We start from the raw sequence: 57,671 nt of genomic DNA, 5'->3' as shown, positions 1-57,671 counted from the left end.
TATATGTGTAAACGGGCTGAAGCCCGTTTCTATTGATTAACATGATTTTCAATTAATAATCATTTTACGAATTACGTATTTTCATACCTGATAATTGGGCTAAATAATAAAGCTGCTTCGCCTATTTTAAGAAATAAAACAATAGGAATTGCCCTTGTCTTACATTGATAAGTTTACGCCTTTGTTTATCTTAATAACAGTATTCAAAGAAAATAAATCATTGTTTTCCTTTGCCATAAAAAATAATCAATAAAAAAATGAATCCTAAAAATCTATTGGTCGGAAATTTTTCTTCCGATCAAAACTAGACTAAGCCCGTTCCTATTGAATAACAGGATTTTCAATTAAAAGCATTAAAAAATAAGATACCCGACATTTATAATCAATGGACCAATTCTATTTATGGTTCAATATTTTTTTACAGTAAGCATTGCTTTCCTTTGTTTATGATATTTGTCAGACCCTTCACGATTTTATTTTTAATAAAGTACTTTTGTCTAAATTTAATTATTCTAAATAAAAATAAAATGAAAAGACAACTTTATCTCTTAGTTTTAGTTCTGCTTTTAGCGGGAAACAACATGTATTCGCAAGCTTCAGCTAATGTACTTATCGACAATCTGGGCACTCCCAATCCGATGGTTATTGATGGCAATACGATGTATATCGGTATTTATTATCTGGACAAGGTTGTTAAAGTAAATATTGATGATCCGGGTGCTGCACCTGTTGATGTGGTGACAGGAGTTAACCGTCCATATGGTCTTGCGTTAAAGGATAATATTCTTTACGTTTCAGAATTTGGAGCGGGCAGACTTTCTAAAGTTGATCTTGCTCTTCCTCATCCAAGTCCGCAAGTTATACTGGGAGGAATAAGCAGTCCGCTTGGTCTTGAATTCGTAGGAAATGAGCTGTATATGGCTCTTGAAGGAGATAATAAAATTGCTAAAATAGATGTAAGCCAGCCTAATCCCCAACTGATTGATGTAGTATCGGCACAATCTCCGTTTGAAATCGAGATTATTAATAATGTCATTTATTTTACAGAACGGTTTGAAGGAAGACTTTCAAAATTTGATATGACTACATCAACCGGTCCTACCACAATAGCACAGGGATTAAGCTATCCATCAGGTCTTGCTTTCCATGGAAAAGATCTGTTTATCTGTGAAGCGGGTGCTTCTAAAGTATCTAAAATTAATATCACTCAACCCAATTCAACTGTTTCCACTGGTCTTGTTTCCACCGGATTTGATTATCCCTCAGGGTTAGCTGTGAAAGAGAATATCATCTATGTCACTGACTTTTTTGCAGGTTCTGTGTTAAAAGCAGATTTGGCCGCTTTATCAGTTTCAGATCAAAAAAACCGTGACCGCAAAACATCAATTTATCCCAATCCGGCTAAGGAAACATTAAAAGTTCAGAATGCTCCGTCACAGGATTATAAGATTTTCGGGATGATTGGAAACCTTGTACTTTCGGGAAAAATGGAGCGTGATTCCATTGATGTAAGCCCGTTGACAAAAGGCGCTTATATTATTCAAATCGGGGATGTTATTAAGAAGTTTATTAAGAATTAAAATATTGGAAGCTGGAAGAGGGAGGTTTGAAGTTACACTCTTTAGACTCGTAATAACTTCTCTCTTACACTTTCTAATCACATATCATCTATACACCAGAAGAGCTCAAACGAATATTGGAGCTCTTTTTTTTAGGATTTGGCTAAAGCCTATTTGCCTGTAATTAATAAAAAAACGGGCTAAAGCCCGTTCCTATTGAATATTATTAAGTTATTTAATTAACTATGTATCCTTATTTATCTTCTCAGATCCAGATCATCAAAATCGAAGCTGAAGTCGGTGACATCTGAAATCGGTTTTAATTTGGCAGATTCTGCTTTTCCGGTTTCATCATAATTAAAAATAATGTAGGCATCAGCATCATAGCTTCTGTCGTCCCATTTAACGATGAATGAATTGTTGGAATAAGGAAGTAACTCTCCCTTCAGACGTGGAGAATTTTTACATGAAATTCTGTATGTATTTCCCTGCTGTGAAATTTCTACATCTCCAAACCATTGATCATTGTATTTTCCTATGAACTGTTCTGCTTTCGGCTGAAGATTTTTTTCTTTTTTGAAGGCTTCAGATTTAGCAAAGGCCTCTTTTTTCTGTTTATCATACTCAGCATTAACTTTCGTCATTCTTTCTCCGTAGGTTTTCAGCCAGTTTCTGTCTGCCACTCCAAGGTAAGAATCTTTCACTGTATTTGTGATCGAGTTGAAAGCCGCTCCTGACTGCTGGTTGGTAAGTACTACAATTCCCAATTTCAAATCGGGGATCAGTGTAAACTGGGTAACGGTTCCAATAAGACCTCCTGTATGCTGAATCTGCTTGTGCCCTTTAACATCACTTAAGAACCAGCCTAATCCATACCCGTAAAAACTGGTATCATAAGGATTTTTCATTGCGACTCTGTCCGGAATCTGTAAGCTCCATAACTGTTGTACATTTTTATCGGAAACCAGTTTTTTACCGTCTTTCGTGGTAAAATTATTTAAAAGACAGTCTGCCCAGGTGGTCATATCTTTAATGTTACTCATAATTCCTCCTGCTGCATTCCCTGTTTCATTCCAGTCGTGTGGAACGGCAATGGCTTTTCCGTCTACAGGAGCGTGAGCATCAATCTTGTTGGCTACAGCTTTAGCTCTGTTATAACTTCCGAAACTTGAAGTCATACCAACCGGTTTCATAATTCTCTGCTCAATAAATTCCGCCCAGCTTAACCCGGAAATCCTGTGGATTACTTCTCCGGCAACAATGAACATGACATTATTATAGTCTAATTTAGTTCTGAAAGGATTTTCAGGTTTCAGATATCTGACGTTGTGAATAATATCATTAACGGTCATATTTCCGCCTTCAGGAAAGAACATCAGGTCGCCCTGCCCCAAACCTAATCCGGCTCTGTGTGTAATAAGATCTTTTATGGTCACGTTTTGGGAAACGTATGGATCGTACATCTGAAATTCAGGGATGTATTTTGAAACTTTATCGTCCCAGTTCAATTTTCCTTCATCGGCTAAAATAGCCAGCGCAGTACACGTAAATCCTTTTGAGTTAGAAGCGATTCCTACCAATGTATTATCATCCATCGGTTGTTTGGTGGTTAAGGAACGTTGTCCGAAACCTTTGGAATAGATCACTTTTCCATCTTTTATGATCCCAACGGACATTCCGGGCACATCGAAAGTTTTTAAGGTATTCTGGATCAGTTCATCCAATTTTTTTTCTTCAACCTGAGCATTGAAGAGCCCTACCGCTGCGAGAAAAAGTAAAAAAGAAAATTTCTGCTTCATTTTTTTTTAATTTTCTCAAATTTAGTAAATATTCAGCGACCCAAATTTTGTAACAGAGAAAAATTTATCTATTTTGCCCACTTTCAATTTTATCTGAATGAAAAAATCAGTTTATAGCCTTCTATTCGTATGTTTCGCAGTTCTTTCCTTTAAAAGTCAGAATAAGATTGATGCTTCATTTCTTTTCCACACATGGAAGCTGGCAAAATTAGATAGATTGACTTACATCTATAAAAGTCAGAAAACTTTTGATCAAAAATGGGGTGGAATCCGGTTTAAAAAGAACGGAACAATTGTATCACTTAATGCGGAGCCAGCGTGTGCCACGGCAATAATAGAAAGAATTGAAGCTGACAAATTAAAGCTGTATCGCCACCGTGGATTCTGGCAAATGGATTCTGACACCACCATCATCATAACCAATCCCAAATTTCCAGCAATTAATGGTAAATTTATAGTATCAAAACTTCCGGATAATAGCTTGGTGTTAAAAAGATTTATTAAAATAGCTGAGAAATAAATCTTTCCTAACTTTGCACAAATTTCAGATTTTCATGACAAAAATCCTTCTGCTTTCTGATTCCCACTCCTATATAGATGACCGTATCTTAGAATATGCGTCTCAGGCTGATGAAATCTGGCATTGCGGAGATTTTGGAAGCATCGAAGTTATTGAAGAACTCGAAAAGATAAAACCGTTAAAAGGAGTTTACGGAAATATAGATAACGCGAAAATCAGGGCTGAGTTTCCTGAAGTAAACCGTTTTTTCTGTGAAGATCTTGAAGTTCTGATGATCCATATCGGAGGTTATCCCGGAAAATATACGCCAATCACCAATAAAGAAATCTCTGAAAAGGCTCCGAAGTTATTTATTTCTGGACATTCTCATATTCTGAAGGCGATGTTTGACCAAAAGAATAATCTTCTTCATCTGAACCCGGGAGCCTGCGGAAAACAGGGATGGCATAAAGTGAGAACCATGATGCGCTTTGTGGTGGAAGGCGATGAAGTGAAAGATCTCGAGATCATTGAACTGGGACCGAAGAATTAATTTTTAAAATAATAAAAGAAGAGGCACAATACATGAAAATCGGGGACAAAGTTTCTGTGGTAGATGAAGATTTAAGCGGGACAATCACTTCTGTGAAAGGCAATATCGTTGTTTTTAAAGATGAATATGGATTTACCTATCAGTATCCAAAAGAAAAACTGGTTCCAAAAAACGCTGATCTTTATGAAAATATTCGGGTGGAAAAAAAAGCAGAACCGAAGAAAGTAGTTTCTAAAAAGCACCAGAAAAATCATATGGTTCTCGACCTGCATTTTCATTATCTGGTTAAAAATCCCAGTGATTATGACAGTTTTGAAAGGCTCTTCATTCAAAAAGCAAAACTGATGGAAGTTCTTGATTTCTGTAGAAAACATAACCTGAAAAGGTTAGAAATCGTTCATGGCATTGGTGACGGAACGCTGCAAAGAATGGTTATGGATGTTTTGGAAAGCCAGTCGGATATTGATTTTTACAATAAGGAAATACTTCACCATCAATCAGGTGCCGTTATGATAGAATTTCACTAAATTTGCATCAATTGAAATATGAACGTACTTAATTTACTTTTTACCAAAGACGGATTAATCTGCCAGATTGCAAAGAACAAAAGCATTCTGGAGGAAAAGTCTTATTTCGTTACCGAAGAAACACCGGAAAATCTCATCGAGGATAAACTTGATGAAATTCTTCTTAAGCAAAGGTTTGAAGAGATCCATGTGATCTCTGCACTGAATCATTTTACCCTGATGCCGGAAGGATTTTCAGAACATGATGCAGGTTTTGAACTGATTGCTTTTAACGCTCCTGCAGATAAGGAAAAAGAAGAGCTGATGCTTTCTGTGAATAAAAGATTCGGAGTACAGTTTTATTATACGTTCCCTAAAAACTTTTATAAGAAAATAAAAGAGCTGGCGGTTCCGGTTCATTTTAATTTTTCAGGAGAGAAGTTTTTAAATTCTATCAATAATAAAAACAATAAAGAAATTCATATCAATTTATACCACAACCAGTGTGAGTTTTTTGCCATCGATAACAAGAAGGTGATTTTATACAATAACCTGGATGTGAATTCTGAAGTAGATTTTCTTTATTTCGTGATGTTTACCCTAAGTAAGATTGGCTTTGGTATCAATGAAACCAACTTCTATGCATACGGCGAAACTACGGAAAATGAAACCTTTATTTCTGAACTTCAGAAGTTTGTCAAGAACATGAGGATCGTTTACGACAACGTTCCCAATAAGAATTTTATACTTAATTAATCACATAAAAAAAGGTACTGTTTCAGACAGTACCTTTTTCATATAATTTTATACCATTTAGAATAACGTATATCCTAATATAACAGAGAAGTTTTTGTAGTCTGCAGAATAGGTACTGCTTTCATTTTCAAATATACTTCTTTTCGTGTGCATATTAAATTCTACACTAAATCTGTCATTGTATTTATAACCTACTCCAAATCCGAAATTGGTAGCAGATCCTATCTTTATTTTTTCATCAGCAAACTGATATCTTTGGAATACCGCTTCAGATTCTCCTACAGGTACATCAAAAATAAATGAAGCATTGAAGAAAAATTTAGATTTCTCATTTAGAAATGCATAGTATCTCACCCCGATTGGAACTTCAATTGAAGAATATTGTACGCTTGCTCTGTTTGATACAGTTTCACCTAAGATCGTAGTTGTAGGAACATCTTTTTCTGTTTTTTTGAAATATTGATAAGTGGGTTCTAATATAATTGCCCATTTGTTATTGTTAAACGGCATTACATATTCAAGCTCTACCCCGATTCTGAAGTTCGTCTGGCTACCAAAATCCGATCCGAAAATATCTGCTCTTTTTTCATTAGTAATATCTAAAGATGAAAAGTTCACTCCAGGTCTCAAAGAAACATGGAAAAAGCTTTTCTGTAATTTTTTCTCGAAACTCTTATAGTCTGCATTTTTACAGCTGTTGAATTTGATAAAAATATCTCTTAGATCACTTTCTCTGTATTCAAGACCTGAAACCTGTGATGCTTTAATATGGTCACAGTCTGATAAAGCCTGCAGCTGCTTGATGAATGTATTGTTTTTAGCAATACTTGATCCCGAAATCATATACCGTTTAAAAACCAACGGTTCTTTTTTATCCTCTTTCTGGTAGAAAAAACGTTTTATATTTTCATTACTGTATCCGTACAAAGTGTATTCTCCTTCAACAATAACTTTAAGAAAAGCCGTCTTTTTAGTAAATGAGGGCTTTTCATCATCATCCAAAGAACTGGTATCATCACTGGACATATCAATCTCCACTTCAGATCTTACATACTTTGCCTTTCCATCAACTTCAAATTCCTTTATAACATCAATCCCTATTAGTTTAGAAGATGCATTGTTGTCCTGCTTAAATTCTATCTGCGAAGGAGACCTGTTCCAGTCCATATTTTTTATCAATCCTTCAATCTTGCTTCCGTCATTGTTAATGATATAACCTTTTTCAAAGTTGTTTTGCGCAGATAATTGTACGCATAAAATGACACCAAGTAAAAATGTCAATAAATGTTTGTTCATAATCATTCTTTTTTCAACCGCGAAAATAGCCATTATCACCCGACTATCGAATATTTTATGACTAAATTCTTTTTATTAGCCAACATTTAGTAATTTCGTTGCCTAATAATTTTTCAGTATGTACAGAATAATCTCAGGCAAGTGGAAAGCCAAAAAAATAGCCGCTCCTAAAAATTTTGACGTAAGACCTACAACGGATTTTGCTAAGGAAGCGCTATTCAGCATCCTGGAAAACAAATATGACATGCAGTCTATTTCGGTGCTTGATCTTTTTGCAGGCATCGGTTCTATCACTTTCGAATTTGCATCCAGAGGATGTCAGGATGTCACTTCAGTGGAACTGAATCCAAAACACACAAGCTTTATCAATTCTACGGCTTCAGAGCTGGATATGTCTCAGCAGGTGAATGTTCAGAGAGGTGATGTTTTCGACTGGCTTAAAAAATTCAGAAACAAAAAAAGTTTCGAGATCGTATTTTCTGACGCTCCTTTTGAAATGGAAGAAAAGAAATATTACGAACTGCTGTCTTTAGTTCTGAACAATAAATATGTGAAGGAAAACGGTGTTCTGATCATAGAACATCAGAGCAGAATGAAATTGGAACACCCCAATTTAGTAGATACCCGAAAGTACGGAAATGTAAGTTTCAGTTTTTTCGAAGCGAATAAAGAAGATAATCAGGAAATTTAATTCCTGATTATTTTTTTTACGGAAAGATCCGGTGCAGCAATTCCCCAATGGGTAATCGCTTCAATCACCGGGAGCAGTGTTTTTCCAAAATCCGTCAATGTATATTCTACCATCAAAGGAGGCTTTTCCGTATATACTTTCCTGTTGACGATATGATCTTCTTCCAGCTGTTTCAGCTGCAGACTTAAGGTTCTTTCTGTAATCGTAGGAATTAATTTCCTTAGTTCATTATATCTTTTGGCACCATCCGTCAGATGAAATAAAATTACAGCTTTCCATTTCCCTCCTATAAACTTCATCGTAACGCTGGTGCAGCACGGATATTCTTTGTTATCTATTGTATACATTTTTATACTATCCTTTTTTACCGTTATTGCAAAGGTAATAAACTTAAATTACTTTTGTAACTATAAAAATGATAGTACAATAATTTATGAATTTTTTAGAACAAATGAAAAAGAGGTATACAGTCAAAAAGTATAATCCTCAGGGAAAAATAAATGCAGAGCAGATTGCAGAATTGAAAGAGATTCTTAATCTAAGTCCATCTTCGATCAACAGTCAGCCATGGAATTTTATTTTCGTGAATACGCCTGAACTAAAGGAACAGCTGGCGGAAGCATCTTATTTTAACAAAGAAAAAGTATTGGAAAGCAGCCATGTGATTGTATTCCAAATGATGAAAAATCCGGAAGAATTTGAAAGACAGATCGAAGAAAATCTTCCTGAAGGTTCCGTGAATTACTACAGAACGATGGTAAAACCCAACGGTGAAGAGGCCATCCGCTCATGGTTTGGGCATCAGGTTTATCTATCGCTGGGTGTTTTTCTTTCCGCATGTGCCACGATGGGAATTGATTCTACGCCGATGGAAGGAATTGAGCCTGAAAAATATGACGCTATCCTGAAAAATGATTCTTACGAAACACTTTTCGCCGTTGCGATTGGTGAAAGAGCTGACAGTGACAGCAATCATCCGGCAACAACTCCTAAAAGAAGACTGAACCGTGAAATGGTGATTTTAGAATCTTAATTTTAACCTGAGTCCGGGATAAGGCATTTCAGTTTTTATCATTATGTAAGGAAGTCAGAAGCTCGAAGAGGGAAGGTATTGAAGTCCAAAGATAGAAATACAGGTTGCCTTTATTAATCTTTTTAAAACTACTTCAATACATTAAAAGGAATTGTTAAGTACTTACTACCCAATAGTAACTTCCATCTTCCATCTTCAAGTCATTGATGATATTTCCACAAAAAATAAAAGCTGTTTCAGGAGAAACAGCTTTTTGTATTATAATACTTTCAATTCCAAATCTATGGTCTTTCCGAAAAATTTCTTGGAGATTTTCTCAAAGTTTTTCGTCAGATCCGAAAGATAGAAATGATAGTTTGGTTTTGGATTATTATCATTCAGAAGGTGGTATTTATCCAGGATAATCTTCAGATGATTGGCTACAATATTGGGAGAATCGATTACACGGACTCTGTTTCCGTAATACTGTTTGATCTCATCAATCAATAACGGGTAGTGCGTACAACCAAGAATTAACGTTTCAATATTTTTCAGCTTTTTATTGCTCAGATAATTATAGATGATGGCATGCGTGATAGGATGATTCTTGAATCCTTCTTCAATGGCAGGAACCAGCAAAGGTGTAGCTAGTTCATCTACTTTAATCCATTTATTCTGCTTTCTGATGCTTTTCTTATACAGTCCTGAATTCACTGTTGCTTTCGTTGCAATCACCCCTACATTATTATGAATCTCATAGGCCACTTTTTCTGCAACCGGATTAATAACGTCAATGACAGGAACTTTCCCATTCACCGACTGCATTACTTCATTCAAAGCATTCGCAGTAGCCGTATTGCAGGCAATAACAATCGCTTTACAGTTCTGTTGAAGCAGGAAATTGGTGATCTTGGTAGAATATTCAATGATGGCGTCTTTGGACTTTTCACCGTACGGAAGGTGCTTGGTATCTCCGAAATAAATCAGGTCCTCATGAGGAAGAAGTCTTTTGATTTCTTTGGCTACGGTAAGTCCTCCCACCCCACTATCGAAAATACCGATAGGCTGGCTTGGTGAAAGATGTGAATAGTCTTGCTTTTTAGTTTTCAAGTGAGCTGAAATTTTATACAAAAATAGTGAATAATCGTCTATTTAATTAAGATTGCTGATTGAAAAATCTTTCGGGTATCTTACTTTATAGCTTACCCTGATTTTTTTTGTTTCAGATGATGAAATTTTAACGTTCCACAGTAAAAATCCTTTCTCTTTATCCAGGTCTGCGTTATCACTTTGAAGAAGTTCGATCTTTACAGATTCATCCTTACTCAAAGGAATCTGATCCCGGATCTCAATATTGATGGCTTCCTTTTTATTATTTCGGACAACAAGATCGTAAGTAATCGTTTTTTCCTGATAGGAAGAGAATAATTTTTCACTTGCCTTATCATTTACCATTTCCTTGCGTATACTAATCTTCTTGTCATCACCAAGGGTAATGCTCATTTTATCGTTTGTCTGATTGGGATTGATTCTGGTTTCACCTACATACATATTTTCAAAAATCACACTGGCACCACCTGAAATCAGATTGTACTTATTAAAATCTTTAATATCTGCGACCAAATAGGCCGTGGTATTGTATTTTGGAACGGTATAATATTTATATTCCGCCGGAAGTTTTATCTGTTTTAGATTGATAAAATGATCTTCATTGTTTGATAGAATATCATAAGGAATATCCGGATCAAAACTTACATTTAACTGATTTTCATTGATTTTAACGCCATAGCCTACCATAACGACTTCCTCAATATTATGCGATCGTATAGTATCTTTTTTGCTGGAATAACTGTAGGTTTCTCTTTCTTCACTCTTGTAAGAATTCAAAAACCATGGATTCATAGTTGGAGCCTCATTATTTCTTGAAGATCTTGCATTGATCAGCGAAAGCTTTACTCCTTTCCAGTCAAGTCCGGTATCCTGTCTTACCTTTGCTTTAAAAGTCACATCTAAAGGCTCAGTCAGTTTATTACCTTTCACTTCATAAAACGGTTCCCAAAAAACATTTTCCGCCAAATACCCCAGATCCATTTTTGCATTTCCTCCTGCACCACTTACAATTCTCAGAACAAGAACGCCATCAGAAAAAGTTTCTTCAGCTTCTGTATTGGCTTTCAGACGATTTCTTAAAGTCTCAAGTTTCAGAATGGTTTGCGTATATTTTTTATTGATATCAAGCTGTGCTATGCTTATTTCGTTTCTTTTGGTCTTATAATATTCGGTCAGTTGCATCAGTTGGGCTACAGTGGAGGAATTGCTTCCCACCAACAGTCCCTGATTTTTGTCTAACAGTTCCAATGTTTTTTCATTCGTCTGTCGCTCAATATTGATTTTTGTACTGAGATTTTCTAAGATGGCAATGCTGTCTTTAATTCTTTTCCTGTTAGGATTATTATTCTCAAAATAATTCGATTTGTAGCCGCTAGTGTATTGTGCAGAAAGGATAGAAATATCTTTATTATTTGTATTAATCTGTATAGATTTTTCCACAATTTCATCTGAAATATTAGTTACGACAACCTCAGATGTTCCTGAAGGAAGCGAAACACTCACAGAATTCTGAAGCTCGGCAGAAGATCTGTATACATTCACAGCATTAACTTTTGCTTTTGTAAAAATCGGTTTTTGGGAAAAATAGAAAGCACTAAAAAAAAGAAAAAATAATAGTAAGTTTTTTCTCATGGTTGATCATTTTTTATTTAAGGTATACTTTCAAATATACATTAATAAACGTTATACCAAAAATAAATCAGAAGCAATTCCATCCGCCATAAACCAGTGTTTTTCCGGGATTTTAAGATGGTTATTTTCTGTAATCAGAATACCTTCTTCTATTTTGGATTGTATTTCACGTCGAAAATGTTCAAGCGTCTGTTCGCTGAACTTGCTGTTCAGGCTTTCAATATCTACACCCCAGATTGTTCTCAACCCGATCATGATCATTTCATTAAACTGATCGTTCTGCGAAAGGATTTCTTCTTCTTTGGCAAGAATTCCACCATCAAGCTTTTTAATATACTGTTGATTATTGGCTACATTCCAGCTTCTGACATCAAATCCGTTGTAAGAATGTGCGGAAGGGCCTATTCCAAGATACTCTTTATACTTCCAATACGAAGAATTATGTCTTGAATAGAAGCCCGGTTTCGCGAAATTAGAAACTTCATAATGCTCAAATCCGTTGTCTTTTAAGAAATCTGACAGATAATAGAACTCTCTATTCTGTTCTTCTTCCCTCGGACTGGCGATTTTTCCTTTCGCTATCCAGTTTTCCAAAGCCGTTTTCGGTTCAACCGTTAGGGCATACGATGAAATATGGGGAACTTCAAGAGCAATAGTTTTGTTTAAATTCTCTTTCCAAATTTCCAGATTGGAGGTTGGTGAGCCATAAATCAAATCGATGCTTAAGTTTTCAAAGCCAAAATCTTGTGCTCTTTTGATGGAACCTTCTGCTTCAGAAGCATTATGAGCGCGGTTCATTAACCTTAAATCTTCATCAAAAAAACTTTGTGTACCGATAGAAAGTCTGTTAACCGGAGATTTTGCAAGCTGTTGAAGAAAATTTTTATCCAGATCATCGGGATTAGCTTCTAAAGTAACCTCAATATCCCGGTCAAAACTGAAATATTTTAACACTTCATCAATCATTGAGCTGATCTCATCTGCAGAAAGAATAGACGGTGTTCCGCCTCCAAAGTACAGTGACTTTAAGTTTTTATTCTGAAGTTCGTCTTTTCTCAGACGGATTTCGGCCTTCATGGCACTGATCATTTCATCCTTAAAGTTCAAAGATGTGGAAAAGTGAAAATTACAGTAGCTGCATTTCTGTCTGCAAAACGGGATGTGAATGTATATCATAAAAAAAGCTCTGAAAATTTCAGAGCTCAAATTTATTTAAATTAAATCAGATTAATATCTATATCCTCTATGATTAATAAAGTTATCGAAGTTATAACCTAAGCTCAACATAAAGCTGTTTCCACCATAAGTCTGGATATCAGACATTCCGATGTTATAAGTTGCTCCGATCATTAATTTATTAATTCTTACTTTAACAACCGGTGCCACCTGTAACTGCTGGCTGTCAAATCTGTTCTGTACCGTTCTGTAGCTTACTCCGGCAGAGAATGAATTGATATCGTTAAAGAAAGTTGCCATTAAGTTGTAGTCGATCATTCTTGTTGAATTCGTATTCAGGTTGATCAACGCTGATGGCGATACGTAGATATTGTCAGCAAAATGCCAGTCATATCCTAAGTTTAAGAAGAATTTAATTGGTGAAGGCTCGATTCCGTTTACGATAGCCTTGTCATTGCTTAACGCGATATCATTTACAGAGATCCCTGCAAAGATGTTTCTGTACGTTGCCGCTGCACCAAAGTTGGCATAAGCCATAAAAATATTCCCTTCTTTTCCGATCAACAATGGATCGTAACCATCTTCAACATTCACTGAAGTATAGTCGAAGTTCATATTATAAAATGAAACACTAGTACCGAAAGAGAATTGGTCTTTTCTTTCTCCTTCACTGCTTAGTGGAATAAAGTATGAAGCTCCCGCTGTAATACCGCCTGCAGAAATAGGTCCATTACTGTCTCTGAAAATAGAGAGCCCTGCTCCCACTCTGTCGAAGATGTTCCCGTTGATTCCTATAGACTGCGTATTTGGAGAATCGCTAAACTTGTCAAATTGTTTGTGGTAATTAGCATTGAGCTGTACGTAATCGGTCTTTCCGTACTGAGCTGGGTTGAACAGAAAATCACCATCCAAAAGATATTGCTGATAGTATGGTAGTGATTCCTGTGCTTTGTATGCATTTGACAAAAGAGCTAAACATACGATAGCATATAGTTTTCTCATAACAAATCTTGATTTCAATTCAACAAATATAAAAAAATTCTCAATATATTTTTAGTTTTCTAAATAATTTCTCCATTTTTTTACAGCATCCGCCATATCTTTGGGCATTGGGCTCTCAAAATATAATTCCTTTTTCGTGGTTGGGTGTATAAACCCTAAAGTGTGGGCATGGAGTGCATGCCTTGGAAGAATTTCGAAAACATTTTTTATAAACTGCTTATACTTAGGTATATTCACTCCTCTCAGAGGCGTATGACCTTCATATCTTTCGTCATTAAATAAAGTATGGCCGATATGTTTGAAATGAGCACGGATTTGGTGCGTTCTTCCCGTTTCAAGTTTACATTCTACCCACGTCATATACTTGAATCGCTCCAATACCTTGTAATGCGTCACCGCATGCTTCCCGTGGCTTCCGTCTTCATAAACGGACATCTGCATTCTGTTTTTAGGATGCCTGCCGATATGGCCCTTAATGGTCCCTTCCTCTTCCTGAGGATTTCCCCAGACAAAAGCCCAGTATAATCTTTTTGTAGTTCTGTTAAAAAACTGTTTCGCTAAAAAGCTCAGTGCATATTCATTTTTTGCAATCACCAAAAGTCCGGAAGTATCTTTATCAATTCTGTGAACAAGCCCTACTCTGTCCAGATCAGATTTTTCACCACTCTTTTCAAAATGGAAAGCCAGTGCATTCACTAAAGTCTTATCCCAGTTTCCATGGCCGGGGTGTACTACCATTCCCGGTTCTTTATCTACTACAACCAAATCATCATCTTCGTAAATGATATTCACAGGGATATCCTGAGGGATGATCACATTTTCTCTCGGCGGGTGGGCAAGAAGCACTGAAATCTGGTCACCGGGCTTCACACGGTAATTTTGTTTTACCGGAGCTCCGTTTACAACCACATTTCCGGCTCTGCAGGTCTGTGAGATTTTATTACGTGAGGAGTTTTGTCTGTATATTAATAAGAACTTATCAATCCTTAACGGCTCCTGGTTTTTATCGACTTTGATGTTCACATGCTCATACAGTCCCTTATTTTCCTCATCTATATCGATGTTCTCGAGACTGTCGGACTCTACTAATTCTTCATCTAAAAAGTCTTCGTTATCTTCTGCCATTGTTTTATCTTTTTTACGCAAAAGGCCCCAACATTTTGCAGTTGAAGCCTATATTTTATATAATAAATCGTTATTATTCTACGACTACTTTTTTAGCTTTTGGCTTTTGAGCCGGTTGCTGAGTGGTTCCCGTGGCAGCCGGTTTATTTCCTGAACCCTGACTGCTTGATGCAGTGGATTTAGGTTTTTCAGCTGTAGTTCCCGCAGGTTTAGCTCCTGTGGTTACACTGGTTTTGGCCGGTTCTGTTTTAGCCGGTTCCACTTTAGGAACTTCTTTTCTAGGGACAGGTACTGCAGCAGGCGGATCATAGCTTGGTTCCGGATGGTTGGGAACTTCATCATAATGTACCGGAGGCAGTGAAGTATCTACCTTCATACGGTAAATAGCATTCAGCTGTTCTACTTTCGCTCTAAGCTCAGCAGGAGTTCTCTTACTGGCCCAAAGGTCAATCTGCATTCCCTGGTCTCTTACATCACCTGAAGCCGGATCCTGATAATAGATAATATCAGATTCGTCTTTGCTTCCGTCTTCATGTTCTACCAGTCCTATTTCAAACATACTTTTCAAAATAACGGCTCTGGCTTCTTTTACAGAAAGCCCTACCACGCTAGGAATAGAAATGTTTCTCATAGGTCCTGATCCCACGACAACGTCAATTACGGAGAATCTTGGAAGACGTGATCCTGGATTTACAGCATTACCTTTATATAATACTCTTAGAAGAGCATCTTTCTGAATACTCGGTTCGTAGATGGTATCGCCAATCTTCAGACCTACCTGATCCAATCTCTGGAAAGCAAGTCCTGAATATTTATTGATCACATCCGGAACTGTAATGGGAGCCCAGGTTCTTGGGTTAACAACAATTCTCACCAGCGATCCCGGCTTTACGCGGGAACTGGATAAAGGGTGCATCTTTAAAACCTGAAAAGGCTTATATTTAGGGTTATACTCTGCACTGTCTACTTCATATTCAAGACCTGTATCCTCTAATATTTTTACGGCATCGTACACCGATTTATTAATAACATTGGGCACAGGAATTTCCTGACCGTGCTTGGTATGATATTCCAACCAGCGGAAAGTAAGCCACACCAACCCCACAAAAACACCGATGGCGACTACTAAATTCAGTAAAACTTTCCAATTGAAAAGTGATTTAAGCATACTTAAAAATACTTTAATTATAACGGCAAATATAGCTAATAATTTTAAATGTCCTTTTATTTAACACAATTCATTTTCAATTTTAAAATTTCTGAATTTCCCTTATTGCATTACATAAAATGATTAAATTTGCCTTAATTGATACTATAATGGTTATGAGCAAAAAAAGTGTTGCCGTTGTCATGGGAGGCTATTCAGATGAATATGTGGTTTCCTTAAAAAGCGGTCAGTTGATCTACGATTCTCTGGACAGAAATCTATATGACGTATATAAAGTAGTCATTCTAAAAGATGAATGGTATTTTTTAGGAGACAACGACAAAAAATATGAAATCAACCGCGGAGATTTTTCAGTGACATTAGACAATAATGAACCACTGAAATTCGATGCCTGTTTCAACATTATCCATGGAACTCCGGGTGAAAACGGAATCCTTCAGGCCTATTGGGATGCCATCGGGCAGAAATATACAGGCTGTGATTTCTATCAAAGCGCTTTAACCTTCAATAAAAAAGATACGTTAGCGGTATTGTCAAAATATGGAATCCCTTCTGCTAAAAGCATTTATTTAAGAAAAGGAGAAGAAATCAATACAGACGAAATCGTTGAAAGTCTTGGACTTCCGGTTTTCGTTAAGCCTAATCAGTCCGGATCTTCTCTGGGAATTTCAAAAGTAAAAGAGAAGTCAGAATTAATTGCTGCCACAGAAATCGCATTCAAAGAGGATAATGAAATCCTTATCGAAAGTTTCCTTGACGGAATGGAAGTTTCGGTAGGCGTTATAGATTTCAAAGGTGAAACCATCGTTTTGGGAATCACTGAAATTGTACCTACCAATGAATTCTTTGATTATGAAGCTAAATATGAAGGCGCTTCAGAAGAAATTACCCCTGCAAGAATTGATGATGCGACCAGAATCCGGGTGGAAGAAATTTCAAAAAGAGCTTATAATTCCCTTGGTATGAGCGGTTTTTCAAGAAGTGAATTCATCCTTATGGACGGCATTCCTTATATGCTTGAAATGAATACCAATCCGGGATTCTCTCCTGCCAGCATTCTTCCGCAACAAGCTAAAATTTACGGAATCTCCATCATGGATCTGTGCGGAAACGAAGTAGAAAAAGCGTTGAATAAATAATAATAGAAGTTAGAAATCAGAGGTTAGATATTAGTGGATGGAAGTTTGAAAAGAAGATACAGGCAACAATCCGAAATCTGTATCCCGAAACTCACCACTTAACTCGCACCCCATAACTCATCATAACACGTAAAACATGAAAATTGCTGTTTTCCCCGGATCATTTGATCCTATTACCCTGGGACATTATGATATTATTGAAAGAGCGGCTCCGCTTTTTGACAAACTGATTATTGCGATCGGGCAGAATTCCCAAAAAAAATATATGTTTCCTCTTGAAAAAAGGATGGAATTTATCCAAAATTCCGTCGCCGAATTCCCCAATGTGGAAGTCGATTTCTTTGAAGGATTAACGGTAGACTATTGCTTTGAAAAGGATGCACAATACATTCTGAGAGGCCTAAGAAATCCAGCCGATTTTGAATTTGAAAAAGCCATTGCCCACACCAATAGAACGCTGGCCCACAAAAAACTGGAAACGGTATTCCTATTAACCTCATCCGGAAAATCTTTCATCAGCAGCAGCATTGTAAGAGAAATCATCAATCACGACGGAGAATATGAACTGCTGGTTCCGGACTCTGTCAGGGTAGAGAAAAAAGCAAAATAAATGATCAATTATAAATGATAATTGATGACATGGCCGAAAATTTGCAGATGCAGAAATCATTCATCGATTATCATTTATTAATCATCAATATATGCACGAACAGTTCAATTTTGCCATAGAGGTACTCGGAACCATTTCCTTTGCGATGTCGGGGAGTTTTGCAGCGATGCAGAAACGGCTTGATCCGTTCGGGGTGCTGATTATTGCATTCGTCACTTCTGTAGGCGGAGGAACTGTAAGAGATCTCCTGCTGGACATTCCCGTTTTCTGGATGCATGATCTTTTAACCTGTGCATTAATCCTCGGAACAAGTATTTTTGCCATGATCTTCAAATCCATTGAGAAGAACTTCAAGGTAACCTTATTTATTTTTGACAGCTTCGGATTGGGACTATTTACCATTATCGGCGTTCAGAAAGGGCTCAATGCTGAAATTCACCCACTAATCTGTATCGCACTGGGAACCATCACCGGCTGCTTCGGAGGGATTATCCGGGACATCCTCCTCAACCGGATTCCATTGATCTTCAGGAAAGAAATCTATGCAACGGCGTGTATCGTCGGAGGATCCGCATTTCTTCTGATGACGAAGTTTATCCCACTTTCTTATACACTGATACAAATCTTCACTATTTTACTGATTGTAGCCATCAGAACACTTGCCGTGAAATACCACTGGCAGATGCCTAAATTCTATGGGTATGATCATAATTCAGAAATGTGATGAATGAGTTTAAAATAAAAAAAGCACCTGAATCAGGTGCTTTTTTCGTTTCGTATAGTGTTCTTAGAAGAATTTTCCTCTCTGTCTCATATTCGGGTTATGCATGTGTTTCTGCATAGAAGGCATTTTCAGCTGATCTTTCATCATTTTGATCTGATCCGCCATCATTCCTGCCGTGTCTAATCTCTTAGCCTCATCCAGAAGCTTCTGGCCTTCCTGTTTTCTACCTTTAGAAATAGCTGCTGCGGCAAGATTCAATGTTGCCATTGCTCTGTCGTGCTTCATATTCAGACCATATTCCAAAGCTTTTTTCATCAGCGGTTCCACTTTCGCAGGATGTTCCTGAGCCTGAGTCAGCCCCTGTAAATAGTGGAAATATCCATACTGGGATTTATGAAGCTGCGCCTTGTAGTTGGTAATTCCGTTTAACCATTTTGAGGCTTTTTCCATATTCTGTTTTCTCAGCTGCCAGAAGGCAAGAAGGATATATTCATTTTTGATGAAAAGTATAATAGGCAGTGCTGCAAGAAGGAATACTACAATCCCCCAGCCCAGACTTCTTGTGAAAATCATCATATAAAGTCCTAAAAGGATAAGAACTGCTGCAATTACAATTTTTATGTACTTATTCATTGTTCAATTTTAAGAGTGCAAAGATAGAAAATTTAGAGGTTAGAAGCTAGAGGTTACGAACTAGAATTTTCATAACTATTCCGTCTTGATTCGCTCATATGTTTGAAAGGAGAAATCATATTCATTCTTTTCGTCTTTTTCATGAAAGATCTCTTCCGTTTTTTTCCAGACTTTCGGATTGATCTTCGGAAAGAAAGTATCCGCCTGAAGATCAGCTTTCACTAAAGTCACTTCCAGCTTATCCACGATCTCCATCGTCTGTTCATAGATATTCCCACCGCCAATGATGAATACATTTTCATCGATTTTTTTAGCAAATTTCACGGCTTCTTTAATGCTTCCCACGATCAGAATCCCTTCCTCAAACCAGTTTTTCTTTCTGGAAATAACAATGTTTGTACGGTTCGGCAATGGTTTTCCTATACTTTCATAGGTCTTTCTCCCCATAATAATAGGATGTCCGGAAGTCATATCTTTAAAGTGTTTCAGGTCTTTCGGAAGATGCCACAGCAGTTTGTTTTCAAAACCGATCTCGTTCTTCTCACCCATAGCCACCACTATTGTTGTCATTCTAATAATTTTTTACAAAATTAGCACATAATTTGTATATTTGATTAGCACAAAAAATTAAAAAAAATAAACTATGAAAAATAAAGGCTGCCTGAGCGCAGGAACTATCGGTATTGCTCTGCTAATCATTGTAGGTGTACTCTTCTTCTGGGGGAAAAACGGTTATAATAATTTTGTTTCGAAAGAACAGAACGTGAATTCCAAATGGTCTAATATCGAAACGGTATATCAGAAAAGGGCCAATCTTATTCCAAATCTTGAAAGAACCGTGAAATCCTATTCAAAATTTGAACAGGAAACATTAACGAAAGTAGTTGAAGCACGTTCTAAAGCTACTTCCATTCAAATCGATCCTTCGAATATGACAGAAGCTGATCTGGCGAAATTCCAGGCTGCACAGGGAGAACTTTCCGGAGCATTAAGTAGATTAATGGCTGTGGTAGAATCTTATCCGAACTTAAAAGCGGACCAGCAGTACATCAACTTCCAGAGAGAATTTACAGCGATAGAAAACAGCATCAGAACCGAAACGGTTTATTATAATGACGCTGCCAAAGATTATAATACAACGATCAAAACGTTCCCGAACAATATTCTGGCGAACTTTACCAACTTTAAAGAAAAACCATTCTTCAAGGCTGAAGCCGGTGCAGAAAAAGCGCCTGAAGTATTTAAATAATGAGCCGTTTTCTGACAAATCAGCAAATCACTTCCCTTGTGGAAGCGATACAGTCGGCAGAAGAACATTCTACAGGCGAGATCCGTATACATATAGACTCGAACACCGAAACCCAAAATGCACAGACTGCATTTGAAGTTTTCAAAGAACTCTGTATGAATAAAACTGCCGACAGAAATGCTGTGCTTTTTCATGTAAATTTCGAACAGAAATATCTTACCATCATCGGCGATATTGGAATCCATGACAAAGTACACCAGTCGTATTGGGATCATCTCCACGATTATATTACCGCTGAATTTGCCAAAGGAAATTATTATAAAGCTTTAAAAAGCGGCATCCTGGAAACCGGTCTTGAATTAAAAAAATATTTTCCTGTTCAGGGAAAAAATCCCAATCAGCTCTCTAATGAAATTACGTTCTCTTAAACTTGTATTTTCATTCATACTCTTCTGCTTTTACACTTTTGTATCAGCACAATACACGATTCCGCAAAAACCTGCGGTTCTGTATCCCGTGTTTGATGAAGCAGGACTGTTGACACAGCAGCAAAAAGATGAGCTGAACAACAAACTGATCAAGTTTGCAGATTCTACTTCTACAGAAATTGAGGTGATCATTATCCGTTCTACAAAAGGAGAAGATGTCAATTTTCTGGCGACCATGTTCGGTGAGCAATGGAAAATTGGGAAAAAGGGTGTAGATAACGGGGTCGTTTTCCTTGTTGCAACAGAAGATAGAACTATGTCTATCCAGCAGGGACGGGCTGTAGAACAATACCTTACCGCTTCCGTGGCGGGACAGATTCTTGATTATATTGTCACACCCAATTTCAGACAGGGACAATGGTATGAAGGTATCAACCGCGGTACCTCAGCCATTATGGAGGCCGTTCAGGGGAAATTCAAACCTACGGAAACCTCAGCCCCTGCAGGTAATGGTAGTGCTTTTAAAATCATTCTGATTGCCTTTGTCATCTTTATCATTCTGGCCTTTCTCTTCGGAGGGAAAGGCGGAGGAGGACGTGGCGGCGGCAATAATGATGACGATGATGTGATCATCACCAGAAGAGGACGCAGAAATTATCCAGGCGGATTCTTCCCATTCCCGGGCAGCTTCGGAGGAGGAGGCTTTGGTGGTGGAAGTTCCGGTGGCGGCGGAGGTGGATTCGGCGGCTTTGGCGGCGGAGGAAGCTTCGGTGGAGGTGGCGCTTCGGGCGGATGGTAAACAGAAATAACGAAATTCAATATAATCGGGCTCATGGCCCGATTTTTTATTTAATACGCTAAAATACTATCATTTCTTTGACTTATTTTAATACTATATTCAACTTTACATATTAAAAAATTAACAAAACCACTTAAAAACCGTCTTTTATCCAATTTTTTTTCATTATATTTACTGAAAACAGGTTTATGAAGAAGACGCTGGTAGTTTTTGCACATCCCTATTTAGAGCACTCCAATTCCAACGTAGAGCTTTTTAATTTCTATGTCCGTCACCAGCACTTTACCCTCAGAGATCTTTACGAAGAATATCCGGATTTTCATATCGCGGCATTCAGGGAGAGAAAAAGGTTAAGAAATTATGACCGTTTTATTTTTCAATTTCCGCTCATCTGGTTCGGAATGCCTCCTTTATTAAGATTATGGATCGATGAAGTTTTCGACAGAGACTGGCTCAGAGAAGGCGAAACCAATCCTCTGGAAGGAAAAGAAATCTACATTCTGATCACCACCGGCGGAAAAGAAAGATCGTTCACCAAAACCGGAACATACCAGTACACGGTGGAAGAACTCATCAGCGGCTTGATCGTATCCTTAAAGGTTTTTAAAGCGGATATCAAGCATATCAAAATCGTTTACGAAGCCAATAAACTGAGCAAAAAAGACATTATTTTACATAAAAAAGAATTTACAGAACTTCTCAATCAATAGCTTATGGAATCCAGCTTAGCGATGAATACTTTACTTTTCTTAGGTGTAGCCATTATTATGGTTCCGCTGGCCAGAAAATTTGGGTTAAGCTCAGTAATCGGATATATTTTAGGAGGTATCATCATTGGTCCTTATGTGCTGCGGCTTACCGGAAAAGATGTCAATGATATCATGCACGCCAGTGAATTTGGAGTAATCATGCTGCTTTTTCTGGTGGGACTGGAACTGGAACCACGGAAATTCTGGGAAATGAGGAAGAAAATTATGGGCCTCGGACTGACGCAGATGTTGCTTACTATTTCACTCTTATTTCTTGTTTTCATCAGTGCCGGATGGCGAATTGACAAAGCTATTGCCATCGCGATATGCTTTGCCCTTTCCTCTACTGCTATCGTATTGCAGACGCTTCAGGAAAAGAATAATTTTAAATCCATGGCCGGAGAAGCCTCATTCTCTACCCTTCTGTTTCAGGATATTGCCGTGATTCCTATTCTCGCTATCCTGCCAATTATTGCCAATTATAAAGCCAGTCATCACGATAATGAAATTCAAATCATCATCCAGAAGCTTCCGGAATGGCTGCAGGCCGGAACCGTTATTTTAGGGGTTGCTATTTTGATTCTTTTGGGCAGATATGTATTCGTCCCTTTCTTACGATATGTTTCAAAGTCAGGAATGACGGAATTGCTTACTGCTTCTTCCCTGTTCCTCGTGATTGGGGTTTCAGAGCTTATGGCTGCTATTGGGCTTTCTCCTGCTTTGGGAGCTTTCCTTGCCGGTGTCATGCTTGCCAACAGCGAATTCCGGCATGAGCTGGAAGCGCAGATCAATCCTTTTAAAGGACTGCTTCTTGCTGTATTCTTTGTAAGTGTTGGGTCTACCATCAATTTTAATATTATTCAGCAGGATCCACTATTTATTTTCTCTACTGTTTTTGCCGTGTTGGCTATAAAATTTATGGTTCTTTACGCGATCGGAAAGTTTTTCAAAATCGATACGCCGCAGAGCTTGTTTTATGCTTTTGCCCTTTCTCAGGTTGGGGAATTTGCTTTTGTTTTAATCAATTACGCTTCGGATCTTTATCTGCTAAGCCCTGAACTTAATGCCCAAATGATGGCCGTCACAGCAATCACCATGTGCATCACTCCTATCCTTCTGATCATTAACGACCGGTTTATTACGCCTAAATTCATTAAAGAGATTCCTGATGAAGACAATGACTTCAATATTCTCGATAATAACGTAAGCCAGAAGAAAATCATCATTGTAGGTTTCGGGCACTTTGGAAGTACGGTAGGCCGACTTTTAAAAGCAAATAAAATATCAGCCACAGTTCTGGACAGGGATTCTGACCGGGTGAAGCTTCTGAGAAGTAATGGTTTTAAAGTCTATTACGGAGATGCGACAAGAATTCCTATTTTAAGGGCTGCAGGTATTGAAGATGCGGAAATTTTAGTTTTGTGTCTTGACGACCGGGATGACAATAAATTCATTGCAGATCTTGTACGTGAACACTATCCAAAGGTGAGAATTTTTGTACGGGCTAAGAACAGAATTGATGCTTATGACTATTTAAATAACGGCATTGAAAATATTTACCGTGAGACATTGGGAACAGCCGTTGATATGGCAGTAGATGTTCTTCATGAAACCGGGATGAGAAAATATGCAGCAAGACGTCTGGGACAGAGATTTATGGCTATAGACAAGGCTTCTATCCGAAGACTGGCTAAGGCAAAAGGTGACGATGAAATTTTAAAGTTTACCACAAAAGAATTCCTCCAGCGTGAGGAGGAATTATTAGCTTATGATAATCTTAATTTTGATAATAGAGACTGGGAAGGCTCCTCATCAGTAGATGATGATAATGACGAGGAAACTCCCAACTGATTTATTGAATACTGACGCTTCCGCCACTGCTTTCCTGCTTGGTTACGTTTTTAAGTTCTCCTTTTTTGGAAACATCTACGCTTCCTCCTGAAGAAGCTTCGGCATTCACTGAGTTCACAGCACTTACCTGAAGGCTCGCTCCACTGGATGCATCTGCTTTTACATTGTCTGCAATAAGATTTTTGGCTGAAACACTGCTCCCTGATGATGAACTGATGTCCGCATTTTTGCTTTTCCCAGAAATATCAAGACTTGCTGCTGAAGATGCTTCAATATCAAGATCCACCGCCCATACTTTTCCACTGTAGCTGCTGCTGCTTCCCGCTGAGATATCGAAATCGTTGGCTTCCAGATCTCCGGAAACGCTGGCTGCACTGGAAATATCAATGCTTATTTTATCCTGTGTGAATTTATCTTTGATGCTGATGCTTGCTGCAGAATTAGCCGTAAGCTTTGAGAAATCTTTTGTATAGATCTTAGCCTTTACATTATGGCTGTTCATCACTCTGATTCCTTTTTTGTAGTGGATATGAAGCTTTCCGCCATCGTTGTCCACAAGAATTTCGTTGATGATATTTTCCGGTGCGGAAATCACCACTTTCTCTACGTCAGATTTGATCACCTCAGCATCGATCGCCTGGGAAACTTCTATTTCGTCAAAATCTCCGCTGAATGTTTTTTCTTTCACCGGGCCGTTGTCCTTGTCGATTACTTTGTCTACCCACCCGTTATCATTATTGTCATTATCATTGTTCCTTTTATTATGATTTTCATTGCATGAGGCCATCAGCGCGAAGGCTGACAGCATAAAAAGAGTTGTTGATTTCATGTTTACTGCGTTTATAAATTAAGTTTTTAATATCTTTATACTTTAATAACAACTAATTTATGAAAAATATTTCATCGGTATTGTTAATTTCTGCGCTGGCACTTAACCAATCTTGTACTACAATGAAGAAAACCGATACTCAACAGGAGATTCCTGTTACCGATCCATCCTTATCTTCAAACCCTTTTATGAAGAAAAGCAAGCTTCAGTACGAAGCTCCGGAATTCGATAAAATTAAAAATGAACATTTCAAACCTGCTTTCGATTTTGGACTGAAACAGCACGATGCTGAGATCCTGAAAATTGCCAACAATCCGGAAGCGCCTACTTTTGAAAACACAATTGTAGCCCTTGAAAAAAGCGGTGAAGTTTTAAAAAGAGCCACTATTGTATTTTCCAATCTTACAAGCGCGAATACGAACCCTACCCTTCAGGCTTTAGATGAAGAATTTGCTCCTGTTTTTGCAGCACATTCCGATAAAATGTACCTGAATGAAAATTTATATAAAAGAATCAAGTCTATTAAAGAAGACGGTTTAGACTCGGAAGGAAAAAGACTTGTACAGTTTTACAAACAGAATTTTGAGATTGCAGGAGCGAATCTTTCTGCAGCAGATAAAGAAAAATTAAAGCAGATCAATCAGGAACTGGCTTCACTTTCTACGCAATACGCCAATAAATTACTGGAGGCAAGAAAACAGGGCGGTGTATTTTTCTCTGATGCCAAAGAACTCGACGGACTTTCTACAGACGAAATCGAAGCAGCAGCAACGGATGCTAAAACGGCAGGGCAACCGGGAAAATATCTTCTTGCTCTTCAAAATACAACCCAACAGCCGCTTCTTCAGAATCTGAAAAACAGAGCTACAAGAGAAAAATTATTCAAAGCGTCATGGCTTAGAGCTGAAAAAGGCGACGGAAATGATACCCGTGAAACCATTGAAAAACTGGCTAAGTTAAGACTTAAAAAAGCTCAGACCCTTGGAAAGAAAAGCTTCGCTGAATGGAAACTTCAGGACCAGATGGCTAAAACTCCCGAGGCAGCAACCAAACTAATGAACCAGATCGCAACGCCTGCTGTGGAAACGGCAAGACGTGAGGCTAAAGATATTCAGGATCTTATTGATCAGCAGAAAGGTGGTTTCAAAGTAGAACCATGGGACTGGAATTTCTACGCAGAGCAGGTAAGAAAAGCAAAATATGACCTTGATGAAAATCAGATCAAACCCTATTTTGAAGTGACTACTGTTTTGGAAAAAGGCGTTTTCTATGCCGCTGAAAAGTTCTACGGACTAACTTTCAAAAAGAGAACCGATCTTCCGGTTTATCACCCGGATGTAGTAACCTACGAAGTTTTTGACCACGATGGAAAATCTATCGCGATCTATTATCTTGATTTCTATACCAGAGATTCTAAAAATGGCGGCGCATGGATGAGTAATTTTGTTGAGCAGTCTTATCTTTTGGGAACAAAACCTGTGATCGTCAACTGTTATAATTACCAGAAACCGGCTCCGGGAAAACCTTCTCTGATCAGCTATGATGACGTTTCTACAATGTTCCATGAATTTGGACACTCTATCCACGGAATGTTTGCCAGCCAGAAATATCCATCACTTTCCGGGACAAGTGTTCCTAGAGACTTTGTGGAATTCCCGTCGCAGATCAATGAGCACTGGGCTTTAGATCCTGTGGTTCTTAAAAATTATGCGATTCACTACGAAACAAAGCAGCCGATTCCTCAGACTTTAGTTGAGAAAATTAAAAAGGCAGCGACATTCAACCAAGGATATATGACGACAGAACTTGTTTCTGCAGCAGCTCTGGATATGGATTGGCATACCGTTACAAATGAAAGCCAGCTCATTCCTGTTCTTGATTTTGAAAAACAGTCATTGGCAAGCCACGGATTTACTCTGGCTACCGTACCTCCAAGATATCACACGCCTTATTTTGCACACATCTGGGGCGGAGGATACTCAGCAGGATATTATGCTTATTTATGGTCTGAAACCCTTGACAATGATGCATGGGAATGGATTAAAAGCAATGGCGGTCTGACCAGAGAAAATGGTGACCGTTTCAGAAAATATATTCTTTCTGTAGGAAATTCTGTAGACCTGAATCAGGCATTCAGAGATTTTACGGGACATGATCCGGATATCAAGCCTTTATTGAGAAACAGAGGTTTTATAAAATAAATTTTATAGAGAAGCATCCGATTGGGTGCTTCTTTTTTTATACGTTTTGGCTAAAGCCGAGGAAATGATTGAATGTTCCGTTAAATGGGTTAAAACCCATTCCTATTGAATATAAAGGCTTGAGCTTTTTGAGAGGTTCCTTATGCCACGGGCTAAAGCCCGTTCTTATCCAACAATGGATATTTCATATTCATTCTTTGTGAAGCATTCATTTTCGGATGCTTTTTTATTTAACCACAAATCACACGAATTTTTTCACTAATAACACCATTATTCTCACGCAAATTTTGCGGATCATACAGATGTTTGCGTTATAATTTTTTGTATTATTTTAAATCTGTATGATCTGCAAAATCTGCGTGAAACAAGTAAAAAGTAATCGTTTTAATGAAATAAAAAATCACGTAAATTTGTGCTTTAAAATGTATAACATGAATTGTCCCTGCTGTTCAGGAAAATCTTATGAAGAATGCTGCAAGCCGTACCACACCGGAGAAAAGCATGCACCTACTGCGGAAGCTCTGATGCGTTCCCGTTTTTCTGCATTTGCGATTCCGAATGGAAAATACCTGATGGAAACCACGTTTCCTCCAAAAAGGAAATACCACAATACAGAAGATCTGCAGGAATGGGGAGAAATTAATGTGTGGACAAAACTGGAAATTATAGATAAGCCCTCCGTCAGTAAAGTTGAATTTAAAGCTTTTTATACGGATGAGGAAGGAAAGAAACAGCTCCATCACGAATTGTCAAAATTCAAAATGATTCAAAACCGGTGGTTTTATGTGAGTGGAGAATTTTTAGAATAGAGAAAAAAAATGTCCGGAGAAAATCCGGACATTTTTTATAGTTTAGTGGGCGTCAGTTCCGTCAATTCCATGAGCGTGACCGTGCGTCAATTCTTCTTCTGTTGCAGGACGTGTATTTACAATTTCCACCTGGAAATCTAAAACTTTCCCAGCCATTGGATGGTTAAGGTCAGCAATTACTGCTTCAGGGGTAACTTCTACTACAAATGCCTGGAAATTATTTCCCTGACCATCAGATAAAGGTAAGATAGCTCCTATTGGAGGTACTCCTGATTCCTGAAACATATCGATAGGCAACTGCGTGATAGAGTTCGGATCCTGTTCTCCGTAAGCTTCTTCCGGCTGAATAACGAAAGCTGCTTTATCACCTGCTTTAAGGCCAAGGATATTCTGTTCAAATTTTGGAATCATCATTCCTACACCATATAAAAATGTAAGTGGGTTTTCTGCTGTTGTTTCTTCTACAAGAATCTTACTTCCATCTTCTTCGATCGTGTGAAGTATGTAGCTTACTGCTACAACATGGTTGGTTTCAATTGTCATATTTTATCTTTTTTTTCGCGATGTTTTTCACGATTAACGGCACAAATATACTATTTTTGAAATGATTGCCTATTTAAAAACTGTTAAAACAAAAATCTCAAAACAGCCTCTTTTTTTACTTTCCGTTTTTTGTTTCGCTTCGTTTTTTCTGTCTCAGTACAAAGAGGTACAGACTTTCTACTTTTGCTCTTGCCCAATCTGTTTTTCTTAAAAATTTCAGAGAAGACTTGATGCTCGGATTATCTGTAAAGCACTTGATATTGATCTGTTCGCCCAGTTTCTCGAATCCTTCATAGTATTCTACCAGTTCTTCAAGAATGGCATCGAGTCTTTTTCCGTGCAGAGGATCTTTTGATTTTTCTTCCATAACGCAGTAAAATTAAAATATTTTATCTGACTTAGCGACTAAAATTGTTTAAACTCCCAATCTTTAGTATTTTTGATGCGTGTATTTTTACCTGAAAACGATTCATTCCGAAAAATAAATATGAGCAAAAATAACGAAGCAAACCGGCAAAAACATAAAAAGAAAATTGATCAGAAAAAACGTAAAATACAAAATGCTGAAGTTGAAAGAAAAGCACGTTTAAAACAAATCCGGGAAGATTTTAAAGCAAGAGAGGCCGATAATACGCTTTAATAATCATTACTATTTAAATCTTACCAGGTTTGAAACCCATTCGGCTGGAAGCTACCCCCATTGTCTTTTGTGACAAACAGGATTATTTTTTCCCAAATGTAATTTGTTGCCGGTTACAACGTAAACCTTATCTTTAAAATTACATTACCTTTTACTTTAAAACCATAATAGAATTTTCATGAAAATCCTCCACACCGCCGACTGGCATTTGGGAAAACGACTGGACAGATTCTCCCGTCTGGAAGAACAGATTTCAGCAATGGAAGAAATCATCAGTATGGCTGATGAAGAGAGCGTTGATCTTATTCTCGTTGCCGGTGATCTTTTTGACAATTTCACGCCTGGTGTAGAGGCTGCCGAGCTGTTTTATAAAACACTGAAACATTTATCTAACAATGGGAAACGCCCTGTTATTGCTATTTCCGGGAATCACGATTCTCCCAACCTGATTAATGCTCCTGATCCTCTGGCGCGGGAATGCGGAATTATTTTAATTGGTCATCCTAAAGCGGAAATTCTTCCCTTCGGGACCGAGCATTTTAAGATTGTCAATTCAAAAGAAGGTTTTATAGAACTGGAGCTTGAAAATACAGATTTCCCGGTGCGGATTTTACATACACCTTATGCCAATGAAGTCCGTCTGAAAGAATATTTCGGCGAGAATAAAGAAGAAGAGATCAATAAGGTCCTATCCGAAACCTGGAAAGAACTGGCAGATCAGTTTTGTGATATTTCCGGAGTGAATCTTCTGACAGCGCATCTGTACATGAACAAAAGAGGAGCTGAAATATTAGAAGAGCCGGAAGGCGAGAAACCTATCAAAATAGGAAATGCTGATCTCATCTTTTCGGATAGTATTCCGGATCAGATTCAATATACAGCGCTGGGACATCTCCATGCTTTTCAAAATATCGGAACTCCGGAAAAACCGGTTGTTTATTCATCTTCGCCGCTCTGCTACAGTTTTAGTGAAGCGGGACAGACCAAGTATGTTTCCATCATTGAAGCGAAACCGGGACAGCCTGTATCATTCATAAAAAAGCCTCTTAAAAGTGGAAGAAAATTGGTAAGAAAGACCTTTACTTCCGTTGAAGATACCGTTCAGTGGCTGACTGAAAATCCATATACGTTTATTGAACTTACCCTGGAAAGTGAAACCTTCTTAACTGCTGATGAACGGAGAATAATCTATCAATCCCACAACGGCATCGTTCACCTGATCCCGAAAGTTAAAAGCAAGGGACTTACCGAGCAGGAAAATATAGAAATTAATCTGAATCAGGATATTGAGCCTTTGTTCAGAGATTATTTTAAATCCAAAAATGGCGGCCAGGAAGCCAATGAAGAACTGATGAATTTGTTTAACGAAATTTTAAATGCCTAAGCGATGATACCTGTTCAATTAACGATCGAAGGTTTATATTCCTATCAGGAGCGCCAGACCATAGATTTTAAAAACCTTACCGATGCGGGATTATTTGGTATTTTCGGGGCTGTAGGTTCCGGAAAATCATCAGTGCTTGAGGCTATTTCGTTTGCTCTTTATGGCGAAACGGAGCGTCTGAATATGCGTGATAAAAGGGCATATAATATGATGAATTTAAAGTCAAGCAGTTCTTATATCAAGTTTGATTTTATCAATTATGAGAATAAACTGTTCCGGGCAACCAGAGATTTCAGACGAAATTCTAAAAAATTTGAAGATGTAAAACCTTATTCGGTTACATTTTATGAAAATATTGATAACAAATGGATTCCACTGGATCATTCCAACGCGGAAGCCATTATTGGCCTGAGTTATTCGTATTTCAAAAGGACCATCATTATTCCGCAGGGCCAGTTCAAAGAATTTCTGGAATTGGGCGCTGCTGAGCGAACCAATATGATGAAGGATATTTTTAATCTTCAGCGTTATGATCTTCAGAATAATGCTTCTGCTCTGTACGGGAAAAACAGGTCTGAACTGGATCAGCTGGAAGGTCAGTTAAAAGGTTTTGAAGAAATCAATGAAGAAAATATTCAGCTTCAGAAAGAATATCTGGTGGAGGAACAGAAGAAGTTCGAAGAATCCAATCAAAAGTTTGAGAAGATTTCAACGACTTATCAGCAGCTGAAAAATTTAAAGACAGATTTCGAAGGTTTAAAACAAAATAGAGAGAACTTTGTTAAACTATCTGAAGATAAACCCCGAATTGATGTTTTGGAGCTGCAGACAGAGCTTTACGACAAAGTATTTCGGGTATTCAATCCTTTAATTGCTGAGAAAAATAAACTTTCCAAAGAAATTGAAGCCAAACAGATTGAAAAGGAGCACCAGATAAAAACTTTTCAGGAAACTGAAAAGGATTTTAAAGCAATTACGGAACAACTCAGTGTGCTGGAACCGCAGTTTAAAGCACTGGAACAGTCTAGAGCTCAGGAAAACGACCTGAATCTGATCGTAAAAATACTGACCTTTTCAAATGAAATCAAAGCACTTAAAGACAGAACCCAAAAAGGATCCGAAAAAGTAAAAGAAGTAGAAGAAAACAGGAATAGTATTCAGAAAAAGATTGACACCCTTTCCAAAGATGCAGATATTCTGAAGGCACAGAAACTGGATTCGGCTGTCCTTTCGGCAGTTGGAAACTGGTTTATTCAGCAGAAAAACTTCAAAAAATCACAGCAGGAGCAGATCAGCAAAATAGAAAACCAACAAAAACAGATCACCGATATTTCTGAGGAACTGAAGCATTTTTCTTACCATGAAAATTTTAAGGAAGACTTCAGAAGTAAAAAGGAAATTCTGGAAAAAAAGAAAAAGGAACTTTCACAAAAACAGGATCACTTAAAAATCCAAAAGGAGCTGTCCCGTTTTGCCAGTGAACTTCATGATGGTGAAGCCTGCCCGCTTTGTGGCGCTTCGGAACATCCACATATTGTGGAAATTCAGGATGTAAATGCTGAACTGCAGGAAATCCAGGAGAATATTCATGCTGCAGAACAGGAGATCTTACAGAATCAGACACAGGAAACTGAAATTGAAAAAATAGTAGCCCGAAGAAAAATATTTGATGAGCAATTGGCTAATGAGCAGAAATCATTGACTAAGATTCAGCAAGACATTGAGAATCATCTTCAGCATTTCGTCTGGCAATCATTCAGTCCGGATCATGAAGATGAATTTGAAAAAAAACGATTAGATTCTTTTGCCATCGAAAAGAAGATGGAGGAAAATAACCAGCAAGTTGCTTTGGAAAGAGAAACGCTGGAAAGAGAAACTAAGACCTTAGATAAATACAGAAGCGCTCTGGAAACTTTCAGACTGGAAGAAGCTGCGAAACAGGAACAGATCAATATCAGCCTTTCCAATCTGAAAATGCTGGACTGGAACAGCTATGAACAAAAAACCGTACAAGAGGTTGAAGATGCTTACCACAAGCTATCACAGTTGAATACGGAAACGGAACAGAATTACCAGAAAGCATCACAACAAGAAAAAATACTTGCTCCTAAACTGGCAGAACAAAAAACGATCGTGAGTCAATCTGAAAAACAGTTGACGGAGCTTGAAAAAGAAATATCTGAAAATAAAGAAGCCATCACTTTAGCACTCATTGAACAGAATTTTGCGGATTTTAAAGAAGCCGAACATATTTTACGTCAGGAGATCAATGTACAGGAAGCCAGAGCTGAGATTCAAAAATTTAAAATTGATTATGAAACTTTAAAGAAGGTTATTGAAGGTCTTGAGTTAAAGCTGCAAGGTCTTTCCTTCGATGATGAGCAGTTTTCTCTGGCTGAAAAACAGTTCTCTGACGCTCAGACTGATCTGAAACAGATGAATGATGCTGTTGTCAAAATCAAGTCGGAAATTGAAAGACTGGAAAAAGAATTCCGGAAGAAAGAAGATCTGCTGAAGAATCTCGCGGGTCTTCAAAAGCGTTCTGAGAATTTAAAACTGATGATGAACCTGTTCAAAGGCGCTGGTTTTGTACAGTACGTTTCCTCTATTTATCTGAGACAGTTGTGTGATCACGCGAATGTCCGTTTCCACAGGATGACAAGAAATCAGCTGAGTCTTCAACTGAATGAAAGCAATGATTTTGAGATCATCGATTATCTGAATGAAGGCAGAAGCAGAAGTGTAAAAACCCTTTCCGGCGGACAGGCGTTTCAGGTTTCACTGAGTCTGGCTCTTGCTTTGGCGGAAAGTGTTCAGTCTCATGCGAAGGCTGACAAGAATTTCTTTTTTATAGATGAAGGCTTTGGAACCCAAGATACGGAGTCAGTCAATATCGTTTTTGAAACCCTCACGAATCTGATGAAAGAAAACAGAATTGTAGGGATTATTTCTCATGTGGAAGAGCTTAAAGAAAAGATTCCGACGGCCCTGAATATTGTGAAGGATGAGGAGAGAGGAAGCTTGATTGAGATTGTGTAAAGATAGATAATGTTATCGTTAAAAATAAATTACAAAAATAAACCGCAGTTGTCTGCGGTTTATTTATTTTGCTGTAAAACTATACCTATTTAATTTCCCAGTATAAAGGTTTCCGTACCATACTCTACCTATTTTTTTTCCTCTTCTTTATTCATTTTATCATAATCTTCAGAGGTCATCACAGATACATTATTTGATTTACTATCCCAGAGACTTATGTATTTTTTTGAAACGACAGTGTAGTTTTCCCAGTTGGTAAATCTTTGATAAAGCATGAGCGTACAGATATCGGTTGGTGTTATTGCCTGCCAGTTCTCCAAAATATGAGAGTGGGCTCCACCGCTTGATTCACCACCATCATCATCTTTAATCTTTTGAACAATCATTCCCTGGTGCAGCTTTTCTACCTTCTGAATATCATTTTTATCATTAAAAGTGATCAGATAATCATTCCCGAATATGACAATATTCGAAATAGACGGACCCGTTATTACATATACTTTCTTAGTATTATTTTTAATGACAGGAATCAAATTAAGACTTGCATTTTTATAATTTTTAAAAATAGTATCGTTTTGAACTCTTGTCAGTGCCCTCTGTCTAATACTAAAATAATCGTATTCTGTAGCTGTAAATTCTCTTTCGCTGAAATCTTTTTTAGCATCTTTCGGATTAAAATTAGCTGGAAAAGATATCGTTGCAATCACTTTATTATTTTTAGAAAAGAAAATGCATTTGGGAACTGTCTTATCTACGTAAGAGAAATAGCCACCAACATTGTCCATTTTATCATAACCTTCCTTAAAAACATCGGTACCGTACCAACTTGCCATTTCACTTTGATAAAGTGCCACACCTTCTTCTTTGATCTCTTTCGAGATACTTTCTGCGTTTTGAGCAGCAATAAGTGTACAGGCAAAAGAAAATAAGATAACCAGAATATTTTTCATCGTATGGGTTAGGTTTAACCAAAAATACTGTTAATTAATACATTTTCAAACTTTTCAGCTAAATTTTTAACTGAAACATAACTAATTCTAAAGAATTTCTACTTTGAACTAATATTTACAAATCTTTAATTACAGGTTTTACCTCATCCCCAAACAGTTCGATCGATTTCATCATAATATCATGAGCAGGATCACCGATGTCCATATGTCCGATGAATCTGGTGATGCCAAAAATCTCTTTCATGTAGTTGATTTTATCCGCTACTTCTGCAGGACTTCCAATGAACAGAGCGCCTTCTCTTGCTCTTCCGCCATCATACTGCATTTTCGTGTAAGGAGCCCAGCCTCTGGTGGCCCCGATTCTGTCCATCTGAGATTTATAGTTATTGAAATATCCGTCCACTACAGCCTGATCATTACTTACAAACGTATGGGAATGAATTGCAATCTGCATTTTGGATACGTCATGTCCCGCTTTCTGATATTCCTGCTTGTAAAATTCTACCAGATTTTTAAACTGTACCGGCATTCCCCCGATGATGGCTACCACCAAAGGCATTCCTAATTTTGCTGCACTTAAAACTGATTGCGGAGTTCCTCCAACTGCTCTCCAGATCGACAATTTTCCGTCATTTTTGGCTCTTGGATAAACCGTTTGGTTCTGCATCGGTGCACGAAGTTTCCCTGACCACGTCACATTTTCTTCTGAGTTGATCTTTAAAAGCAATTCTAATTTTTCATCAAAAAGTTCTTCATAATCATTCAGTGAATAGCCATATAAAGGAAACGACTCGATAAAGCTTCCTCTTCCGACAAATATTTCAGCTCTTCCGTCTGAGATCAGATCTAAGGTTGAAAAATCCTCATATACTTTCACGGGCTCCGAAGAACTTAACACGGTAACTCCACTTGCCAGTTTTATATTTTTGGTGATACTCGCTGCGGCAGCCAATACCATTTCCGGTGACGAAACTGCATAATCCGGACGGTGATGCTCTCCCATCGCAAAAACATCAATGCCCACCTCATCCATTAATTTTACCTGATCCAGTATTTCACGGATCTTCACACCTGCATCTCTATATTTTCCGGTAGCCTGATCAAAAGCCAGGTCACCAAACATTCCTATTCCTAATTCCATATTTTTAGATTTTAGATACACAAAATTACGGATGAAAAAGCTCAAAAACATTGATGTTTGTTAAGAACGGATTTTACCTATATTTGGCACTTTCTATAATGATAAAAATGAAACATACCCTAACAGCGTTCTTACTTCTCCTGACCGGCTTCTGTTTTTCACAAAGCAAAACCGAAATTTACGTCATCGGCAACATCCATGACAGTGTGCCCAATTATCATCCTAAAATACTCTTCGAAATACTCGATAAAGTAAAACCGGATATCATCCTTCATGAAGTAGACAGCCAGGGAATGAAAGACTATGAAAACGGCATTAAGATTACAGAAAACGAGATCAAAGCAAGCAATGCCTATCTGAAAAAATATCCGAAAACATTAAGGTTCGCTTTTGATTTTGAAGGCAGAAATCAATACAGAAAAGACAGAGGAATGGTTCCTACGGATAATTTATCGGTAAAACTGATTGACAGTTTGTATAAAGCAAAACAACTGGCTCCTTCGGAAGTGAAGATCTATGAAAATTTCAACAATCTCACGAAAGACCTGATGAAGATTGCAGAATTAGCTCCGGAGAATTTTAATAATGCCACGACCGACCAGCTCTCAGGAAAGAGACAGAATGCCCAGTATTCCGAGCTTTTAAAGATCATTGAAGCAAGACCTGAATTTGCGAAAAGATTTGTGGTAAAGCCAAACGGTGAAAAGATCAGCTACAGAGACGGTTTTAAATTAATGTCCGGATTCTGGGACCTCCGAAACCAGACTATGGCTAAAAACATTTACAAAGTTGCGGAAGCCCATCCCGGTAAAAAGATTGTTGTGCTTACAGGTTTCCTGCACCGGTATTATATATTAAAAGAACTGAAAAGAATCAATGACGGCAAGTATGTGACAAAGGAATTTTATGATTAACCTGAATTCGGATTGTAATTAGAGTCTGTTTAAAATTTATTTTAATCTTAATAACCTTTAGCTTATTTTATAATTTAAACATTAAGGATTTAAGCAATACGCTCACTGTTGAATGAAGAAATCAATAAATTGATTTTTTTAAGTTCTTTAAGCATCAAACCTTTTAAAAGCTTAATTTCTTAATGTTTAAAAAAATAAATCTCCAAGAAATTAAAAATACATTCTAAATACTAAAAACAAAAAATCCAGCCTTTCGGCTGGATTTTTCTATTATTTCTTCAGGTACTGATCAAAGTAGTCCGTCACTTTCTGCATCAGGTGAACCCTGTCTTTCCCGATCACATTATGCGGATGTCCCGGATAAGCAAAGTAATCCAGCTGAACTCCATTGTCTACTGCAGATTTGATAAATTTAATGGAATGCTGCCATACCACCACATCATCCTGAGCTCCGTGAATCATCAGTAATTTCCCTTTCAGGTTCTGAACTTTATCCAGAAGATTCGCTGCTGCATATCCCTGAGGATTTTCCTGTGGCGTATCCATATATCTTTCTCCGTACATGATTTCGTACATTTTCCAGTCGATTACCGGTCCTCCGGCAACACCTACTTTAAATACATCCGGCTTACGAAGCATGAAACTTGTCGTCATAAATCCACCAAAGCTCCATCCATGGATTCCCATTTTCTGAGCATCGACATAAGGAAGAGATTTTAAGTAGTCTACTCCTTTCATCTGGTCATTCATTTCTGTGGTTCCCAGGTTTCTGAAAACAGCCTGCTCAAACTTCATTCCACGGTTGGCAGAACCTCTTCCGTCCATCGTGAAAATAATGTATCCGTTTTGAGCCATATATTCGTACCAAAGGTTTCCTGATGCCGGGAACGTATTCGTTACCAGCTGAAGGTGTGGTCCGTTGTACAGATACACAATTACCGGATATTTTTTGCTTGCGTCAAAATCGGTCGGAAGAATGATCTTTCCGTAAAGCGGAGTTCCGTCATCAGCTTTCAATTCTACATTTTTAATTTCAGGTCTCTGATAATTTTTCAATGTATTTTCTGCCGTCAGGATATTCGTAGATTTTGCCGTACTGGTATTGATGATATTTATAGATCTTGGCGTACCAGCATTACTGTAAGTATCGTACAGATAATTTCCGTCGCTGCTTAAAACTCCTGTGTGTACACCGGCCGCATCATCCAGACGCTGCATTTTGAAGTTCGTCCAGTTGATCTTATATAAATGTTTTTCCGTAGGAGTTTCCTTCGTAGAAGTGAAATAGATCTCCTTTTTCTTTTCGTTAAAACCTAAGATATCAGTAACCAGCCAATCTCCTTTTGTAATCTGGGAAACCAACCCTTTCTCAAGGCTGTAGTGGAACAGGTGATTGTATCCGGTTCTCTGACTCTGCCAGATGAAGTCTGTATTCGAATTCGGGAAGAACGTAAGCGGATGCTGAGGCTCAACATATTTGTCGCTGCTTTCTTCAAATAAAGTTTTGATCAGATTTCCTGTAGCTGCATCGTACTGATTCATTTTCACATGATTCTGTCCACGGTTCAGAACGCCTACAAAGATGTATTTTGAATCCGGACTCCAGGTAACTGCTGTCAAATACTGATCTTTTTCGCCTTCTATTTTAAGGAAAGTGGTGGATTGGTTTTTAATATTATAAATACCCAAAGTGACTTCATGAGACTTCTGCCCTGCCATCGGATATTTAATGTTGTGATTCACAGCCGGCGTTACAGACCAATCGATGATCGGATAATCTGCCACCATTGTCTGATCCATTCTGTAGAATGCTACCGCTTCAGAATTGGGAGCCGGGAAGATTCCTGTATCGATTCCGAATTCATTTCTGTGAACTGTTGCTCCTCCGTTGATGATATTTTCATCAGAATCATTGGTTACAGCAAGTGTTTTACCGTTTTTGTTGACAAATAAATTATTCTTTACTGTAAAAGCAAAAGTCTGATTATCTCCGAACATTTTCACGTTAGAAGCATTTCCTTCCACCGCAGCAGCTGATTTCACTTTCCAGTCGTTTCCGGATTTTTCGATCCAGAACATTTTGTCGTTGGCACTGAAATAACCGTTTGAACCGTTTGTAAATTTGATCTGCGGAACCGCTTTTAGTTTAGCATCAGAAAACGATTTGTTCAATTGCGTCAGAGACACTAAAGTATCCTGCTTATTCGTCTTAAGATCGGTGATCAGATAACTGCCTTTCACAGCCTGAATGTAAGATTTACCATCCGCAGCCCATGAAAACTGAGAGATATTTTTCACGGCAAGATTCGTTCTCAATCCGTTTACTGCCTCCGCCATGGTGAATTTTTGGGTCTGAGCAAATGCAGAACTACCCAAAACCAGCATCAATAAAGAAAATTTATGTAATTTCATTGTATAAAATTGAATCCCTCAAAAATAAGAAATAAAAGTCATCCGTTAATAAATGTTAAATTAAAACATTCATAAAACAGGATTAATGTACCGATAAAAATAAATTCTTAACTTAATGGTAGGAAATTAGGTGAATGGTCAATTGTGAATTTTACCGCGATAATTCACTATTGACTTGCGTAGCAAAATTGACCTTTCACAGGAAATATTGTGTGAATGGTGAATCGTCAATAGTGAATTTTACAACCGCAAACAATTGACATTTCACTTGCGAAGCAAAATTGACCTTTCACAGCAAACATTGTTTCAACGATGAATGGTCAATTGTGAATTTGTCCACCTTAATAATTGACTATTGACTTGCGAAGCAAAATTGACCTTTCACAGGAAACATTTTGTCAATTATGAACCGTCAATCGTGAATTTTTCAATCTCAATAAATGACTATTCACTTGCGAAGCAAAATTCACCTTTCACAGTTCAAATTCACACAAAAAATCATTTCTTATCCTAAATCAATGACCCGTATATGTTCTCTGTCCTACATTTGCAGTATCAATAACAAACAAAAAATACAATACAATGGCAACAAAATGGAACCTAGACCCAACGCATAGTGAAATTACTTTCAAAGTAAAACACATGATGATTTCTAACATCAAAGGAAACTTCAGAACATTCAATGCTGAAATTGAAGCTGACGATGATACATTCACCAACGCTAAAACAACGGCTACGATTCAGACTGATTCTGTATTCACCAATAATACAGACAGAGATAATCATTTAAAATCTGCTGAATTTTTCAATGCAGAACAATATCCGTCTATCACATTTGAATCTCAGGCTTTAAATGATACCATAACTGGAAACCTTACGGTAAACGGTGTTACAAAACCAATCACTTTAGATGTAGACTTCGGTGGAATCAACGTTGACCCTTGGGGAAATACAAAAGCAGGTTTTTCTTTTGAAGGAAAAATCAACAGAAAAGATTTTGGACTAAACTGGAACGCAGCTCTTGAAGCAGGAGGCGTAATGGTAAGCGAAGACGTAAAAATCGCCGGAGAATTACAGTTTGTAAAACAGGCATAATAAAAACGGATTTTTTGGCGTAGAAAGGGAGCCACGAAGTGGCGACTTAACCAAAAATAGGATGTAATCCTATTAAACAAAAAAATATCCAATTCATAACATAAAAAGGTTCAGGGATTTTTCTAAAAGCCTTGAACCTTTTTCTAATTACAACCTCATTATGAACCTCAACGATCTGCAAAACATCAGCAACAATTTTGGAAATACCCAAAGAATGCCCGTTTTATTTCTCGGGCACGGTTCGCCGATGAATGCTATTGAAGAAAATCAGTTTGTACAGGGATTCAGAAAAGCAGCACAGGAGATTCCAAAACCTAATGCGATTCTTTGTATTTCCGCACACTGGTACACGCAGGGAACTTATGTCACTGCGATGGATATGCCGAGAACCATCCACGATTTCGGCGGTTTTCCAAAGGCTTTGTTTGATGTACAATATCCTGCTCCGGGAAGCCCGGAACTGGCCAAAGAAACAGTTGAACTTTTAGCTCCGGCTTTGGTAGAGGAAGACCATAACTGGGGACTTGATCACGGCGCTTGGTCGGTGATCAAGCATATGTATCCTAATGCTGATATTCCAGTGATCCAGCTGAGCATCGATTATACAAAACCTCCGCAATATCATTTTGACCTGGCTCAAAAGCTTAATAAACTTCGTGAAAAAGGTATTCTGATCATCGGAAGCGGAAATATTGTACATAACCTCCGCCTAATTGATTGGAAAAACATTGATACAGTAGGCGCCGGCTGGGATTGGGCTATAGAAGCAAGAGAAAAGACCAATAACTGGCTTCTGGACGGAAATTTCCAGAATATCATAGAATATCAGAAACAGGGAACATTCCTTCAGTATGCTGTTCCTACACCGGATCATTACCTTCCGTTGATCTATTCATTAGGCTTAAAAGATAAAGCGGAGAATCTGTCTTTATTTAATGATGAACTGATCGGTGGATCTTTAAGTATGACAAGTATAAGGATTGGATAAACCTGTTTTAAGAGTCTTTTTTTTATCACTAGAAATTTAGTAATATTGTTTACCATGAAAAAAACGATATTACTATTTTTGTTTATTCTCCCTTTGTATTTTGTAACCGGGCAGATTATTAAAGGCCGTGTAGTCAGTGATACCGGCAATCTCATTCCCGGTGTGAATATTTATATTGACGGAACTAAAACGGGAACTATTTCAAAAGAAGATGGAACCTTCAGTCTCAGTATTTCTTCTACGACTTTGGGAAATGTCGTTTTTCAGAAGGACGATTTTGAAACTTTTACTACCGCCGCTTCAGAGGTTATCAATAAAAACCTGAAAGTGGTTCTGACTAAAACCACTGCTATTGAAGAAATCAGGCTGGTTCCCTATACTCCGGAAGCTTACAGAAGTTATATCAATTATTTTCTGGAAACTTTTATCGGCAGTGACCGTGAACACGTAACGATCAAGAACCAAAAATCGCTGAAGTTTTCTTACGATAAAAAGAATAAATTCCTGAAAGTAAAAGCTCCGAATACTTTAATCATAGAAAATAAAAATCTGGGATATGAGATTCAGTACAATCTGATCAGTTATTCCTCAGATTTTAATACCCGCATGGTCAATTATACGGGGACAAGTTTTTTCAAGGAAACAAAAAGCACTGATAAAATCAAACTTAACCGGATGAATGCTTACGACGGAAGTCTGCTTCATTTTTTCAGAAGCATTTACAATAATCAAATCCCAAAAGAAAAGTTTATTGTGAATCATGTGGTAAAAGTTCCCAACCCGAAATATCCAACGGAAGAAGAACTGAAAATACTTGATGATTTTAAGCAGATCGTACAAAGTTCGGCAATGCTAAAAATACCCGAAAACATAAGTGATATTTCCCGGAGAAAAAACAGCCAGAAACCTTATGCACTGGCGATTGTAAAAACACAAATCCCTGATTCCGCGTACGTGGAAAGAAAAGATGGGAAGGTACTGTTCAGTTTTAAAGATATGCTGCAGGTGAACTATCAGAAATATTTTTATGAAATTAAGGGAAAGGAATTTATTAAAGAGGGATTACCCATTACATTGTCTTCCTATCTGCATCCTGAAGGTGAAGTCTTTGAAGTAACAAAAGAAGGGAATATCTCCAATCCGGACCAGCTCATCAACGAAGGTGATTTTACAAAAAATAAAATTGAAAACCTACTTCCGTTAGATTATCAGCTGGGAGACTGAGATATTCCCTTTGATATTTTTATTAAGAGACAGCCTGGATGTTTAAGGAATAAATCTCAGCGTAAAGTTTCGGGATGCGGGTTTCGGGATGCGGGTTTCGTACTCATACCCCTGAAACTCATTATTCATTACTGATTACTTATAACTCTATTGTACCGCTTTCAGAACATTGATGTTTCCGTACCCGTAGCTTGAATTGACGGTAGGATAATAAGTTGCAGACTGTCTCATTTTATTTAGTACCTGATCTCTCGTCCATGAAGGATTTTTAGACCACACAAGAGCTGCAATACCAGCCGTAGCTGCTGTTGCCACTGATGAACCGCCTACATAATCAGACTGATTGTTATAATAACTTAAAACAGGAACTGTATTTCCGTTCGCTCTTTCCATCTGGAACGTAAAATCGATTTGACTTCCGGAATGGCAGACATCACATTTCTGGTTGGACGTTCCTTCTTTTACCCCGGTTACAGCCTGTGTTTCGGACATACTTGCAGGGAAAATAACTCCTACAAAATTGGTAAAGCTGGTAGAAGTACCTCCTGCGCAGAAGATCAATTTTCCTTTAGAATAAGCATATTTCACTCCGTCTTCAATTTTTCCGACAGAGAAAATATGTCCCATTGACATTGAAATAATCTTCACACTGGTATTATTGGCCAGATCTGTAAATGCTGTTTTCACTCCATTCTGCTCGCTGGAAGTTTCCAGTACCACATTGGAAGCCGCACGGTAAGTGATCAGATTGGCATTGTAAGCCACACCTACAGGAAGTCCTGCATTATTTTTCGGAGCTGCCATTACGGAAGCCATTTTTGTTCCGTGGCCGCACTGATCTGCCGGTCCGTCTGTAGTAGAACCATTTACATATGATCCGAACTTGTTGATCGTTCTTCCGGAAGAAGCGCCGGTATTAAAACTGCTCCCCAGTAAGGTCTGTTCCGGTGAAACTCCTGTATCGATAAGGCCTATCGTAACTCCGGCTCCTGTGCTGTGACTCCATGCGTTAGGAATATTGTGCTGGGTAAAAGCCCACGGCACTTTAGCATTAGGGGTTGTAGTCGTATAATCTGCAGCATTTAAAGCGGTAGATTCAAAGCCGCATCCTGATGAAGAACCGCTGGATTTTGCGTTGGGATTAAGCCCGTTTTCTATTTCAAAATAATGATAGTCTCCCGGTTCTACATATCTGATGGTTTTCATCTTTCTCAGGGCTGTAATCGTTTCCTCTTTTTCTACGATGACATCTATCTGATTAAGATACTGATCTGAAGCAATCAGAAATCGTTCCTGGCTGGCATTTTCATATTTTTTGATCAGATCCAGAACTTCAGCTTCCATGGTTTTACTGTCTGCAGAAAGGCTTCTGTCAAAATCATCCTTTGAAGACCCGAATCCGATGGACACCATTCTGTTTCCTCTGAAAATGGCACTCCAAAGCAAATGATCGGAAGCATTTTTCCAGTTGAAAGATCCGGTATTTTTGATCGAGCTGTTAATTTCTGCGTTGATCTGTTTTCCTGTTAAAGGATCTTTCTGAACATTTTCAATGGTGGGATTTTCATTTTGAAGCTGGTCGCTGGTACATGAATTCATGACAAAAAACAGTGCCAGTAGGTAAAATACACTTTTTCTCATAGTTTTAATTGTATGGTTTGGACTCCCAATATAACACTTTGATGGGAATTAAAAGCTTAGAAAAAATGAATTTACTATTACAAGAATATGAATCCTTACTGCTACCCTATGAAAAATTTACAATATTTTCTCATAACAGACGCTTTTATCGATACCGATATACTGCCCATAGTTAGGAATTCTGCAATACCTACTTTTCTCGTAGACGGAAAGGGCTTCATTCTGTTCAAGTGAACTTTCCAGAACGGCTTTTGCATAACCTGATTCTTTGGCCCAGGATTCCAGTTCCTGTACAATTGCTGTAGCCAGACCTCTTTTCCTAAAATCAGGATGAGTGTACATCCTTTTGATCTCTACCGTATCCTCAGAAAACTTTTTGAATGCTCCACATGCTGCCGGCTTTTCATCAATGTAGATCACGATACAGTTTTTGATATTGTCAATTTTATTGAACTGATCATAGAATGAATGCTCATCTCCATTACGGATGGCAAGATCAGCATCGAGAAGTTTAACTAAATTTTGAAAATCTATGTGGGAGGAATCTGTTCTGGTGATGGACATTTTTTTGGATTTAAGGATTTAACTGATTTAAAAATTTAAAAATTGGGGTGTAATACAAAAGCTTCCCCGGTGAGAGGAAGCTTGGGATTTATTTGTCTTACTTATTTTTTTCTGGCATCGGTGGTGGTGGGCTTTGATAGCCTGCTTTTTTATCAAGTTTTTCTTTCACTTTGATTGTTATCTCCCGTCCCATTTTTTGCCCTGCTTCTACACTTTCTTTCATAATAGTTGGTAATACAGCAAGGGTCTTTTGGCCAATAGGAGACTTATAGAACCTGATAAGCTCATCAACTTCTGATTCTGTATAATATTTAGAATATATAGGAATATACATTTCAGTTATTCTATCAGTTGTTACTTCTGCCATAAATTCACTCCAAAATTCATCAGAAATATTGGGAGACTCCTTCTTAATCTCGGGTATGGATTGCTGCATTCCAGCAATAGCCATTTTATCTGCACCCGTAATTTTAATAAGTTCCCGAACCTTAGCTTCAGAAGCCTGAGAGAAAGCAAATGTTCCAGCAAAAAGACTTACAATGATGGTTAATTTTCTCATTTTCAATTAAACTTCAACCTTGAATTTTCTTTCATTAATAAGTTCTGCAATCGCCAGCATATCTTTTCCTATCAGTCTGTCATCTTCCAGCTTCTTCACTTTTGTACGGATGATGGTAAAATTTTCTTCGATGATCTTTGAACATTTGGAAGGTCTTCTGAATTCTAATCCCTGCGCTGCAAACATTAATTCCACAGATAAGATATTCACCAGATTTCCTAAAACCTGATTGAATTTTCTACCGGAAATACTTCCCATAGAAACGTGGTCTTCCTGTCCTAAACTTGTAGGAATGGAATCTGCCGATGCCGGGAAACACAATGTTTTATTTTCCGTAACCAAAGCCGCAGAAGTATATTGAGGAATCATAAATCCTGAATTCAGTCCTGAGCTTTCCGTCAATAATCTTGGAAGTCCGTATTTTCCTTCTAACAGTAAATAACTTCTTCTGTCTGAAATATTTCCTAATTCAGCAGCAGCCAGTGTAGCATAATCCAATGGAAGTGCCATCAGCTGTCCGTGGAAGTTTCCTCCGGAAATAGATTCTTCGGCGCTTAGTACAATTGGGTTATCTGTTACAGAATTTAGCTCTGTTTCAGCCATCAGCTTAAGGTGCTCAAAAGCATTTCTGCTGGCACCGTGCACTTGAGGAACACATCTCATGGAATAAGGATCCTGCACTCTTTCGCACTCTTCATGCGCTTTCATGTTTTCAGAACCTTTTAAAAACTTAACCATTCTTGCCGCCACTTTTTTACTTCCCTCGAAAGGTCTGATCTCGTGAAGTTCTTTTTTGAACGGGCTTTCAGAACCTCTGTACGCTTCAATACTCATAGCCGCAGTCATATCTGCCAGATTCAGTAAATATTCAAATTTCTCCAAACCTTTGATCGCGTGAGCCAGAATAAACTGGGTTCCGTTGATCAATCCCAAACCTTCTTTCGGGCCTAATACCAACGGTTCAAGACCATGTCTTTCTAAAACTTCCAGAGTTTCGAAGATCTCATCTCCTTCCCAAACCTGCCCTAATCCAAGCAATGGTAATACAAGGTGAGCAAGAGGAGCTAAATCTCCGGATGCCCCTACAGAACCCTGCTCAGGTACCACCGGAATAATATCTTTTTCAAGCATCAGGATCAGTCTTTCGATCACTTCAAGAGATACTCCTGAAAAACCTTTAGACAAAGCATGAACTTTGGCAATGATCATGATTTTGGAAAACTCCTTATTGATAGGTTTTCCTACACCTACTGCATGGGAAATAATAAGGTTATACTGCAGCTGGGCAGTTTCGTCAGCAGATATTTTAGTATCGCAAAGGGGGCCGAAACCCGTATTGATCCCATAGACACATCTATCGGATTCTACTATTTTCTGAACGTTTTTCTGAGATTTTAGGATCTGTTCTTTGGCTACTTTATTAAGTTTAGCTTTATTTGGTTTTTTACAGATTTCCAGAACATCATGGAAAGTGAAAACATCTACACCGTATATCATTTCTAAAAATTTCCTTAAAATTACGCATTTAACGATAATTGTAAAAGCTAAATTTCACGGTCTTACATTTTTCTGCCAATACGTCAATTAATTTGCTATTTTTACCGCCAAAATTAAAAACAATTATCAATAACTTATGAAACTTAAAACTCTACTGCTTACGTTATGTGTGGCAGGTACAGCCACTTTCGCCCAGAAAGTAAAATACGCCAAAGAAGACATCAAAAAAATGGAAACTTATCTCTTCAACGAGGGTTTTAATACACCGTCTCCTAAGAAAACATCAACCATTGTTTTAAAAGACGGAAGCTCTCATAAAGGGTTCTGTGGCAAGATCGAAACAAAAAAGGGACAGATTTATGAAGTCTCACTGAAAGACAGCATCACAAAAAAGAATGAAGTCTTTAATGCTGAACAGATCAACGAAATGTATGTATACCCTACCAATGCTGAAAAAATAGCAAAAGTTGGAAAGTATATGGGAAACATCAGAAACTTCGGTACCAAAAAACTAACAAAGAATACAGCGGGTGGCAGAATCCATTTCGTCAATCAAACCGTTTCTCTGAAAAACAAAAAAGATGATAAGGAATTTCTGATGCAGCTGATCAACCCTGACTTCAGTGATATTATTTCTGTCTATCATGATCCTAGAGCTAAAGAAACCGGAGGTTTTTCTATGATGGGTTCTCCACAGCTTGGTGGTGGCGTTATCAAATCTTATTATGTAAAGAAAGGAGATAAGGTCATGTGGCTTCACAAAGATGACTTCGAGGATAATTACGATTTCCTTTTTGGTGACAATGCAGAATTCATGAAGAAATATCCTAAAAACTCTGTTGAGTGGGACTATCTAAGCTTCCTGATCAATGAATACACTGCGATGAGCAACGGATAGAATTTAATTTTAATCTGAGTTCGGGATGAGCAAACCAAGAGTCAATCGTGAATTTTGCTTCGCAAGTGAATGGTGAATTTTTTGGGTAGATGTAAGATTTCAATACTACAAGATCTGAAATTTCCATGTCAAAACTTTCAACCCCTAAAACGCTCCGACTCTCAAACCCGGATCTAATTTAAACATACCTCATAAAACTGCAGAAAATTCTGCAGTTTTTTTGTTCTTTTAAATCCCGGATGGATTCCGTAATTTTGTTATATGAATCCTTCTTTAGAATTACAGCTTAAAACTTTACCATCAGAACCAGGCGTTTATCGTTATTATGATAAAAACGATCAATTGCTGTATGTAGGAAAGGCCAAACACTTAAAGAAAAGGGTTCTCTCCTACTTCAACAAAAACCTTCCAGGCTACCGTATTAAAATAATGGTAGGAAAGATTGTCCGTCTGGAAACGACGATCGTAAACAGTGAATACGACGCTCTTTTACTGGAAAACAACCTGATCAAGGAACACCGTCCTTTTTACAATGTATTGTTGAAGGATGATAAAACCTACCCATGGATCTGCATTAAAAACGAGAACTTTCCTAGAATCTTTCTCACCAGAAATGTGATTAAGGACGGATCTGAATACTATGGACCTTACGCGAAAGTACGTCCTGCAAAGATTCTACTGGATACCATCAAGCATATCTATAAGCTCAGAACCTGTAATCTGAATCTTTCGCCTGCTAAAATAGACGAAGGAAAATATAAAGTCTGTCTGGAATATCACATCAAAAACTGTGAAGGGCCTTGCGAGGATCTGGAAAGCAAAGAAGATTATGATGAAAAGATCGATGCTATCCGTGGAATTATCAAAGGAGATTTCCGGAAAGCAAAGGAATATCTGGTGAATCAGATGATGAAACATGCAGAAAACCTGAAGTTTGAAGAAGCACAGATCATCAAGGAAAGACTGGATATTTTAGAAGATTATCAGGCTAAAAATACGGTGGTCAACCCAAATATTGATGATGTGGATGTATTCGGAATGACCAGTGATGAAACAGCTGCTTATGTGAATTTCTTCAAAATCCGGAACGGAAATATCATCCAGAGTTTTACCACCGAAATTAAAAAAATCCTTGAGGAAACCGATGAAGATATTATGGAAGAAGCTCTGATTGAGATCCGCCAGAAATTCAGCTCTGATTCTAAAGAAGTCCTACTTCCGTTCCATCTTTCGGTAGAGATCCCGAATGTAAAACTGATTGTTCCCAAAGTAGGTGATAAAAAAAGGATTGTAGAACTTTCCGAGAAAAACGCCAAGGAATACCGTTTGGAAAAATTGAAACAGGTACAGATTGTAGATCCTGAAAGACATACCAACAGAATCATGGCAGAAATGCAGAAACTGTTGAGAATGCCTGTAGAACCGAGACATATTGAAGGTTTTGATAACTCGAACATTCAGGGAACAAATCCTGTCTCTGCCTGTGTCGTATTTAAAGACGGAAAACCAAGCAAAGCCGACTATAGAATTTTCCATCCGAAAACAGTAGAAGGAGCCAATGACTTTGCTACTATGGAAGAAGTGATTTACAGACGTTACAAAAGACTGCTAGATGAAGGGGAAGATCTTCCTCAGCTGATCCTGATAGACGGTGGAAAAGGACAGCTTTCTTCTGCTGTAAAAAGTCTGAGATTATTGGGACTTTACGGCAAAATTACGATTGTAGGGATTGCGAAAAGGCTGGAGGAAATATTCTTTCCTGAAGATTCTATTCCATTGTATCTGGATAAAAAATCAGAAACCTTAAAGATATTGCAGCGGGTAAGAGACGAAGCTCACCGTTTCGGAGTCAAACACCACAGAACGAGAAGAAAAAACTCGACCATCAAATCTGAGCTGGAGGAAATTCCGGGTGTGGGTGAAAAAACGATTGAATTGTTACTTTCCAAATTGAAATCTGTTAAACGCATCCGGGAATCGAGTATGGAAACGTTGGAGGAAATTCTGGGAAAAAGTAAAGCGAAGGTGATCTGGGAATATTTCAACAGTACTGACCAATAAAAAATCCTTAACTCATGGAATTAAGGATTATATATTATTGATAACGTATTCTTATTTTGATGAAAATACTTCTTTAGAAAACTCTCCATTAGATTGTGGCATATCAATGATGATATTTCCATTTTCAAAATAACCGATAGTATAGCTTCCGTCTGCAAGTTTCACTCTGAAGACATCTTTCTTTGAAGAAGTTTTAAAAACAGCGAATGGTACAGAACTTCCGCTGTCTGCCAGAATAAACTGATTATTGTCTACCTGAATTTTCTGAAGATTCCACTTTCCGTTTGAATACTTCCCTGATTTGTTTTCTGAAACAGGTACAGAAGCAGAAGTATCATTTGTACTTACAGATGATTTGGCTACAGGTTCTGCTTTTACTACTGCTAAGACTGTTTCTGAAGGATATGAAACTGGAACGGTAATGATAGCCTGTTTAAGAGCATCCTGAAATCCTTCTTTAAAGTCTTTAATGTTGGAAGTTCCTTTAGAAGAAAAAATAATTTTCTCATTACAGTCTTTCACTTCAATAAGAACTTTATTCTTTAAAAAGCTGCTGGCATTCAAAACATTGGCAGATAAAATACGGCATGGGTTTTCCTTTACATCGGCCGGCCATTCTTTCATTCCCCTTACCACTGTGTACTTTTTGGTTGTCAAAGCCTTAGCTAAAGCCGTGTCAAGCCCGTAAGAGTCTTTTTCAAAATCTTTGAACTTCTCCGGAACGGAAATATATTTATAATCAGAAACTTTCTGTCCAAAAACAGCCGTTACCAAAAAGAAAGATGCTAATACTGAAATTTTTTTCATTGCTTTTAAATTACATGTCAAAGTTAATCATTTCTGAATGCTCCCATATCCAATTTAAGAGAGAAAAAATTAGAATAGAAATTAGATCCTCCTATTCCTGAATTGGTGATGGCATAATCCAAGGTAAGCCCTCTGTATTTTATCCCGATACCTGCGCTCGGCTGGAAAGAAACTTTTCTCTTTAAGTCCTCAATATCTGTAATCGACTGGAATCTGTTTACCCCAAGTCTTACGAAGATCATTTTCTGATATCCAAGTTCAGCCCCTGCGTAAGGCGTAAGGCTGGCAAAATCTGTAGAAACCAAAGCTGCCGTTTTTGCGAAATCCACATTGATCCCGGCTTCCGGTAATACATAAAGGCTGCTGTTGATATTGAATATTTTACTGGCCCCAACATTCAGTTTAGGCATGGTAAGTTCCATTTTATCTTTTGGCGCCGGGTTAAATTCTTCTCCGTTTACTACTGTGGAAAGCTCCTTTTGATTGATGCTCCAGAAGTTGACAGTGGTCGTTGCATCACGCAACATACCCCCGAATTTCCATCCGTTGTCTGCTTTATAAATAGCACCAATGTCAAAACCAAAACCATAACCGTTGGCAAATTTCCCTACGTTTCTGTAAACAATTTTAGCATTTACCCCTACATCCAATTTAGGATTTCCGGCAGGATGAAATGCATAGGAAAGGATCGCTGCATAGTCAGACTGGGAAAATTTGGTGATTTTATCATAGTCAATATTTCCTTCTGAATCGATCATCTGTGTAGTGTTCAGGATATTGTCTACCCCTAATCTGACTACAGAAACTCCGAATACGCCTTCTTCCAGTACTTTTGCATAGGCCAGATAATCATATTTCGCAATAGATTCGAAATATTCTGCGTGCATTGCTGCGCCCTGCCAGTCTCTTTCGATGGCCATTAAACCTGCGGGGTTCCACATCGAGGCGTATACATCGTCCTGATTGGAAATTACAGCTCCACCCATGGCCAGTCCTCTTGCTCCAGCTCCGATATTTAGAAATTCATTGGAGTATTTTCTTATGATCTGAGATTGAGACAGCCCAAACAGCAGTGAAAATGCAAGTAAAAAATATTTCTTCATCATATAAATTTGATGCTTAGTTAAAGTTTTTTTAGTTTTTTAGTTTTTCTGGATTTCATCAATCCATTGACAATGATTGCCAGTATCATAACGCCTGAAGCTCCATAAAATACAGGACTCATTTCTTCTGATTCCCCAAAGATAAAAAAAGCTAGTATAATTCCGTAAACAGGTTCTAAATTAACTGTTAAAATTAGAGTAAACGGCGAAATATACTTCATCAGGTTTACAGATTCCAACATTGGAAACGCTGTGAAAACACTGGCCAACAAGCATATTAACGCCAGATCTCTGTAGTTTATTTCATCCATGTGAAAAATCTGTCCTGTACCCATATAAAATAGAGCAAGAACCAGCCATCCGCAGAAGATTTCATAAAATATAATATTTCCGGAACTCGTTTTTCCAAACATCTTCCCGTTAAAAACAGAAAAGATGGTCCCAAATATAGCACAGAGGATCCCATAAATGATCCCTTCTTTAAAATGAAACTCCGTTTTAAAAATCAGTAAAATACAGGCAACAATCACGACACCCATGATCACTTCTGATATATCGATCTTCCTTTTAAAAATAATGGGTTCCAATATAGAAGCAAATAAAGTAGAAAGTGAGAGGCAGCTTAATGCAATGGAAACATTCGATACTTTAATGGAATAAAAAAAACAGTACCAGTGAAGCGCCATGGCACAACCGATACCGGCCAGCTGAAAAAAGATCTTCTTCGATACTTTTATACTCTCTTTTTTATAGATCCTGATAAATATAAATAGGAATATGGCCGCAAACAGCATCCTGTAAAATACGAGAATCTGAGCATTGGCTTGAATCAGTTTTCCCAAAATTGCAGTAAACCCCCACAAAAAAACAATCAAATGCAACCTGAAAAGTGCTAATTTTTGCATATCCTAACTTCTATAAATTTTTAACAGGCAAATTTACAAATAGCATTTAGAAATAGTGCTAAAAAGATAAGTTTAGTGAAATAAAAAGCAGAAAATGTAAAATTCAGTTCATCTACTTATTATGAGATATAAAAAACCCTGAAAATTTGTTCAACGTTCAGGGCCTTCAAATAATAAACTATTAAAAAAATAAACTAGGAACTTAGAGTATTTAGCAGGGAATATGATCCCTTTAACTCTGTAGTAAAGTTAGAAAAAATATCAGTAATTTAAAAATAATTTTTTGTTAAAAAATTCACAAATTTCTGAGAACCAATATATTAAACACTTGTTTTACTTCAGTGCGTATTCTTTATAAAAATAGTATCTTTAGGCGTAAAAAATTGAAATTTTATGGACCTTGAATTCAACAAACGGGAAGATCAAAATAGATTAAAATTATCCGATCTCAATCAATTGCTCGCTGAAATAAAAAAAGGAGGCGGTGAAAAGAGGCTTCAAAAGCTTCGCGACGAAGGAAAAATGACAGCAAGAGAAAGAGTGGAATATCTTCTCGACAAAGGTTCAGATTCCATAGAAATCGGTGCATTTGCTGGCTATGAAATGTATAAAGAACATGGCGGATGCCCTAGCGGAGGAGTTGTAGTGGTGATGGGATATGTTTCAGGCAGACAATGTCTGGTTGTGGCGAATGATGCTTCTGTAAAAGCAGGCGCATGGTTCCCGATTACCGGAAAGAAAAACCTGAGAGCACAGGAAATCGCGATGGAAAACAAACTTCCGATCATTTATCTGGTAGACTCTGCGGGTGTTTATCTTCCTATGCAGGATGAAATTTTCCCTGATAAAGAGCATTTTGGACGAATTTTCAGAAATAATGCTAAAATGAGTTCGATGGGGATCATTCAGATTTCCGCGGTGATGGGAAGCTGTGTAGCAGGAGGAGCTTATCTTCCTATTATGAGTGATGAAGCGATGATTGTGGATAAAACAGGTTCTATTTTCCTTGCCGGAAGTTACCTTGTAAAAGCAGCCATTGGTGAAACTATTGATAATGAAACATTGGGGGGCGCTACTACGCATTGTGCTATTTCAGGTGTGACAGATTATAAGGCTAAAGATGACAAAGATGCTTTAGACAGAATCAAAAACATCATGAAATCTCTTGGAAGTACTGAAAAAGCTGGATTCGACAGAATAGAAAGTTTTCCTCCAAAAGAAAATCCGGATAATATTTTCGGTATTGTTCCTGTTTCAAGAGCGGAACAGTATGACACTTACGAAATCATTAAATGTTTAGTTGATAATTCAGAATACGAAGAATATAAACCTGATTACGGTAAAAGCATCATCTGTGCTACCGCAAGAATTGACGGCTGGTCCGTAGGAATTGTAGCGAATCAGAGAAAACTTGTAAAAAGTGGAAAAGGTGAAATGCAGTTCGGAGGTGTCATTTATTCGGATTCTGCTGATAAATCAACAAGATTTATCGCTAACTGTAACCAGAGAAAAATTCCATTGGTATTCCTTCAGGATGTTACAGGATTTATGGTAGGTTCGAAATCTGAGCACGGTGGTATTATTAAAGATGGGGCTAAAATGGTGAATGCCGTTTCTAATTCTGTAGTTCCAAAATTCACGATCATTACAGGAAATTCTTACGGAGCCGGAAATTACGCGATGTGTGGAAAAGCTTATGATCCAAGACTGATCGTAGCATGGCCTTGGGCAGATCTTGCTGTAATGGGCGGATCTCAGGCAGCAAAAGTTTTAGTTCAGATTCAGGAGTCTACCTTAAAAAAGCAGGGTAAAGAAATTACTGAAGAAGAGCACAACGAAATTTTGGATACCATTACCAAAAGATATCAAAAGCAGACAGAAGCTACTTATGCAGCTGCAAGGCTTTGGACGGATGCTATTATCAACCCTACAGACACAAGAAAATGGATTTCTATGGGTATTGAAGCAGCGAATCACGCTCCAATTACGGAAAAATTTAACTTAGGAGTTATTCAGGTATAAAAATATTCACAATATATAAAAATTGAGTTTATTTTTTTAATAAACCTTATAAAACGGCAATATGATAAACAATTCATATTGCCGTTGCTTTTTATTTATTAACTTTATAAAAAGAATCACTTTATTATGAAAACTAAATTAACTTTTTTCCTATTAATTGTTTTTAACATTTTTTGGGGACAGAACATTTCAAAAGAAACGTCCTTACCAGGCAGCGTTTTCCCTTTTGACTTTCAAAGATTTGAAACTCAGTTTCAGTCAAGCCGATTAAAAAAAGAAAAAATCTCAAAGGTCTGGATCAATATTCCTGCAGAAAATGGGAAAAGTATAAGATTTAATCTAAGTGAGAACAGTCTTACAGAACAGAGGCTTAATTCAATCCTTACTTTTGACGGTGTGAGTGAAGATCGCAGTTCTTCTTTAAAACTATCTGTCTTTAAAGATCACTTTAATGCGATTATTAAAAATGATGAGGGTTATTTTATTGTAGAGCCTTACAAAACATCTCCCGGCGAGTACAGGATATACAACGCTTTCTCTACATTTGATGAAAGATTTACCTGTGGTGTGGAAGAAAATGATGTGATTAAGGAATTAGCAGTAGTTAAACAGTCTTTAAACTCAAAATCAGCGGTCAATTTTCCATTTGGAAACCAGATCAGAAAATTCAGACTGGCGGTTGCTACGACCGGTGAATTTACCCAGGCCTTCGCAGGAAATACGGATGATGCTTTGGCAGAAGCTGTCAATATGGTCAACCTGATTAATAAAATTTATGAATCTGAGGTTTCCGTAACGTTCGGCCTTATCGCTGATACCACTAACAAAACCCTGATATTTACTGATCCTGCAACAGATCCATTCACTGTGGATCCTTCTTTTGCCAGTGCAGCCAATTCTCAAACCGGTTTTAATACATTGAATACCAATACGACTTTAGTTTATAATAAATATGATATAGGACATACATTCAATATTCTAAGCAGTGGCGGAGCTCAGGGCCAGGCTGGTCCGCAACCATGTAACAATACTTCAAAGTCAAGAGCATGGAGCCAATGGGCCCTTACAATGCCTAAGGGGATTGTTGCCGGATTAATTGCGCATGAAATGGGTCACCAATTCTCTGCAGGACACACCTATAATGCAGTGGGAGGAAGCAGCGGAAGCCCAACATTCTGTACAAGCGGATGGAATGCAGCTGCAGCTATTGAACCGGGTGGCGGATCAACGCTTATGGGATATTCCACCAACTGCTCAACCCCCAATAATCAAACCAATACAGGAAATAATAATCTAAGTTATTTTAATGCAAAAAGTTTAGATCAAATTCTAGCTTATCTGCAAACTCCTGCCAACTGTTATACTATTGTAGCCAGTATCAACCAGGCTCCTTCTGCCAATGCCGGAGTAGATATTACCATCCCGAAAAATACACCGTTCAAATTAAAAGGTGTCGCCTCTGACCCTAATGACAGCAGTCTGTCTTATACCTGGGAACAGGCGGATGTGGCTACAGCTAATGATAAGGGAGCATTCGGTTCCACGATTACCGGAACAGGTGGTTATACCGCCGTCAACAGTACGACTGCACCACTGTTCCGTTCTGAACAAACGGTTTCAACTACAGAAAGATATTTTCCAAAGATGCAGTTTGTCTTGAATAATCAAAACAATCCACCTACGAATGACGCTGAAGCGCTACCTCTGGTGGCAAGGAATATGAAATTCCGTTTTACCGTGAGAGATAATAATGCCACAAACGGAGGACTGGATTCTGATGAAATCATAGTAACTGTTAGTAACAATGGACCATTAACTGTTTCATATCCGAATGCTACAGGTATTTCCGTAGCTTCCAATGCAAATATGACCGTAACATGGGATGTTAATAATACCAATACAATTAAAAGTAATGTTGATATTTTGCTATCTATTGACGGAGGAGTATCGTTTCCTTATACATTAGGATCCAATGTTCTGAATAATGGCAGCTATAGTGCTACTATTCCTTATATTCCATCTACTGATAAAGCAAGAGTGAAAGTAGTAGGCGTAATCAATCCTAATGCTGAATTCTTTGATGTTTCTGATAATAATTTCACCATTACATCGGACTGTGCAGCTTATTCCACTTATATAACTCCACAGACCGCAACCACAACTATTTCTGGCAGCCCTGCATCTAATCTTAATATGACCGCTCCACCAGCGGCAGATGCAGCATATACTTCTAAAACTTTTGTCTATAATGTAGGCACCAGTACGAACAACGTTATTGTTTACAGCAATTCTGGAATGACAGCTCCTGTTTCTGCAAGCAGTAATTCTGTAACCAATACATTCAAATTCAGAGTTACGGAAACCGGTTCATATGTTTTCTCCAAATCATCCGGATTCCTGATTACGTCCGTACATTCAGGAAATCCTGCTACACTGGCTAACTTTTTAACTTCAAATGCTTATTATAACGGCTCAAATTATACCTCTGTAACATCTGCAAAAGCTGTAGTATTAAATGAAGGAGTTGATTATTACTTTGTGATTTCAAATTTTTCCAATCCAGCGAATGCAACCAGTTATACCCTTACATCAGCCGGTCCTGGAAGTTTGTATGAAACTGCTACAACACCTGCAGGTTACAGCTACACATTTGTTGCCATTAATAATTCAACTGGTAAAATTCAGGCAGTAAGTCCTACAGCAAACTTTACTTCTCTTCCAGCAGGGACTTTTACTGTAAAAGGAATCTCTTATATCAGTACAGCCAATGTATCAAGCTTTGTTGGAAAAAGTATCAGTGAACTTGTTGCTTTAAATATCTGCTTAAATGAAAGTAAAAATTCCAGAGTACTAACACTTACTTCAAGCTTGGGCACAAAGGAATATCAGAATGTTAGTGATATTAAAATCGTCCCTAATCCGGTAAAAGATATTCTTTCTGTGATTACCGACAAACAGGTTACTCATTACGAACTATATGATATGTCCGGAAGAAATATGACCGGTAAAAAGAAATATTCAGGAACCATCAATTTCACAGAATACTCAGCAGGATCTTATGTAGTAAGACTTTTCGATAAAGAAGGTCTGATCTATACAACGACTGTTATTAAAAAATAATATTATTTATAGATACAGTAAGGAAAGATGGTCGAAGGGCCATCTTTTTTTGTTATGCATCTTAAAGTATAAGAGTAAATAAGAATTAAGCTTATTAACGGTAATGAATATCTCACGCGGATATTCCAGATTGAGCAGATACCTTTTAATTGTGGAAAGAGAATAGATGGAAAACCCTGAAGTCTAAGTTTTGGCTAAAGCCTTTTGCGTTGTATACATTGTAAGCGGGCTAAAGCCCGCTCCTATTGAATATAATAGG

The 57,671-nt window shown here is 37.8% G+C and carries 52 protein-coding genes; 28 read left to right on the top strand and 24 right to left on the bottom strand.

The features are described 5' to 3' along the window. The first annotated feature begins 527 nt into the window (after positions 1–527). A complete protein-coding gene (locus BUA72_RS21600; protein ID WP_072925143.1) occupies positions 528–1,580 on the top strand; it encodes a T9SS type A sorting domain-containing protein in 1,053 nt (350 codons plus the stop codon). 236 nt (positions 1,581–1,816) lie between these two features. Here BUA72_RS21600 and BUA72_RS21595 read toward each other — a convergent pair whose 3' ends face one another. After that, the gene (locus tag BUA72_RS21595; protein WP_072925142.1) at positions 1,817–3,358 is read right to left on the bottom strand and encodes a serine hydrolase; all 1,542 of its coding nucleotides are present in this window, start codon (positions 3,356–3,358) and stop codon (positions 1,817–1,819) included. A 97-nt stretch (positions 3,359–3,455) separates the two neighbouring features. On the opposite strand from BUA72_RS21595, the gene BUA72_RS21590 reads away from it, so the two are divergent. Genes BUA72_RS21590 through BUA72_RS21580 form a run of 4 tightly spaced genes read left to right on the top strand, consistent with a single transcriptional unit; the run spans position 3,456 to position 5,672 of the window. After that, on the top strand, positions 3,456–3,878 hold the full coding sequence (locus BUA72_RS21590; RefSeq protein WP_072925140.1) for a hypothetical protein: 423 nt from the start codon (positions 3,456–3,458) through the stop codon (positions 3,876–3,878). 34 nt (positions 3,879–3,912) lie between these two features. Then, on the top strand, positions 3,913–4,410 hold the full coding sequence (locus BUA72_RS21585) for a metallophosphoesterase family protein (protein WP_047454688.1): 498 nt from the start codon (positions 3,913–3,915) through the stop codon (positions 4,408–4,410). Between the two features lie 32 nt (positions 4,411–4,442). Next, a complete protein-coding gene (locus tag BUA72_RS24280) occupies positions 4,443–4,937 on the top strand; it encodes a Smr/MutS family protein (protein WP_047454686.1) in 495 nt (164 codons plus the stop codon). A gap of 18 nt (positions 4,938–4,955) precedes the next feature. Then, entirely contained in the window at positions 4,956–5,672 is a 717-nt protein-coding gene (locus BUA72_RS21580; RefSeq protein WP_047454684.1) for a DUF3822 family protein, read from the top strand. 57 nt (positions 5,673–5,729) lie between these two features. Here BUA72_RS21580 and BUA72_RS21575 read toward each other — a convergent pair whose 3' ends face one another. Next, positions 5,730–6,968: an outer membrane beta-barrel protein gene (locus BUA72_RS21575; protein WP_047454928.1), complete on the bottom strand. Its 1,239-nt coding sequence runs from the start codon at positions 6,966–6,968 to the stop codon at positions 5,730–5,732. A gap of 118 nt (positions 6,969–7,086) precedes the next feature. On the opposite strand from BUA72_RS21575, the gene BUA72_RS21570 reads away from it, so the two are divergent. Further along, positions 7,087–7,659 (top strand): RsmD family RNA methyltransferase, encoded by a 573-nt coding sequence (locus tag BUA72_RS21570; RefSeq protein WP_034729963.1) that lies wholly within the window; start codon positions 7,087–7,089, stop codon positions 7,657–7,659. Here BUA72_RS21570 and BUA72_RS21565 read toward each other — a convergent pair. Then, positions 7,656–8,006, bottom strand: a complete 351-nt coding sequence (locus BUA72_RS21565; protein ID WP_047454682.1) for a winged helix-turn-helix transcriptional regulator — start codon at positions 8,004–8,006, stop codon at positions 7,656–7,658. The two genes, BUA72_RS21570 and BUA72_RS21565, sit on opposite strands and share 4 nt — an antisense overlap. A gap of 86 nt (positions 8,007–8,092) precedes the next feature. Between BUA72_RS21565 and BUA72_RS21560 the strand changes: the two genes are divergently transcribed. Further along, a complete protein-coding gene (locus BUA72_RS21560) occupies positions 8,093–8,692 on the top strand; it encodes a nitroreductase family protein (protein WP_072925138.1) in 600 nt (199 codons plus the stop codon). Positions 8,693–8,950: 258 nt separating this feature from the next. Here the strand turns inward: BUA72_RS21560 and murI are convergent, their stop codons facing one another. The 6 genes from murI to BUA72_RS21530 all read right to left on the bottom strand — a co-directional run bounded on the left by murI (position 8,951) and on the right by BUA72_RS21530 (position 15,884). Next, entirely contained in the window at positions 8,951–9,781 is an 831-nt protein-coding gene (gene murI / locus BUA72_RS21555) for a glutamate racemase (protein WP_047454678.1), read from the bottom strand. Between the two features lie 42 nt (positions 9,782–9,823). Next, positions 9,824–11,413 (bottom strand): DUF4139 domain-containing protein, encoded by a 1,590-nt coding sequence (locus BUA72_RS21550; protein WP_072925137.1) that lies wholly within the window; start codon positions 11,411–11,413, stop codon positions 9,824–9,826. 51 nt (positions 11,414–11,464) lie between these two features. After that, positions 11,465–12,589, bottom strand: coding sequence for a radical SAM family heme chaperone HemW (gene hemW / locus BUA72_RS21545; protein WP_072925136.1), 1,125 nt, complete (start codon positions 12,587–12,589; stop codon positions 11,465–11,467). 51 nt (positions 12,590–12,640) lie between these two features. Continuing rightward, positions 12,641–13,591, bottom strand: a complete 951-nt coding sequence (locus tag BUA72_RS21540) for a PorP/SprF family type IX secretion system membrane protein (RefSeq protein WP_047454671.1) — start codon at positions 13,589–13,591, stop codon at positions 12,641–12,643. A gap of 51 nt (positions 13,592–13,642) precedes the next feature. After that, the gene (locus BUA72_RS21535; RefSeq protein ID WP_047454670.1) at positions 13,643–14,716 is read right to left on the bottom strand and encodes an RluA family pseudouridine synthase; all 1,074 of its coding nucleotides are present in this window, start codon (positions 14,714–14,716) and stop codon (positions 13,643–13,645) included. Positions 14,717–14,789: 73 nt separating this feature from the next. Continuing rightward, the gene (locus tag BUA72_RS21530; protein WP_072925134.1) at positions 14,790–15,884 is read right to left on the bottom strand and encodes a PASTA domain-containing protein; all 1,095 of its coding nucleotides are present in this window, start codon (positions 15,882–15,884) and stop codon (positions 14,790–14,792) included. A 155-nt stretch (positions 15,885–16,039) separates the two neighbouring features. Here BUA72_RS21530 and BUA72_RS21525 point away from each other — a divergent pair, with 155 nt between their 5' ends. From BUA72_RS21525 to BUA72_RS21515, 3 genes are all read left to right on the top strand, one after another. Further along, positions 16,040–17,023, top strand: coding sequence for a D-alanine--D-alanine ligase (locus BUA72_RS21525; protein ID WP_072925133.1), 984 nt, complete (start codon positions 16,040–16,042; stop codon positions 17,021–17,023). A 136-nt stretch (positions 17,024–17,159) separates the two neighbouring features. Then, positions 17,160–17,633 carry a pantetheine-phosphate adenylyltransferase gene (gene coaD / locus BUA72_RS21520; protein ID WP_047454664.1) on the top strand — a complete coding sequence of 158 codons (474 nt, stop codon included), beginning with the start codon at positions 17,160–17,162 and terminating at the stop codon, positions 17,631–17,633. Between the two features lie 91 nt (positions 17,634–17,724). Next, entirely contained in the window at positions 17,725–18,357 is a 633-nt protein-coding gene (locus BUA72_RS21515; protein ID WP_072925131.1) for a trimeric intracellular cation channel family protein, read from the top strand. Positions 18,358–18,420: 63 nt separating this feature from the next. On the opposite strand, the gene BUA72_RS21510 is transcribed toward BUA72_RS21515, so the two are convergent. Together BUA72_RS21510 and BUA72_RS21505 are read right to left on the bottom strand one after the other, a co-directional pair. Continuing rightward, the gene (locus BUA72_RS21510) at positions 18,421–18,990 is read right to left on the bottom strand and encodes a hypothetical protein (protein WP_047454661.1); all 570 of its coding nucleotides are present in this window, start codon (positions 18,988–18,990) and stop codon (positions 18,421–18,423) included. 75 nt (positions 18,991–19,065) lie between these two features. Next, a complete protein-coding gene (locus BUA72_RS21505) occupies positions 19,066–19,560 on the bottom strand; it encodes a dihydrofolate reductase (RefSeq protein ID WP_047454659.1) in 495 nt (164 codons plus the stop codon). A gap of 73 nt (positions 19,561–19,633) precedes the next feature. On the opposite strand from BUA72_RS21505, the gene BUA72_RS21500 reads away from it, so the two are divergent. The 5 genes from BUA72_RS21500 to BUA72_RS21480 all read left to right on the top strand — a co-directional run bounded on the left by BUA72_RS21500 (position 19,634) and on the right by BUA72_RS21480 (position 24,066). Then, positions 19,634–20,239, top strand: a complete 606-nt coding sequence (locus BUA72_RS21500; RefSeq protein WP_034729922.1) for a LemA family protein — start codon at positions 19,634–19,636, stop codon at positions 20,237–20,239. Further along, a complete protein-coding gene (locus BUA72_RS21495; RefSeq protein ID WP_175548923.1) occupies positions 20,239–20,667 on the top strand; it encodes a TPM domain-containing protein in 429 nt (142 codons plus the stop codon). The genes BUA72_RS21500 and BUA72_RS21495 overlap by 1 nt, the downstream gene beginning before the upstream one ends. Further along, the gene (locus BUA72_RS21490) at positions 20,648–21,466 is read left to right on the top strand and encodes a TPM domain-containing protein (RefSeq protein WP_072925130.1); all 819 of its coding nucleotides are present in this window, start codon (positions 20,648–20,650) and stop codon (positions 21,464–21,466) included. The genes BUA72_RS21495 and BUA72_RS21490 overlap by 20 nt, the downstream gene beginning before the upstream one ends. Before the next feature lie 188 nt (positions 21,467–21,654). Continuing rightward, entirely contained in the window at positions 21,655–22,176 is a 522-nt protein-coding gene (locus BUA72_RS21485) for an NAD(P)H-dependent oxidoreductase (RefSeq protein WP_047454653.1), read from the top strand. 3 nt (positions 22,177–22,179) lie between these two features. After that, positions 22,180–24,066: a monovalent cation:proton antiporter-2 (CPA2) family protein gene (locus BUA72_RS21480; RefSeq protein WP_072925128.1), complete on the top strand. Its 1,887-nt coding sequence runs from the start codon at positions 22,180–22,182 to the stop codon at positions 24,064–24,066. A 1-nt stretch (position 24,067) separates the two neighbouring features. Here the strand turns inward: BUA72_RS21480 and BUA72_RS21475 are convergent, their stop codons facing one another. Next, positions 24,068–24,895: a head GIN domain-containing protein gene (locus BUA72_RS21475; protein ID WP_072925126.1), complete on the bottom strand. Its 828-nt coding sequence runs from the start codon at positions 24,893–24,895 to the stop codon at positions 24,068–24,070. 59 nt (positions 24,896–24,954) lie between these two features. On the opposite strand from BUA72_RS21475, the gene BUA72_RS21470 reads away from it, so the two are divergent. Then, positions 24,955–27,096, top strand: a complete 2,142-nt coding sequence (locus tag BUA72_RS21470) for a M3 family metallopeptidase (protein ID WP_072925125.1) — start codon at positions 24,955–24,957, stop codon at positions 27,094–27,096. Positions 27,097–27,527: 431 nt separating this feature from the next. Continuing rightward, positions 27,528–27,905 carry a YchJ family protein gene (locus tag BUA72_RS21465; protein ID WP_072925414.1) on the top strand — a complete coding sequence of 126 codons (378 nt, stop codon included), beginning with the start codon at positions 27,528–27,530 and terminating at the stop codon, positions 27,903–27,905. 42 nt (positions 27,906–27,947) lie between these two features. Here BUA72_RS21465 and BUA72_RS21460 read toward each other — a convergent pair whose 3' ends face one another. Together BUA72_RS21460 and BUA72_RS21455 are read right to left on the bottom strand one after the other, a co-directional pair. Further along, positions 27,948–28,448, bottom strand: coding sequence for an FKBP-type peptidyl-prolyl cis-trans isomerase (locus tag BUA72_RS21460; protein ID WP_072925123.1), 501 nt, complete (start codon positions 28,446–28,448; stop codon positions 27,948–27,950). Positions 28,449–28,563: 115 nt separating this feature from the next. Beyond that, positions 28,564–28,815: a VF530 family protein gene (locus BUA72_RS21455; RefSeq protein WP_047454641.1), complete on the bottom strand. Its 252-nt coding sequence runs from the start codon at positions 28,813–28,815 to the stop codon at positions 28,564–28,566. Positions 28,816–28,935: 120 nt separating this feature from the next. Between BUA72_RS21455 and BUA72_RS24545 the strand changes: the two genes are divergently transcribed. The 3 genes from BUA72_RS24545 (at position 28,936) to BUA72_RS21440 (ending at position 33,511) form a co-directional block, all read left to right on the top strand. Then, positions 28,936–29,088 carry a hypothetical protein gene (locus tag BUA72_RS24545; protein WP_175548922.1) on the top strand — a complete coding sequence of 51 codons (153 nt, stop codon included), beginning with the start codon at positions 28,936–28,938 and terminating at the stop codon, positions 29,086–29,088. Positions 29,089–29,266: 178 nt separating this feature from the next. Beyond that, entirely contained in the window at positions 29,267–30,472 is a 1,206-nt protein-coding gene (locus BUA72_RS21445; protein WP_072925120.1) for a metallophosphoesterase family protein, read from the top strand. A 3-nt stretch (positions 30,473–30,475) separates the two neighbouring features. Then, positions 30,476–33,511 (top strand): SbcC/MukB-like Walker B domain-containing protein, encoded by a 3,036-nt coding sequence (locus BUA72_RS21440; RefSeq protein WP_072925119.1) that lies wholly within the window; start codon positions 30,476–30,478, stop codon positions 33,509–33,511. 128 nt (positions 33,512–33,639) lie between these two features. Here the strand turns inward: BUA72_RS21440 and BUA72_RS21435 are convergent, their stop codons facing one another. Together BUA72_RS21435 and BUA72_RS21430 are read right to left on the bottom strand one after the other, a co-directional pair. After that, positions 33,640–34,461, bottom strand: coding sequence for a hypothetical protein (locus tag BUA72_RS21435; protein WP_072925117.1), 822 nt, complete (start codon positions 34,459–34,461; stop codon positions 33,640–33,642). A 115-nt stretch (positions 34,462–34,576) separates the two neighbouring features. Then, on the bottom strand, positions 34,577–35,602 hold the full coding sequence (locus BUA72_RS21430) for an LLM class flavin-dependent oxidoreductase (RefSeq protein ID WP_072925116.1): 1,026 nt from the start codon (positions 35,600–35,602) through the stop codon (positions 34,577–34,579). A 107-nt stretch (positions 35,603–35,709) separates the two neighbouring features. Here BUA72_RS21430 and BUA72_RS21425 point away from each other — a divergent pair, with 107 nt between their 5' ends. Then, complete coding sequence (locus tag BUA72_RS21425) at positions 35,710–36,516, top strand: TraB/GumN family protein (RefSeq protein WP_228407934.1); 807 nt, start codon at positions 35,710–35,712, stop codon at positions 36,514–36,516. A 270-nt stretch (positions 36,517–36,786) separates the two neighbouring features. On the opposite strand, the gene BUA72_RS21420 is transcribed toward BUA72_RS21425, so the two are convergent. Continuing rightward, on the bottom strand, positions 36,787–38,928 hold the full coding sequence (locus BUA72_RS21420) for a S9 family peptidase (RefSeq protein ID WP_072925113.1): 2,142 nt from the start codon (positions 38,926–38,928) through the stop codon (positions 36,787–36,789). Positions 38,929–39,510: 582 nt separating this feature from the next. On the opposite strand from BUA72_RS21420, the gene BUA72_RS21415 reads away from it, so the two are divergent. From BUA72_RS21415 to BUA72_RS21405, 3 genes are all read left to right on the top strand, one after another. Beyond that, positions 39,511–40,023, top strand: a complete 513-nt coding sequence (locus BUA72_RS21415; RefSeq protein WP_047454627.1) for a YceI family protein — start codon at positions 39,511–39,513, stop codon at positions 40,021–40,023. Between the two features lie 160 nt (positions 40,024–40,183). Next, positions 40,184–41,011: a 4,5-DOPA-extradiol-dioxygenase gene (gene ygiD, locus BUA72_RS21410; RefSeq protein ID WP_072925111.1), complete on the top strand. Its 828-nt coding sequence runs from the start codon at positions 40,184–40,186 to the stop codon at positions 41,009–41,011. Positions 41,012–41,065: 54 nt separating this feature from the next. Further along, positions 41,066–42,235, top strand: a complete 1,170-nt coding sequence (locus BUA72_RS21405; protein ID WP_072925110.1) for a carboxypeptidase-like regulatory domain-containing protein — start codon at positions 41,066–41,068, stop codon at positions 42,233–42,235. Positions 42,236–42,382: 147 nt separating this feature from the next. Here the strand turns inward: BUA72_RS21405 and BUA72_RS21400 are convergent, their stop codons facing one another. The 4 genes from BUA72_RS21400 to hutH all read right to left on the bottom strand — a co-directional run bounded on the left by BUA72_RS21400 (position 42,383) and on the right by hutH (position 46,496). Continuing rightward, positions 42,383–43,876, bottom strand: coding sequence for a S8 family peptidase (locus tag BUA72_RS21400; protein ID WP_072925108.1), 1,494 nt, complete (start codon positions 43,874–43,876; stop codon positions 42,383–42,385). A gap of 117 nt (positions 43,877–43,993) precedes the next feature. Beyond that, the gene (locus BUA72_RS21395) at positions 43,994–44,440 is read right to left on the bottom strand and encodes a GNAT family N-acetyltransferase (protein ID WP_072925107.1); all 447 of its coding nucleotides are present in this window, start codon (positions 44,438–44,440) and stop codon (positions 43,994–43,996) included. A gap of 97 nt (positions 44,441–44,537) precedes the next feature. Then, entirely contained in the window at positions 44,538–44,999 is a 462-nt protein-coding gene (locus tag BUA72_RS21390; RefSeq protein WP_052202529.1) for a DUF2059 domain-containing protein, read from the bottom strand. A gap of 6 nt (positions 45,000–45,005) precedes the next feature. After that, the gene (hutH, locus tag BUA72_RS21385; protein WP_072925105.1) at positions 45,006–46,496 is read right to left on the bottom strand and encodes a histidine ammonia-lyase; all 1,491 of its coding nucleotides are present in this window, start codon (positions 46,494–46,496) and stop codon (positions 45,006–45,008) included. Between the two features lie 136 nt (positions 46,497–46,632). Between hutH and BUA72_RS21380 the strand changes: the two genes are divergently transcribed. After that, entirely contained in the window at positions 46,633–47,394 is a 762-nt protein-coding gene (locus BUA72_RS21380) for a hypothetical protein (protein ID WP_072925103.1), read from the top strand. A 261-nt stretch (positions 47,395–47,655) separates the two neighbouring features. After that, positions 47,656–49,455 carry an excinuclease ABC subunit UvrC gene (gene uvrC / locus BUA72_RS21375; protein WP_047454611.1) on the top strand — a complete coding sequence of 600 codons (1,800 nt, stop codon included), beginning with the start codon at positions 47,656–47,658 and terminating at the stop codon, positions 49,453–49,455. A gap of 51 nt (positions 49,456–49,506) precedes the next feature. Here uvrC and BUA72_RS21370 read toward each other — a convergent pair whose 3' ends face one another. Genes BUA72_RS21370 through BUA72_RS21360 form a run of 3 tightly spaced genes read right to left on the bottom strand, consistent with a single transcriptional unit; the run spans position 49,507 to position 52,270 of the window. After that, positions 49,507–50,262 (bottom strand): hypothetical protein, encoded by a 756-nt coding sequence (locus tag BUA72_RS21370; RefSeq protein ID WP_072925101.1) that lies wholly within the window; start codon positions 50,260–50,262, stop codon positions 49,507–49,509. 23 nt (positions 50,263–50,285) lie between these two features. Further along, a complete protein-coding gene (locus BUA72_RS21365) occupies positions 50,286–51,368 on the bottom strand; it encodes a putative type IX sorting system protein PorV2 (protein WP_034729849.1) in 1,083 nt (360 codons plus the stop codon). Between the two features lie 17 nt (positions 51,369–51,385). Further along, positions 51,386–52,270, bottom strand: a complete 885-nt coding sequence (locus BUA72_RS21360; protein WP_047454605.1) for a DMT family transporter — start codon at positions 52,268–52,270, stop codon at positions 51,386–51,388. Positions 52,271–52,663: 393 nt separating this feature from the next. Between BUA72_RS21360 and BUA72_RS21355 the strand changes: the two genes are divergently transcribed. Beyond that, complete coding sequence (locus tag BUA72_RS21355) at positions 52,664–54,292, top strand: acyl-CoA carboxylase subunit beta (RefSeq protein ID WP_072925099.1); 1,629 nt, start codon at positions 52,664–52,666, stop codon at positions 54,290–54,292. Between the two features lie 126 nt (positions 54,293–54,418). After that, positions 54,419–57,412 (top strand): zinc-dependent metalloprotease, encoded by a 2,994-nt coding sequence (locus BUA72_RS21350; RefSeq protein WP_072925098.1) that lies wholly within the window; start codon positions 54,419–54,421, stop codon positions 57,410–57,412. Positions 57,413–57,671 lie beyond the last annotated feature (259 nt).

Origin of the sequence: Chryseobacterium sp. OV279 (assembly GCF_900128945.1) — a bacterium.
Classification (GTDB): Bacteria; Bacteroidota; Bacteroidia; order Flavobacteriales; family Weeksellaceae; genus Chryseobacterium.
The sequence above is the reverse complement of the archived record's forward strand: the minus strand, read 5'-3'. Positions and strand labels throughout refer to the sequence as shown.

Bases quoted from the DNA above. Each gene is read 5' to 3' on its own strand.
- BUA72_RS21600 (WP_072925143.1), top strand. From the start codon at position 528: ATGAAAAGACAACTTTATCTCTTAGTTTTAGTTCTGCTTTTAGCGGGA.
- BUA72_RS21595 (WP_072925142.1), bottom strand. From the start codon at position 3,358: ATGAAGCAGAAATTTTCTTTTTTACTTTTTCTCGCAGCGGTAGGGCTC.
- BUA72_RS21590 (WP_072925140.1), top strand. From the start codon at position 3,456: ATGAAAAAATCAGTTTATAGCCTTCTATTCGTATGTTTCGCAGTTCTT.
- BUA72_RS21585 (WP_047454688.1), top strand. From the start codon at position 3,913: ATGACAAAAATCCTTCTGCTTTCTGATTCCCACTCCTATATAGATGAC.
- BUA72_RS24280 (WP_047454686.1), top strand. From the start codon at position 4,443: ATGAAAATCGGGGACAAAGTTTCTGTGGTAGATGAAGATTTAAGCGGG.
- BUA72_RS21580 (WP_047454684.1), top strand. From the start codon at position 4,956: ATGAACGTACTTAATTTACTTTTTACCAAAGACGGATTAATCTGCCAG.
- BUA72_RS21575 (WP_047454928.1), bottom strand. From the start codon at position 6,968: ATGAACAAACATTTATTGACATTTTTACTTGGTGTCATTTTATGCGTA.
- BUA72_RS21570 (WP_034729963.1), top strand. From the start codon at position 7,087: ATGTACAGAATAATCTCAGGCAAGTGGAAAGCCAAAAAAATAGCCGCT.
- BUA72_RS21565 (WP_047454682.1), bottom strand. From the start codon at position 8,006: ATGTATACAATAGATAACAAAGAATATCCGTGCTGCACCAGCGTTACG.
- BUA72_RS21560 (WP_072925138.1), top strand. From the start codon at position 8,093: ATGAATTTTTTAGAACAAATGAAAAAGAGGTATACAGTCAAAAAGTAT.
- BUA72_RS21550 (WP_072925137.1), bottom strand. From the start codon at position 11,413: ATGAGAAAAAACTTACTATTATTTTTTCTTTTTTTTAGTGCTTTCTAT.
- hemW (WP_072925136.1), bottom strand. From the start codon at position 12,589: ATGATATACATTCACATCCCGTTTTGCAGACAGAAATGCAGCTACTGT.
- BUA72_RS21540 (WP_047454671.1), bottom strand. From the start codon at position 13,591: ATGAGAAAACTATATGCTATCGTATGTTTAGCTCTTTTGTCAAATGCA.
- BUA72_RS21535 (WP_047454670.1), bottom strand. From the start codon at position 14,716: ATGGCAGAAGATAACGAAGACTTTTTAGATGAAGAATTAGTAGAGTCC.
- BUA72_RS21530 (WP_072925134.1), bottom strand. From the start codon at position 15,884: ATGCTTAAATCACTTTTCAATTGGAAAGTTTTACTGAATTTAGTAGTC.
- BUA72_RS21525 (WP_072925133.1), top strand. From the start codon at position 16,040: ATGAGCAAAAAAAGTGTTGCCGTTGTCATGGGAGGCTATTCAGATGAA.
- coaD (WP_047454664.1), top strand. From the start codon at position 17,160: ATGAAAATTGCTGTTTTCCCCGGATCATTTGATCCTATTACCCTGGGA.
- BUA72_RS21515 (WP_072925131.1), top strand. From the start codon at position 17,725: ATGCACGAACAGTTCAATTTTGCCATAGAGGTACTCGGAACCATTTCC.
- BUA72_RS21510 (WP_047454661.1), bottom strand. From the start codon at position 18,990: ATGAATAAGTACATAAAAATTGTAATTGCAGCAGTTCTTATCCTTTTA.
- BUA72_RS21505 (WP_047454659.1), bottom strand. From the start codon at position 19,560: ATGACAACAATAGTGGTGGCTATGGGTGAGAAGAACGAGATCGGTTTT.
- BUA72_RS21500 (WP_034729922.1), top strand. From the start codon at position 19,634: ATGAAAAATAAAGGCTGCCTGAGCGCAGGAACTATCGGTATTGCTCTG.
- BUA72_RS21495 (WP_175548923.1), top strand. From the start codon at position 20,239: ATGAGCCGTTTTCTGACAAATCAGCAAATCACTTCCCTTGTGGAAGCG.
- BUA72_RS21490 (WP_072925130.1), top strand. From the start codon at position 20,648: ATGAAATTACGTTCTCTTAAACTTGTATTTTCATTCATACTCTTCTGC.
- BUA72_RS21485 (WP_047454653.1), top strand. From the start codon at position 21,655: ATGAAGAAGACGCTGGTAGTTTTTGCACATCCCTATTTAGAGCACTCC.
- BUA72_RS21480 (WP_072925128.1), top strand. From the start codon at position 22,180: ATGGAATCCAGCTTAGCGATGAATACTTTACTTTTCTTAGGTGTAGCC.
- BUA72_RS21475 (WP_072925126.1), bottom strand. From the start codon at position 24,895: ATGAAATCAACAACTCTTTTTATGCTGTCAGCCTTCGCGCTGATGGCC.
- BUA72_RS21470 (WP_072925125.1), top strand. From the start codon at position 24,955: ATGAAAAATATTTCATCGGTATTGTTAATTTCTGCGCTGGCACTTAAC.
- BUA72_RS21465 (WP_072925414.1), top strand. From the start codon at position 27,528: ATGAATTGTCCCTGCTGTTCAGGAAAATCTTATGAAGAATGCTGCAAG.
- BUA72_RS21460 (WP_072925123.1), bottom strand. From the start codon at position 28,448: ATGACAATTGAAACCAACCATGTTGTAGCAGTAAGCTACATACTTCAC.
- BUA72_RS21455 (WP_047454641.1), bottom strand. From the start codon at position 28,815: ATGGAAGAAAAATCAAAAGATCCTCTGCACGGAAAAAGACTCGATGCC.
- BUA72_RS24545 (WP_175548922.1), top strand. From the start codon at position 28,936: ATGAGCAAAAATAACGAAGCAAACCGGCAAAAACATAAAAAGAAAATT.
- BUA72_RS21445 (WP_072925120.1), top strand. From the start codon at position 29,267: ATGAAAATCCTCCACACCGCCGACTGGCATTTGGGAAAACGACTGGAC.
- BUA72_RS21440 (WP_072925119.1), top strand. From the start codon at position 30,476: ATGATACCTGTTCAATTAACGATCGAAGGTTTATATTCCTATCAGGAG.
- BUA72_RS21435 (WP_072925117.1), bottom strand. From the start codon at position 34,461: ATGAAAAATATTCTGGTTATCTTATTTTCTTTTGCCTGTACACTTATT.
- BUA72_RS21430 (WP_072925116.1), bottom strand. From the start codon at position 35,602: ATGGAATTAGGAATAGGAATGTTTGGTGACCTGGCTTTTGATCAGGCT.
- BUA72_RS21425 (WP_228407934.1), top strand. From the start codon at position 35,710: ATGAAACATACCCTAACAGCGTTCTTACTTCTCCTGACCGGCTTCTGT.
- BUA72_RS21420 (WP_072925113.1), bottom strand. From the start codon at position 38,928: ATGAAATTACATAAATTTTCTTTATTGATGCTGGTTTTGGGTAGTTCT.
- BUA72_RS21415 (WP_047454627.1), top strand. From the start codon at position 39,511: ATGGCAACAAAATGGAACCTAGACCCAACGCATAGTGAAATTACTTTC.
- ygiD (WP_072925111.1), top strand. From the start codon at position 40,184: ATGAACCTCAACGATCTGCAAAACATCAGCAACAATTTTGGAAATACC.
- BUA72_RS21405 (WP_072925110.1), top strand. From the start codon at position 41,066: ATGAAAAAAACGATATTACTATTTTTGTTTATTCTCCCTTTGTATTTT.
- BUA72_RS21400 (WP_072925108.1), bottom strand. From the start codon at position 43,876: ATGAGAAAAAGTGTATTTTACCTACTGGCACTGTTTTTTGTCATGAAT.
- BUA72_RS21395 (WP_072925107.1), bottom strand. From the start codon at position 44,440: ATGTCCATCACCAGAACAGATTCCTCCCACATAGATTTTCAAAATTTA.
- BUA72_RS21390 (WP_052202529.1), bottom strand. From the start codon at position 44,999: ATGAGAAAATTAACCATCATTGTAAGTCTTTTTGCTGGAACATTTGCT.
- hutH (WP_072925105.1), bottom strand. From the start codon at position 46,496: ATGATATACGGTGTAGATGTTTTCACTTTCCATGATGTTCTGGAAATC.
- BUA72_RS21380 (WP_072925103.1), top strand. From the start codon at position 46,633: ATGAAACTTAAAACTCTACTGCTTACGTTATGTGTGGCAGGTACAGCC.
- uvrC (WP_047454611.1), top strand. From the start codon at position 47,656: ATGAATCCTTCTTTAGAATTACAGCTTAAAACTTTACCATCAGAACCA.
- BUA72_RS21370 (WP_072925101.1), bottom strand. From the start codon at position 50,262: ATGAAAAAAATTTCAGTATTAGCATCTTTCTTTTTGGTAACGGCTGTT.
- BUA72_RS21365 (WP_034729849.1), bottom strand. From the start codon at position 51,368: ATGATGAAGAAATATTTTTTACTTGCATTTTCACTGCTGTTTGGGCTG.
- BUA72_RS21360 (WP_047454605.1), bottom strand. From the start codon at position 52,270: ATGCAAAAATTAGCACTTTTCAGGTTGCATTTGATTGTTTTTTTGTGG.
- BUA72_RS21355 (WP_072925099.1), top strand. From the start codon at position 52,664: ATGGACCTTGAATTCAACAAACGGGAAGATCAAAATAGATTAAAATTA.
- BUA72_RS21350 (WP_072925098.1), top strand. From the start codon at position 54,419: ATGAAAACTAAATTAACTTTTTTCCTATTAATTGTTTTTAACATTTTT.